The following is a 57,671-nucleotide window of genomic DNA, read 5'->3' on the forward strand; positions in this document are numbered from 1 at the left end:
ATGAAAAAAACCAGTATCATCGCATATACGCAGGGCGCTTTAGCCGCTGTGGGCAGCGATGTGATCAAAATGGCCGAAGCCGAAGGGCTGCAGGCCCATGCCAACGCTATCCGCGTACGCATGGAAAAGAGGTGACGAGATGGCTGGATTTAATGCGAGAAGTGGTTTAGAAACCCTGGAAGAATATGCGGTCGAGCATGTGGCGGCCGAGATCATCGTCAATGCCAACGAAAGTAATTACGGTCTGCCGCGACCGGTAGAACAGGCTGTGGCTTCCAAACTGGCCGGTTTTCCTTTTAACCGCTATCCGCCTATGCAGGCAGAAACGCTGCGGGAACTGATCGCTGACGACCTGGCGCTGGACGCTGATAATATCCGTATCGGCAACGGGTCCAGCGAGCTTTTGCAAATGGCCTGCTATGCTTTTGGCGGCCAGGGCCGCAAGATCGCCTTTCCTTATCCGTCTTTTTCCATGTACGGCGTTTACACGCAGCTGGCCGACAGTATTGCCGCGCCATATCCGCTGACGCTGGCAGGCTATATCGATGCCGATAAGGTCATCGAATTCTGTAGGGCGGAGCAGCCGGCGCTTTTGATCGTCTGCAATCCCAATAATCCTACTGGCAATTATAATCCGCTGGCAGTTATGGAAAAGATTTTGGCTAATGTCAGCTGCCCGGTAGTGATGGACGAAGCCTATATGGAGTTTGCCAAAGGCAGCGACGTCGATCCGCAGGATCTGCGGCCGCTGAATAAGCTGAAGCTGGTGGCAGGTTCAACCTTGGCTCTGACCGGGAAATACAGCAATTTTATGTGCTTACGCACTTTTTCCAAGGCCTATGGCCTGGCGGGACTGCGGGTAGGCTATGCCGTGGGCAGTGCCGGCATTATGCGCATTTTGGGCAAAACGCTGCTGCCTTACCATGTCAATGCCTGGTCCTTAACAGTAGCCGAAGAGGTCTACCGTCATAAAGATTTATATCAGGAGCGGATCGCAGCGATCATCGAGCAGCGGGAAATGCTGCGGGAACAGCTGGAGCAAATGGGATTGAAGGTCTGGCCCTCGGCGACCAATTTTCTGACCTGCTGCCCGCAGGGAGAGCTGACCAGGCGTTTAGCGGCAACCTTTATCAGGGAATACGGCCCGCAGGGCGAAAAAACAGAACAGATGCAGGCGGGGCTGTATCTCTACCGGAAGCTGCTGGAGCAGAAAATTTTAGTGCGCGACTACACCGGTCATCCGGTGCTGCAGGGCTGTCTGCGGATCACTATCGGCCTGCCGCAGGAAAATGCCGAAATGGCAGTCCAGCTGCAGCGTTTGTGCACAGAGGAGGAAACATGATGCGTAAGGCTGTCAAAGAACGTAAAACTTTAGAAACGGCTGTCAGCGTCAGCGTTGACCTTGACGGCCGCGGCCAGGCTGAGATCGCTACCGGCGTTGGTTTTTTGGACCATATGCTGATTTTGCTGGCCAGACATGGCTTCCTGGATCTGAAGGTACAGGCGCAGGGCGATCTGCAGGTCGATTGTCATCACACAGTGGAGGATTGCGGCATCGTATTAGGTGAAGCAATCAAAGCCGCCGTGGGCGATAAAGCCGGTATTCACCGCTACGGTAATTGTTTTATTCCCATGGATGAAGCTTTGGCGCAGGTCGTGCTGGACTTTTCCGGGCGTCCTTATCTGGTTTTTGAAGCCGAGCTGCCTAAAATAACTTTGGGCAATTACGATACAGAAATGACGGAGGAGTTTTTCCGCGCCGTGGTCGTTGCCAGCGGTATGACCTTACATATCCGTGTGCTGTATGGCAAAAACGTACATCATATTATTGAGGCGGTCTTCAAAGCCTTTGCCCGTGCTTTGGCAGAGGCTGTAGCTGCTGACCCGCGCGTTGAGGGCGTGATGAGCAGCAAGGGGGCTTTATGAGTTCTAAGATAGTGATCGTTGATTATGGTATGGGCAATCTGCACAGCGTTAATAAAGCGATCGCTGCCGTGGGCGGCGAGCCGCTGATCACCAGTGATGCCGAAAGCATTGCCCGGGCTGAAAAGCTGATCCTGCCGGGAGTGGGAGCTTTTGGCGACTGTATGGCCAATTTGGCTGGCAGCGGTCTGATACCTGTCTTGCAGGATTATCTGCACAGCGGCAGGCCGTTTTTGGGGATCTGTCTGGGGATGCAGATGCTGTTTGAAGGCAGCGACGAAGCGCCGGGTGTTAAAGGATTAGGCTATTTTCAGGGGCAGGTGCGCAAACTGAGCACTGCTTTAAAAATTCCCCATATGGGCTGGAACCAGCTGCAGCTGCGTAACAGCTCGCCGCTGCTGGAAGCGGCGGCAGGCGAATATGTGTACTTCGTGCACAGCTTTCATGCCGAGCCGCAGGATCAGAGCATTATTACTGCTGTCTGTGATTACGGTATGGAAGTCACGGCTTCTGTGGGCAGGGGCAGCGTGCAGGCTTTTCAGTTCCATCCAGAAAAATCGAGCCGGGCAGGCCTGGGTCTGCTGCGTGCGTTTAAGGAGTGGCAGCCATGATCATTTTTCCGGCGATAGATATTCGCGGCGGCCGCTGCGTCAGGCTGACGGAAGGCCGCTTTGACCAGGAAACTGTTTTTGCCGATGACCCTTCGGAAATGGCTGCCCGCTGGTCGGCAGCGGGAGCCGAATATTTACACGTGGTCGATTTGGATGGCGCTTTGGCCGGGGCAGGGCGTAACCTGCCGGCGATCAAGAAGATTCTGGAGTATGCCTCCATGCCGGTGCAGGTCGGCGGCGGCATCAGGACGCTGGCGGCGGCGGCGGAGCTGCTGGAGCTGGGCGTCAGCCGTGTGATCCTGGGTTCGGCGGCAGTGCGTGAGCCGCAGCTGGTAGCGGAAGCCTGCCGGGAATTTCCCGGACAGGTGGTGGTTGGCATCGACGCCAAAGACGGTAAAGCCGCGATCGAAGGCTGGGGTGTCAGCGGTGGTATCGATGCCGTGGAGCTGGCGCGTAAAATGGCAGCTGTCGGTGTCGAACATATCATCTTTACTGACATCAGCCGTGATGGTAAACTGAACGGCGTCAACGTAGAAGCTACTGCCGCCCTGGCTCAGGCCAGCGGCGTTAAAGTTATTGCCAGCGGCGGAGTGGCGTCTGTGGACGATATTCGCCGATTGCAGCAGCGTGCTGCTGACGGTATCGAAGGCTGCATTATCGGCAAGGCCATTTATACCGGCGCTATCGACCTGCGGGAAGCGCTGCGGGTCGCAAAGGAGGGCTGCTGAGTGCATACCAAAAGAATCATTCCCTGTCTGGATGTCAAAGCAGGGCAGGTAGTCAAAGGCACCAATTTTGTGGAGCTGCGTAATGCGGGCGACCCGGTCGAGCTGGCGGCCCTGTATGACAGCGAAGCCGCTGACGAACTGGTTTTTCTGGACATCACGGCTTCCGTCGAGCAGCGCAAGTCCATGCTGGACGTGATCAACCGTACGGCAGGGCAGGTGTTTATGCCGCTGACTGTCGGCGGCGGCATCAGCACGGTGCAGGACATCCGCCATGCTTTGCAGGCCGGAGCTGATAAGATCTCGGTCAACACAGCGGCGGTCAAAAATCCGCAGCTGATCGCTGACGGAGCCAAGCTGTTCGGCAGTCAGTGCATCGTTGTGGCTGTCGATGCCAAACGCTGCAGCGAAGGTAAATGGGAAGTTTATGTGCAGGGCGGACGTACGCCGACGGGTATCGACGTATTGGATTGGGTCAGACGGGCAGTAGAGCTGGGCGCCGGCGAGATATTGCTGACCAGTATGGATGCCGACGGTACCAAAAACGGTTATGACATCCCGTTGACGCGGGCTGTGGCCGAAGCGGTAAGCGTGCCTGTGATCGCCAGCGGCGGCGCTGGCAGACTGGAACACTTCTATGATGTTTTGACGGAAGGCAAAGCCGATGCTGTTTTAGCGGCGTCAGTCTTTCACTATAAAGAATTTACGATCAGGCAGGTCAAAGAATACCTGCGGTCTAAAGGTGTAGAGGTGAGATTATAATGCAAGTAGATTTCTCGAAGATCAAATTTGACGAACAGGGCTTAGTACCTGCCGTAGTGCAGGATGCGGCAACCAATGCTGTTTTGATGCTGGCCTATATGAACGGCGCTTCGCTGGCTAAAACTGTGGAAACAGGCTATACCTGGTTCTGGAGCCGCAGCCGTCAGGAACTGTGGAACAAAGGCGCTACCAGCGGCCATGTGCAGAAGGTCATCAGCATCGATTATGATTGCGACGGTGACAGCCTGCTGGTCAAGGTAGAGCAGAAGGGCGCAGCCTGCCATACTGGTAACTATTCCTGCTTCAGCTATCCGCTGTGGAACAGCGGCGCCGGCAAAAACCTGCCCGTGCCCGAACCGGATGGAATCCACGGCGTGCTGACCGAGCTGTACCGCGTTATTCAGGATAAGCGCGTCCACGGCGGCGAAAAATCCTATACCCGCTATCTGTTTATGTCAGGTCAGGATAAGATCTTGAAAAAAGTTGGCGAAGAAGCGGCTGAAACGATCATTGCTTCCAAAAATAATAATGCTAAGGAAGTTTTGTACGAAATGTCCGATCTGTGGTATCATTGTCTGGTACTTTTGGCCTACCACAACATCAATCCGGTGGAATTGCTGGGTGAGCTGGGCGGACGCCGCAGTAAGGAAAACAACAGCAAATATTAAAAATGGAAACCTCCTGCGGAGAGCGGGAGGTTTCTTTGCTGAAAATTTACAGCCGTCCGGCAGATTTTATGCTACAATGACAGGTAAGAAAGACAGTAATGAAGAAGGTGCAAGCATGGAAAAAACGGTTTTAGTTATCGGTCACCGCAATCCTGATACAGATTCGGTCTGTTCGGCTATCGCCTATGCTTACTTAAAGCAGCAGTTGGGCTTGAAGGCAGTGCCGGCCCGTGCCGGCAAGATCAATCCGGAAACACAGTTCGTATTGGAGCATTTTAATGTTCCGGTGCCGAAACTGGTGGACGACCTGTATCCGCGGTTAAGCGATATTCGTTTGGCGCAGCCGCCGACAGTGGGGCCGGCTGCTTCGCTGCGTGATGTGGGCCGACTTTTTGTAGAACATGAAGGCTTGAAATCCGTGCCTGTGCTGGATACGGATAAGAATATCGTCGGGATCATCACCGTCGGCGACCTGGCTAAACGATATTATAACGAGCTGTCGATCCAGGATCTGGACGATGGTGAAACCGATTATAGTAGTATCGTACATACTTTAGACGGTCAGCTGATCTGCGGCGATCCGAAGCAAACCTTTAACGGCAAGATCAAGATCGGTGCTTCCGAAGCTGCTACGCTGACGCAGGCGATCCGGGCAGGCGATCTGGTCATCATCGGCGACAGGAGCGACGCGCAGCTGGCGGTGATGGAAGCTGGCGCTGCAGGCCTGATCCTGACCCGCGATACGGAAATAACGCCGGCGGTATTGGAGGCGGCCCGGTGCCGGCGGGCCATTGTCATCAGTACTCCTTACGATACTTATACTACGGTGCGGCTCATCAATCAAAGTATTCCGGTACGTTTGGTAATGACCAAGAATCTGGTAACGCTCAAAACTACAGATTTACTGTCAGATGTCAGAGAAAAGATGCTGGCGGCAAAATTTGTCAGCTATCCGGTGCTGGAGCGCGGTCGCTACGCTGGCATGATGGACCGTGGGATGATGCTGGTACCAGACCGGCAGGAAGTGATTTTAGTCGATCACAACGAACGCAGTCAGGCAGTGGAAGGTATCGAAGAAGCACATTTGCTGGAGATCATCGACCACCACCGTCTGGGTGGATTAACGACAGGCGCGCCCATCTTTATCCGCCAGGAGCCGGTAGGTTCGACGGCGACGATCGTTGCCAACCTGACCTGGCACAGAGGCGTCGAGCTGCCGCCTGCTTTGGCAGGGATTTTATTTGCGGCCATAGTTTCCGATACTCTGTATTTCCGTTCGCCTACAGCTACTTTGTTTGATGAAGATACTGCCAAACGTCTGGCAGTGCAGGCCGGGATCAGGGATGCGGAAGCTTTTGCCATGGAAGTGCTGCGGCACGGTTCGGCGATCGGTACCATGCCGGTGCAGGACATCGTGCGCAATGATATCAAGGAATTTGATTTCGGCGAGCACCGTATCACTGTCAGTCAGATCAATATCATGGACAGGCAGCAGGCGCTGGAACGGTTAGCAGATCTGCAAAAAGCACTGGAGGAATTTCGCAGGCAGGAAGGCTATGACTTGTCACTGCTGATGATAACGGATATCTTGGGTGAAGCGACTGATCTTTTGGCTGCCGGCAGTCCCCAAACGCAGCTGGTACACGCCTTTGGCGAAGCTGCTGCGGCAGGCTGCTATCATCTGCCCGGCGTCTTGAGCCGCAAAAAGCAGATCATTCCCCCGCTGACAGAAGCCTTCAGAAAACTGGATTAAAAACAGCAAACAAAAAACTGCCGCAGCTAAGCTGGAATGCTTAACTGCGGCAGTTTTGGCTTTAAATAAGGTTTTTGTGCCGCCAGACGCCGCTGTGCCAACGGTAAATAAAGACTAAGGCCCGCAGGCATTCGTCCAGCATCATGGCGATCCAGATACCGATCAGTCCCAAATCGAGCACGATACCGAAAAAGTAGGCGCCGGCTACCGAAACCAGCCACATGGAGATCAGACCGATCGTGACCGGGCCTTTGATATCGCCGGCAGCCTGCAATGACATGACCATGACCATATTGACTGCGCGCCCGATCTCTAAAAAGATCTCGATCAGAAAAATATGCCGTCCCAGCTCCAAAACTTCCGGGTTATCGGTGAAAATACCGTAGATATGGTCGCTGTTGAAATATAAGATCGTTGTCAGCGTACCGCTGATCAGTACCGCCAGCCGCACTGTCTGCCAGACTCTTTGGCTGACAGCCTCCTGATCGCCCCGTCCCAGCAGAAATCCGACGATGATCTGCGTCGCCATCGCCAGGGCTTGTGAATAAATGTATGAAAACATGGCAATGATATAAGCATAGATTTTAGTAGTTATAACTACTAAACCCATCAAATTGACGAATTTCATGATCACCATTTGGGAAAGCTGGTAGGACAGCGATTCGCCGCCGGAAGGAAGGCCCAGATAAAGGATATTATATAAGGTTTTTTTAGGAAAAGGCTGCAGATATTTACAAGACAGAGGCAGATCGATAAAACGGCGGAAGAAATATAAAATCAACAGCAAGCCCAGCACTTTACTGCTGTTAGTAGAAATCGTAACGCCCAAAACGCCCAGGGCCGGGATCGGGCCGAAACCATGGATGAGAAAAACGTTGCAGACGATGTTGATAACGTTCATAATAACAGAAGTTATCATTGTTACTTTCAGCAGTGAATAACCGCGGAAAAAAGAAATAAAAGAGATATAAACGGCCTGCACAACAATGAAAAGTCCGATATAGCGCAAAAATAAACCTGCTTCGTTGCGTATATCATTCGGCACGGCCAAAAGATCAAGAAAGAAATTGTCGAAGCAAAACAGCACCAGGCTGATGACCAGACCCAAAACGAAGTTGGTCAGCAAGGCTACCGTACAAACCTCGGCAACCTTTTCTTTGTTATCCGCGCCGCGATATTGGGCAATCAGGATCGTGGCGGCCATACTGATAACGCTGAGGGCGATAATAACGATATTGATGATCTGATTGGCGTTGCCGACAGCGGCAACAGATTTTTGTGAATAGTGGCTGAGCATGAACTGGTCAACATTTCCGACCATCATCTGCAGCAGGATCTCAATAAAAATCGGCCAGGTCATTTTGAAAATGGAAAGTTTGGCGGTGCTGGCTTCTAGAGAACGCATTTTCTTAAACACCTCGAAAAAATAAATCTGCCTTTCCAGGGATAATATTTATCCAGAAAGGCAGGCTCCGTTGCTTGCGAGGTACATTATAGCACGGTGTGCAGCTGCTCGCAATATTTTTGATCTATATTTTACAATTATATTGACAAACAGGACTGTTTTCTATTATAATCTTAATTGTCTTGGGGGCATAGCTCAGCTGGGAGAGCGCTTGAATGGCATTCAAGAGGTCAGCGGTTCGATCCCGCTTGTCTCCACCAAACTTTAGACATAGGCACTGCAATGGTTTGCAGTGCTTTTTTTATTGCGTGGGCGTTTACTTTCAATGAGTCATGGAAGGAGTGCGGGGGAAACGATATAAAAACGAAGTCTATTTTTGAGCTGCTAATAATATAATTTTGAGAAATTGCGGCTAACTTTTTGCCGGCATCTTTTTTGGGGTGCGCATATTTTAGTGCTTTGAGCTTGACTAAAAAAGGAAAATGTATTACACTGTATTACAAAGGAGGGGTTATCATGGCATTATCATTAAGACTGTCCGAAGAAGAAACTAATTTAATAAAAAACTACGCCAAGCATAAGAATACGACTGTATCGCAGCTCATACGTGACTCTGTTATCCAAAGGATAGAAGACGAATACGATTTGAATGCTTACAAGAAAGCGATGGCTGCCCATAAGAAAAATCCTGTTACGTACTCGCATCAAGAAGTAGCTAAGATGCTGGATCTTGAATAATGGAATACAAAGTAGAATACACTGCTGCCGCAGTAAAAACCTTAAAAAAGATAGATAAACCTATTAGAGCGTTGATTTATGGGTGGATAGAAAAAAATCTTGTTGGCTGTATAAATCCACGGCAGCATGGTAAAGCGCTTGTAGCCAATCATCAGGGTGAATGGCGCTATCGTGTGGGTGATTATCGGATTCTTGCTGAGATTCAGGATACCAAGGTGACTATTCTTATTGTAACGATAGGGCATCGTAAAGAAATATATAAATGAAATATATTTGGCTGTAGAACGTAACAGCTAATATTTTTCTAAAGGGCTAAGAAAATTTCTCCGAAATTTGTTCTGTCCAACTTTTTTACCAAACTGCCAAAAAATGCTTGTGGTTATATGCTGAAAATACTTACTGTATCAGCCTTTCGTGTCTTTATAGCCGTCTGCCAGAAGATCAAGCTTGCCGCTGTGCGGATCGATGATCAGACCGTGGATAGAGATATCGCCGGGAATAAAGGGATTAGCCCTAAGTTTTTTTACAACAGCCAGTACATTTTGGGCAGGGTCGGTGTAAGTATCAAGCCAGGCTTTAAAATCGTCCTCTATCAGCGCTATTTGCTGGTCGGCTATGCCGCGGTTGTGCATTTTTTGCAGGATAGCTGCCGAGCTGGTTTGCGCAACGCCGCAGTCATAATGGCCAACTATCAGTATTTCTTTGATATCAAAAATATAAATAGTGAGAAGCAGGCTTTTAACTGTTTCCCCCATATCTTCGATCAAAGAAGTACCGGCATTTTGAATTATTTTGGCATCGCCCCTGTGAATGCCCAGTGCGTTGTTAATAAGCTCTGCCAGCCTTGTATCCATACAGGTAAGCAGGGCAAATTTTTTGCCCGGATACTTGGATATTTCTTTAGGAAAGGCGTTTTTTTCTAAAAAGGTACGGTTATGAGCAAGGATTTCCTGTAGTAAGGTTGTCATTTTTAGCGCTCCCAAGTGAGTTTTTAATGTTATGGCAGGACGGACAGGTATTTTTGTTACTTACTATAATCTTGTATCGGGCACTAAAAGTCAAGCGTTATATTGTAAGGTAAGTATAATAAAATAAGTGGCACTGATTTTGTTTATAATGAATCATCTTTAAAATATTTACAACTATAACCCCGGGTTGTCAAATAATAAACAGGTATTTTGACATAATACTTTCTTTATACGTAAGATATCTTATATTAAAAAAAGATAATTCCAGGCAACTTTTATGAGCTGGTAATGCTCAAAGGCCGCTGCAGTAAGTATTTAAACTTGCTGCAGCGGCCTTTTTTAGTGATGATATTTTGAAAACGATAATAAAGAAAAGCTGTTAGTTTGTGAATTTAAATATAAATTCAATCTTAAAACTGCTGGTTATAAAGTAAGTGCCCTACGAAAAGGCTAAATGCCCGCCAGCATCTGCCAATACAGTTCCTTCAATGGCGTTGCCGGCCCTTATTTGTCCAAAACCGTCAACGATAAAAATTTTGTCGGTAGTAAACCTGCCTTCCAGAAAAGTAAGCGCCTGACTGCAACTGCTGCCGGGAGCAGTATCGAGTTGAGGTGTTGCATAAATAATTTTTTCTACATTATCATCATCCAGGGTCTGCCTGCAGGTCCTGAATAAATCTTGATCGATATAACCAGCGGCGGCATGGTAGGCATAAAGATTGTTGTCATTTAAATAAAAAAGTACAGCGGCGCAAACACTTAACCTGGTGATGTAAGCATAATTACCATGCGTAATAAGATCCCCTTCATTTTCGGAAAGTACTGTTGCCCTGCCTCTAAAATTACAGGGAGTATGCAATATTGTAATTGGGGCGGCAATGCTGGCGGCAAAATTAACATTAAGCTCCCAGGGCGAAATAGAATCCATTAGCTCTGCTACTGTGGAACAATTTGTTGCGGCGGCATTGTTATCGATATGACGATAAAACATAATAGACCTCCAGAATATAAAAGTAAGGTGATATATCAGTCCTTCTGAATATAATATAATAGAGAACCAGGCCGCTATGGTGGAATTGTACATCTTAGTGATAACGTGGTAAAAAGCTGATAGAAGAAGTGCGGTGAGTTTTTAATTTGTGATCTGAATATTGGTTGAAATGAAAATACTTATTTGTATTTGCTGTGCAAATAAGTGAAACTGCCGCTATAATAAAGCAAGATTTTTTATAAGAAGTTTAATTGTTTTATATAAATATCAAAATATTTAAAATATAAAAAACGATAAAATGTATTAAATTTAAGTAGCTTTACATATTTTAAGATATATAATTTCTTTGGATATATAATTTTGTTTTATATAAATGAGCATTATAGTGCACATATGTGTTGTATTTTATACAGCAAATGCATTTTTTTTATAAGATAATAAAGATAAAACCAATATCTATAAAAGTTTAATTGTTAAGGTGAAAAAAGTCATGTTTGATGAGAAATATCAAAGTATCGGCTTAAATATTTTATATTATAGAAGACTAAAAGATTTAAGTCAGGAAGCATTAGCTATTAAAGCCGGGTTGACACGTTCATATATTTCAAAAATTGAACGTGGTACTGCCAGGTGCGGTCTGGAAGTTTTCTTTCTGATAGCTCAGGCGCTGGAGGTTGATCCGGCAGAGCTTATCAGTGACCGGCCAACAGGAGCAGGACCGGCCTTAAAATAGATTATTTTATGGTAACAGGTGATGAAGGAGGTATCTTTATGAATCCCGATTATAAGGAAATTGGTAAGAATATCAGGTTAATGCGAATCAGGCATGGTATCAGTCAAAGTGAGCTGGCCCAGCGGTTGGATGTTTCGCAGACGCATATGAGTAATCTTGAACATGGACGCGTAAGCGTGAGCCTGCGGGTACTGCTGCGTTTAGCACATTTCTTCCAATGTAATGTTGATACTCTGTTAGGTAACGTTTTGCAGGGGCATGTTGCTCCCGAAGTAAATAACGAGGGCTATGATCTTGAAGATCTGACTTTGCTGCTGAAGGTTTTGAAACAGAAAAAAGTAGAAATCATGTGAACAAAATAAGAAAGACTGCCGCGATTTACAGTTGCGGCAGTCTTTTTTTACATTCGGTGTTGAGCTGTCAGTTATTTGCAGTGCAGCCATGTACTGATAACGGCAAATAGTTCTTCCAGATGGAAGGGTTTGGTAATATGCGCGTTCATACCGGCTTCACGTTCTTGTTTGATATCATCCAGAAAGGCGTTTGCTGTCATGGCAATGATCGGCAGTTTTTGCAGGTCCTGACGAGGGAGCCTGCGGATAGCTTTGGTGGCATCATAACCGTTCAGTCTGGGCATCTGCACGTCCATGAAGACAAGGTCGTAGTAATTTTCGTCACTTTGGGTGATTTTTGTCAGTGCTGCTTCACCGTCAGTGGCTTCTTCGATCGCAGCGCCTGTCATACTGATCAATTCTCTGGCAATTTCCATATTGAGTGGATTGTCTTCGACTAAAAGGATGCGCTTGCCGTGGCAGTCGGGTTTATTGGGGGAAGAAGGAGTCAGCAGCTGCGGCCGTGGTGTGGTCTGATGCATTTTGTTGAGCGTCTGCGCAAGATTGGTCGCAAACAGCGGCAGGATCAACAGTGCGTCAAAATCGTAGTCTTTGATAGTCTGGCTGAGATCGGAAAAGGTGATTGCCAGAGCGATTTTCAGGTCTGGTGCTAATTGACGCAGCTTATGCAGCACTGGTTCCAGATCCAACTGCTGATCGTAAACGATAATAACAGTTGTATAGGTATGGTCTTTGTTAGCAGCTGTTTGGAGTTCAGTAGCTGCTTCTGCAAGACTATGTACTGGCTGACCGTTGATCTGCAACTGTAGAAACTGCTGCAGGATATTAGCGGCAGCAGTTTGCTGCCTGTCCAGGACAAGTATCCGCAGTTCATCAGTGATAGCGGTAATAGGGGATTGCTGCTTGTCAGCCAGCTTCAGGGGCAGGGTAACTGTAAAGGTCGTCCCGGAACCTGTGGTACTGACAACTTCAATAGTACCGCCCATCAGGTCGACAATATTTTTCGTTATAGCCATACCGAGACCTGTGCCTTCAATATTATCCATACTTGAGGTTTGTGAACGTTCAAAAGGTGCGAAGAGGTGGGGCAGAAACTCCTGATCCATGCCGATACCATTATCGCTGAAAACAAAACGAAAATGTCCATAACCTGTTGGCGCCAGTTTTAATTGTGTGATCTCGAGCTTGAGCTTGCCGCCCTGGGGAGTAAATTTGATGGAATTACTGAGGATATTAGTAAAGATCTGGTTAAGGCGCACTGTATCGCCCAGCAGATATTCGTCACTGATATTATGCGTATCAACATGCAGTTCGTGCTGATGTTCTGTGAGCTGTGGATTGATAAGAGAGATCAGGTTATGAATAAACTCAGCCAGATTGAGCGGTGACTCCTTAAGCGATAATTTGCCGCTTTCGATTTTGGACATATCGAGGATGTCGTTGATGAGTTCTAAAAGATGATTGGAAGCCAACTCGATTTTACTGAGGCAGTTGTTGATCCTGACCGGGTCGTGCAGGTATTGCTGCGCGATCGTAGTCATGCCGATGATTGCGTTCATTGGCGTACGGATATCGTGGCTCATATTCGATAAAAAAGAACTCTTGGCGGTATTGGCCTTTTCGGCAGAAAGCAGGGCAGCTTTTAATGCCTGCTGCTGTCTTTCATAAGCCAGCTTTTGTGTATGGATGTTACGGAAGGCGATAACGCAGCCGGTGATAGTTCCTTCTGTGTTTTTGATTGCCTGGGCTTCCAGGCGTACCCATTCGTATTTGTCGTTCGCAAAACGCCGCAGCAGTTCGATTTCGATAGAGTTTTTATTGTTTTGGGTCAACGTGCTGTAGATGTTTTCTAAAGCGAAGGCCTCTGCCAGCTGTTTGCGGAATTTATGGTGGACAAAATTGTTGACGAAGGTGGTCCAGGCTTCGGTATGATCTTCGATCCCTTTCAGCATATTTGCGGTGATGATTTCGGTAAGCCGCAAAATATAAAATCTCTGCTCCTGCAGGTCGACATAATAAACGGCATAGTACATTTCCGCCAGTGCGTTGGCGATATTATGGTGACGCATTCTGTCGGCGCTGAGTAATGCCAGCTCATGTTCCTGCTGTTTTTTATCATCGATATTGCGCAGCAGCAGCATGATTTTCTCGCCTTCGATTGTAGAGATTCTGGTACTGTAATAGGTATAATAGTGCAGCTTGTTGTTTTTATCCCAAATACGCATCTCGCCTTCGGCATAGCTTTGCTTGCTGTAAAGTTTCGGGTCAAAAATACCAGCCAGCAGAGTTTTGTCGTTGTCCAGCAGCTGCTGATAGAATTGATTATAAAAGTCACGGTAACGACCGCGCTTGTTCAATGACAGTATTTCTTCTGAATAGTGGATACAGTTGTAACCCTGGTGTTCCATATCGACACTGATTGCCAGTGCGTACATATGAGCTACTGCCATTTTGGCAGTTTTTTCACTGAGTGAATGTTCTACCTTCTGGGTAAGGTCTTCAAAGGCCAGTACCGCGTAAGGGTAAGCCTCAGAGTAACCTGGGGCTGGAATGATCTTGACGCTGAGCCAGAGTCCCTGCTTGTTTTTAAAAATATGCTCGATCCGTTTATTACCGTTAGCAAACTGATCGATGATATAGGCACTGTTGGTGCTTTTTAAGAGTGACTGCTGCCATTTAGGGTCGACGAATTCATTGACATACATGGAGAACTGTTTATCATAGCATTCTTCCGTATGTACAATCTTTTTGAATTGTTCTGGAACCCGCAGACCCCTCTGAATGTTATCACGCAGATTAACAAGGTAAACGGCATAATATTCTTCGCTCAACTGAGCGATCCAGGCGGTTTGTTCGCGCTGGCTCAGTTCAAATTGTTTTTGTTTTTCGATATTACGGTAGCACCAAAGTACTTTCAGGTGCCCTGTTTGAGCGTCAATAGTAGATACAAGATGAGTTTCGATCCACTCAAAGCTACCTGGAGCAACAAGACGGCGTAGTTCACCTACGATATGCATATTTTCCTGCGGCATATTTTGCCGCAGGTTTTTTATTGAAGTCAGCTCCCAGAATTTTTGACGGTCTTCCGGATGGATCAGCATTTCACTATAAAGAGCATTGGCCTGGGTAAAGTCGCCGGCATGCGGAAAAGCCGAAGCACAAGGGCCGAGCTTCGGAGAAATATAACGCTCATCAACAAGATCGATCACGACATATTCGTCAAAAAGAACATCAATGCCCTGCAGAAGATCTTTGGAATGATCGTGCCTGATTTTGACTTCGCCGGCAAAAATATGAGGTGTGGCAGAAATAGCGAAAGCAGGGATTTGTCTGCCAGCTTCTTCCCAAAGAGTTTTTTTCACCCGGATATCTACGTTATTGCCTAAAATAGATTTTTCAGCAAAACACTGGTAATCGCCCTGATGAAAATTGACGGTATCAAAGCTGAGTATTTCAGGGTTATAGAGCATACCTTTCTTGAAACCGGTTTTTGCAGCAGTATGGTTGCAGTAAAGTATCTGCAGATTGGACTGGTCGACGACGAATAAAGTTAGATTACTGATGTCGTCAATAAGTTTGAGGATGTTTTTTTCGGAATTCATCATAAAATACCTTCCGTATCCTTTGTATATTGAAGGAAAATATTATAAATTAATTATAATATAAAAAGATAATAAAGTGAAACAAATGTTATAGCGATAATTGCAATAAAAAACAAACTCCCCAGACATTTCCGGGGAGTTTGTTTTAGTTTTCAGCAGTACCTAAGATTTCGTTAGCCAAAGTGGACAGAGTTTTATGTTCCAACTCGTCAAAGAACTGCTTTCGGGCTGGGTGCGGCTTCATTTTACCGGCCAGGGCAGCGTTATATTGAGCGCCGCGCTCAAAGTCGGTGGGCTGACAGTCCAGTTCAGCGCTGCAGGCAGTAAACAGTTCTGTACCTTTTTCCGTATTGATAAGGACCAGTGTAACGCCTTTATCGTCGTCGAAAAGTGGGAAATGCTTGTTGACGCCCCAATAGTCAGCAATAGTCAGGTCTGCCAGGCTGTGTTTATTGTTAAAAGCGCAGTCAGAACAGGAGGGGCGCGTACTGACGTTATTCAGGAATAAACGCATATAGGGGCCACGGCGTTTATGGGTCGCAAAAATATGGTTTTTAGTTTGAAAAACGATATTGAAACGTTTCCAGCCGGGAGTTTTATCGCGGAAATTGACTTTGATCACAGGAGCGGACGAAAGCTCGGTAACTTCGTCCAGTCGTTTTTGATAAACTTTGGGACTGGGAACGCCGTGGCAGACTACATCTATCGTATAAAGTCTGTCATAGTCCTTACGCAGATAGCCTTTTAAGCCGCCGATCTGGCAGGGTGTACCACTGAATAAAACGGTATGACCTGCTTGGAGCAGTTGCTCTGTTTCCTGATAGGTAGTGTTGATATCGCTTTGCACGTATTTGGAACCACGCAATTTAGCAAGGGATTCGCTGTCTGTAACAGCAGTATGGCGAACCTGCCAGTTTTCGTCAAAGGCAGCGCCGAAAACAGTGCCCTGACGTGAGAGGATCTGCTCGGCAGCCAGCGAAAAAAAGCCGCCGCTGGAACTGACAAAGCGGACAGCTTCGTTTTTGTTCTTACAGCCGATAACAGACAGGAGCTCGTGGGGCTGGGGCTTGTGCAGCAGTGGGCAAACGCGCTCACACAGACCGCAGTGGATGCATTTACCGGTATCGACGACAGGGTAACTGAAGCCTTCTTCATCAGGAGTCATGGTGATGCAGGAGGTTACGCAGCGACTGGCACAGGCTCCGCAGCCGCAGCAGTCAGTTTTGCTGGTAATGGTAATCATAGATTCACCTTCTTAAACGATTTTTGAAGTTTAGGAATGCTGTGAAAAATAGTTTAAAAACAGCTGGGCGACGTTAGAAAGCGGCCGCCCTTTGACGATGGAAAGGGTTTTGTTCAAAAACAGCCTGTCATCGCGAATGATCTTGCAGACCAGGTCGTTATCAAAAATCTCGCCCGGAGAAGCGGGAACAACGGCGATGCCGGCATTTTCTTTAGCCCAGGCTACGGTGGCCAGCTTGGTAGAATTGATGCTCAGGACCTGTGGGAAGATCATGGAATCGGAACAGACGTTGAGAAATAAAGTCGAACAGCCGCGTGACAGGCAGATCGGCATATCTTCCATATGTGCCAGCAGCAGGGGCTTGTCATCTACAGGAAGCCAGGGGTTGTCTTTATGCATTACGGCAACCAGCCGCTCCTGTTTGGTATAGATCGTATCGAAACGGCTTTCCTGAGTCAGTGGTGCGTTGGCAACCCCGATCTCGGTTTTGCCGGTCAGCATCTGATTGGTCTGCTCTAAAATAGAAACCTCATACAGCTCGTAATTGATCTGTGGATATTCTTTGGAAAACTGGCTCAGATAAGTCTGGATAAACGCGATTGACATGGAAGGTGACAAACTGACGCGCAGGGTACCGGTATAGCCGTTGACGCAGTCCGATATTTCCCGTTGGGTATCGTCTTCCAGCGAACAGAGGTATTTGGCTTTGTTATAGAGAATGCAGCCGGCATTGGTCAATTCTATGTTATGCACGCCGCGGCGGATGTTGACCAGCTGAGCCCCAAATTTTTTCTGCAGCAGCTTCAGTTGGTTGCTGAGAGCCGGCTGAGCAACATGCACACGTTTAGAAGCTGCTGAAAGGCTGCCTGCTTCGACAATGGCAATAAAATTGCGGTAATATTCCATATCCATAGTCTGTTCCCCTCCTTTAGCTGGCAATATAGTATAGAAGCTCAGATAAACTATAATTTTTATTCTTTAACTACATTATAGATGATAAAGCTGGTGAAACCTATATTTTTCTGAAAATTTTTTTATAACTTCGGAGAAACATATAAATTAATACTATAAATCATATCAATTATTTTGATGTTTAGATTTTGGCTTTGCCAGGAAAAATGGCAAGTGTGGCTGTTATAGATTTTTTATAAAAATAATATTACAGCTATTAGATTTTTTGGATGGAAATATAGCGAAATGTAATCTAAAACCCAAAAACGAAATTTTAACATATCAAATAAATTAATATTTTCTATCGCTTTTTGGTATTTTACGTTATAAGTTTTGCGAATTATACTGAAGGTGAACAAAGGTATATGAGAAATTTTGATCTGGGAAAGAAGGGATGAAAATGTTGGACAGCACGAGATTAAGAAATCCGCAGTTGTTTGACAAAATCGTGACACCGGAAGCAGCTGCAGCATTGATTACCGACGGTATGAATGTAGGCGTAAGCGGTTTTACCCCCTCCGGCTATCCGAAAAAAACTACGATCGCTTTAGCCAAAGCAATCAAGGAAGGTAAACGCTGCCGTATCAACATCTGGAGCGGTGCTTCCGTTGGACCGGAAATTGAAGAAGAGCTGGCGGCAGTTGGCGCTATCAAAGGCCGGATGCCGTATTATGCTGCGTCTAATAAAAGTATGAAAAAAGGCATCAACGAAGGAGAAATCGAGTATGTCGACCAGCATTTGAGCCATTTTGGGCAGCAGGTCGATTACGGTTTTTTTGGTGATGTGGATGTCGCGATCATCGAAGCGACGGCGATCACTGAAGAAGGCAACATCATTTTAGGTCCGGGCGTTGGCAATGCTCCGATTTTTGTCAAGCATGCCAGGAAAATCATTGTTGAGGTCAACACTTCTATTCCGCTAAATCTGGAAGGGATGCACGACATTTATATTCCGGCGATGCCGCCGAACCGGACGGAAATACCGATTTATCATGCGGGCGACCGGATCGGCAAGCCCTATGTAGAATGTGGTATCGACCGTATCGACTGCATTGTTGAGTCGGATATTCTGGATCATGTGCGTGATTTGACTGCTCCTGATGCAGCCAGCATCAAGATCGCCGAAAATTTAGTGGAATTTTTGGAACAGGAACAGAAAATGGGGCGGCTGCCGAAGCAAATGCTGCCTTTGCAGTCCGGTGTGGGCAGTATTGCCAATGCAGTCCTTTTAGGACTGGCGAAATCCAGATTTGAGAATCTGGAAATGTATTCAGAAATCTTGCAGGATTCAGTTTTCCGTCTGATCAAGATGGGCAAGATCGCTAAAGCTTCTGGCTGTGCCTTTACGCCTTCGCCTTCGGTGTGGGCCATGTATAAGGAAGATCCTGATCTCTACCGTAAAAGCATCGTTTTAAGACCGCTTGATATCAGTAATCACCCCGAAGTTATCAGGCGGCTGGGAGTTATCGCCATGAATACGCCACTGGAATTTGACATTTACGGTCAGGCCAATTCGACACATGTCATGGGCTGTACGATGATGAATGGTATTGGCGGCAGCGGCGATTATATGCGCAACGGCTTCCTGACGATCTTCTCAACGCCGTCTACTGCAAAATGCGGCTCGATTTCCAGCGTGGTGCCGATGGTCACTCATGCCGACCATACCGAGCATGACACGATGGTTTTTATTACCGAGCAGGGTGTAGCCGATATTCGCGGTTTGAGTCCGGTCAAACGGGCCAAAGCGATCATCAACAACTGCGCGCATCCTGATTTCAGGCCGCAGCTTTTAGAATATTTGAGGTTCGCACAACGAAAAAACGCCCATATGCCAATTGATTTGGCACATTGTTTCGATATGCAGAAAAAATTTTATGAGACCGGCAGTATGCTGTAAGTAACACAGAGGAATGAGAAAGGGGTCAATGACATGACTAATTATGAAGAAATCAAACAAGGCCTGGCAGATTATGAAGCAAAGGTTGCCAAAGCCAATGCCAAATTTCCCGAACGTAAAGAATTTAAAGAAAAACACGTTTACACACCTCTGGATGTGGAAGGTTTTGACTATTGTTCTAAAAGCGGTTTTCCGGGGCAGTACCCGTTTACCCGCGGCGTACAGCCGACTATGTATCGCGGCCGTTTGTGGACGATGCGTGCCTATGCCGGTTTTGCCACGGCCGAAGAAACTAATGCCCGTTATAAATATTTGCTGGAAGCCGGTCAGACCGGTCTTTCAGTAGCTATGGACCTGCCGACGCAGATCGGCCTTGATTCCGATGCTGAGCTTTCACACGGTGAGGTTGGCAAAGTTGGCGTTGCTATCGATTCACTGGCGGATATGGAAAAGCTTTTTGAAGGTATCCCGCTGGATAAGGTCAGCACTTCGATGACTATCAACGGTCCGGCAGCGGTACTGCTGGCGATGTATGTAGCGGTTGCCGAACAGCAGGGAGTCAAACCGGAACAGTTGAAGGGCACGATCCAAAACGATATTTTGAAAGAATATATTGCCCGCGGTACTTATATTTTCCCGCCGCGTCCTTCCATGCGCCTGATCACTGATACCTTTGAGTATTGCTCCAAGAGTATTCCGAAATGGAATACCATCAGCGTCGGTGCTTATCATATCCGTGAAGCCGGTGCTTCCTGCGTGCAGGAGATCGCTTTTGCTTTCTCCAATGCAATGGCTTATATCGACGCGGCAATCAAAGCCGGCCAGAAAGTAGATGATTTTGCTCCCGGTATTTCGTGGATCTTTACCGCCGGTTTGAATATGTTTGAAGAAGTCGCCAAGTTCCGCGCAGCCCGCCGCCTGTGGGCCCGCATTATGAAGGAACGCTACGGCGCGACGGTACCCAAGGCACAGATGCTGCGCGTGCATGTGCATACGGCAGGCAGCGTACTGACAGCTCAGCAGCCGCTGAATAATGTTGTCCGTATTACCTGGCAGGCGTTGTCCGCAGTTTTGGGCGGCATTCAATCAATGGCCTGCTGCGCTTATGATGAGGCGATCGCCCTGCCGACGGAAGAATCGGCAACTCTGGCGCTGCGTACTCAGCAGATGCTTGCTTATGAAAGCGGTATCACCGATACTATCGATCCTATCGCCGGTTCTTATTATGTAGAGTCGCTGACAGATAAGATGGAAGCGGAAGCTTACGAATATATCAGGAAGATAGACGCTATGGGTGGCGCAGTCGCTGCGATCGAGCAGGGTTATATGCAGGGCGAGATGGCGGCCCACGCTTACGAATATCAGCGTGACATCGAAACCGGCAATTCCATTGTTGTTGGCGTCAATAAATTTGCCGATAACAAAAAGCTTGCCGAGCAGGATGTTCTGACGGCAGATATGAGCGTAGCTGAACGCCAGATCGCCAAAGTAGATAAAATGAAAGCAGGACGCGACCAGAAAGCTGTCGATGCTGCTCTGGCAGCCTTGAAGCAGGCCTGCACCGGCGAAGAAAACCTGATGCCGTACCTGATCGACGCAGTCAAGACCTATGCTACCCTGGGCGAGATCTGCGGCGTAATGAAGGAAGTCTTCGGCGAATATCAGCAGGATGCGATGTTCTGATTATTAGATGGTCCTGAGTGTAAGAACGGAGTTGAGCACGATGACAACAAAAGCTTTAGCCGACTTTGTAACAGGCTTGCAGTATGACAAATTGAGCCCTGCGACAGTACGTATGACAAAACAATGTATTTTAGACTGGCTGGGAGTCTGCATTCGCGGTTCTCAGGAAAAACCGATCAAGATCATCCGCAAGCTGCTGCTTGACGGCGGCGGTAAGCAGCAGGCTACGGTCCTGGCTGGTGGGACCGAGAAAACCACTACCTTGAACGCTGCTTTCTGTAATGGCAGCGCTTCCCATTCCCTTGATTTTGACGATCTTCATAATCCCTCTATCATCCATCTGGCTACGGTAGTTGTGCCGCCGGTATTTGCCATTGCCGATGCTGAGCATAAAAGCGGCAAGGACATGCTGGCGGCCGTAGTAGCCGGCTATGAGGTAGGCGGACGCGTAGGCGAATCCGTGATCCCGGAATCTTATTTCTTCTGGCATACCACCGGTACGGCGGGAACTTTAGGAGCTGCCGCTTCAGCGGCGAAGGTTTTAGGGCTTGACGCCGAGGCAACGCTGCAATGTCTTGGCAGCGCTGGTACGCAGGCGGCAGGCTTGTGGGAATTTTTGAAAGAAGGCGCGATGAGTAAAACGCTGCATGCCGGTAAAAGCTCATACGCCGGCGTACTTTCCGCTTATCTGGCGCAGGCCGGTTTTACCGGCGCGACAAAGATATTGGAAGGCGAAAAAGGCTTCTGCCGGGCAATGGTTGCGGAGCCGCATCTGGAAAAATTGACGGATGGTCTGAATGATGGTATATATAAGATTGACAATAATTCGTTTAAACCTTATGCCTGCTGCAAACATTCACATGCTGCGCTGTACGCGATGCAGGTGCTGCGTGCCGAGCACGGACTGAAACCGGATGATATTGAGGAGATCGAGCTTCTGGTCAATGAGATCACTGATTTCCTGATCAATAATCCCCAGCCTGAAAATCCTTACGGCTGCAAATTCAGTATCCAATACTGCGTGGCAGGGATGCTGAAATATGGCGATATGGGCGTCGACCGCTTCCTGCCGGAAGTTATTGGCGATGCCGAGGTGCGCGGCGTGATGGCGAAAACCAAAGTCGTGCGCGATGCAGCTATTGAGGCGGTCCATGCTGCCGATGCTGCAAAACTGGCTTCGAAGCTTATCGTACGCTGCAAAGACGGCCGTGTACTGGAAATGCAGGTAGATTTCCCGAAAGGCGATCCGCCCAATCCGATGAGCTGGGAAGAAAGCGCAGCAAAATTTATGTCGCTGGCAACGCCTGTTTATGGTGAAGCCAAAGCGGCCGGATTGTGCGCGCTGATCGATAAGCTGGAAGCAAGTACGGATTTTGCGGCAGATCTGGCCAAGTGCCTGGCATAAGGCGGTATTAAGGAGGAAACCCTGTGATTGAGGCTGAAAAGATCAAAGCAATGGTCAGCGAGATTTATTCACATAATAATTTTATGCAGGAGTGCGGTATTTACATCGTCGATATGTCCTGCGGCAGCGCGACGGTAGCAGTGAAGGTCGACCCGGTCAAGCATGCCAACCTTAACGGTAATGCTCATGGCGGGCTGGTAGCGACGCTTGCTGATAATGCCACGGGCATTGCCGGCGCAACGATCGGCAAGCGGGTGGTAACGTCGACTTTAGCTACTGACTTTATCAAGGGCGCGCCGGTAGGGACGACGATCAGCGCTACTTCGCAGATCACTCACGCTGACGACAAGCTGGTAACTATCAATATCGAGGTGCGCGATCTGGACAACGACACCCTGGTGGCTAAGGCTGCGGCGGCAATGATCGTGATTGATACCTTTCCGGGGATTCCTGAAAAATGGTAGGACTGCGCCAAAAACTGCAGGCCGCTATTGCCGGCAAAGCAGAAAAAATGCTGCAACGGCTGCAAAAAATAATAAATTTGTGAGAGTGTACAATTTGCCATGATTTTCACAAAAAAGACGGCGTCAGCCGTCTTTTTTGTGTTTGTTTTGCTACTGAAAGTAGCATCGGTGTGAGCTTCTGGAAATCTTGTACAGGAAAGCTTTCTACCAAATATGGTTGCATGAAAAAAATAAAGCACAATATCTAGTGATTTTTGCTTTACAACAACAATGCTCTGTGCTATGATGATAATGTAAATTTTACGCATAAATAATAATTGTTATTTATGCGCTAGTATAAGAAATCAGGAAAGAAGGCGTCAGTTATGAAAGTAATCAAACGTGATGGCAGCACTGCGGATTTTGACAGCAGCAAGATTATCGTTGCTATCCAGAAAGCCAATCAGGTAGTTGAACCGGAAGACCGTATCGAGCAGGAACGAATTGAAGCAATAGCGCGTTATGTGGAGAGCAAAAACCGTATGCGCCTTTTGGTTGAAGATATACAGGATCTTGTAGAGCATCAGCTGATGGACGAAGGTAAATTCAATCTTGCCAAAGCGTATATCATTTACCGTTATACCCGCGCTTTAGTGCGTAAAGCCAACACGACTGACGAATCTATTCTGTCGCTGATCCGCAATAGTAATAAAGATGTTATGGAAGAAAATTCCAATAAAAACGCTGTCATGGCATCTACCCAGCGCGATCTGATCGCAGGCGAGGTATCAAAGGATTTGACCCGCCGTCTGATTTTGCCTGAGAAAATTTCCAAAGCACATGATGAAGGCGTACTTCATTTCCATGATGCCGATTATTTTGTGCAGCCGATTTTTAACTGCTGCCTGATCAATGTAGGCGATATGCTGGATAACGGTACAGTTATGAACGGGAAACTGATCGAAAGTCCCAAAAGCTTTCAGGTAGCCTGCACTGTTGTGACCCAGATCATCGCTTCCGTAGCCAGCAGCCAGTACGGCGGCCAGTCGGTAGACATCCGTCATTTGGGCAAATATCTGCGCCGCAGCTATGATAAATTTAAACGTACGATCCAGGACGAGGTTGGCGACAGCGTATCAGAAGAAGTGATCGAGCGCCTGACCAAACGCCGTTTACAGGACGAGCTGCGCAGCGGTGTGCAGACGATCCAGTATCAGATCAACACCTTGATGACTACTAACGGGCAATCGCCTTTTGTTACTATTTTCCTCAATCTGCAGGCTGATGATGAATATCTGCCGGAAAATGCCATGATCGTAGAAGAGATTTTGCGTCAGCGTCTGGAAGGCATCAAAAACGATAAAGGCGTTTTTGTAACACCGGCTTTCCCGAAACTGGTGTATGTGCTGGACGAGCATAACTGCCTGAAGGGCGGCAAGTACGACTATATCACGAAACTGGCCGTAAAATGCAGTGCTAAACGCTTGTATCCTGATTACATCTCGGCTAAAAAAATGCGTGAAAATTATGAAGGCAATGTTTTTGCACCCATGGGCTGCCGCAGCTTTTTGGCGGCCTGGAAAGATGCAAACGGCGAGTATAAATTTGAAGGCCGTTTTAATCAGGGCGTAGTCTCCTTGAATTTACCGCAGATCGGCATTTTGGCGCAGGGTGATGAAGAAAAATTCTGGCCGCTGCTGGATGAACGGCTGCAGCTGTGCTATGAAGCCTTGATGTGCCGTCATAACGCTTTGAGAGGTATTCGCAGCGATGTCAGCCCGGTGCATTGGCAGTACGGCGCGATCGCCCGTCTGGAAAAGGGCGAAGTTATAGATAAATATCTGGAAAAGGGATATTCCACTATTTCTCTGGGTTATATCGGCCTGTATGAAATGACTAAGCTGATGAAAGGCGTGAGCCATACTACGCCTGAGGGTAAAGAATTTGCTCTGCGCGTGATGACTTATCTGCGTGCGGCCTGCGATAAATGGAAACAGCAGACAGGACTTGGTTTTGCTCTGTACGGTACGCCGGCTGAATCTCTCTGCTACCGTTTTGCCCGCATCGATAAGGAACGCTTTGGCACGATCCCCGATGTGACAGATAAAGGCTACTATACTAATTCCTATCATGTCGATGTACGTGAAGATATTGATGCGTTCAGCAAATTTGATTTTGAAAGCCAGTTCCAGCGGATTTCTTCCGGCGGCGCTATTTCTTATGTCGAGATCCCGAATATGCGTCATAACCTGGAAGCGATGGAAGATGTCGTACGTTTTATTTACGATAATATTCAGTATGCCGAATTCAATACCAAGTCTGATTATTGCCAGGTCTGTGGTTTTGACGGCGAGATCATTATTAACGACGACCTGGAATGGGAATGCCCGAACTGCGGTAATAAAAACCAAACTTTGATGAATGTTACCCGTCGTACCTGCGGTTATCTGGGTGAAAATTTCTGGAACGTGGGCAAGACTAAAGAGATCAAAGCCCGCGTACTGCATCTGTAAGCGGGAGGCGTCAGCAATGAATTACGCTACGATCAAGACTCATGATACCGCCAACGGGCCGGGAGTACGCGTATCGCTGTTCGTCAGCGGCTGTACTCATCACTGCAAGGGCTGCTTTAACCCGGAGTCCTGGGATTTTAATTACGGCGCGCCTTTTACGGAGGCTGAAGAAGACGCAGTTATCAAAGCGCTGGAGCCGTGGTTCATCCGCGGATTGTCACTGCTGGGCGGCGAACCTTTTGAACCGGCCAATCAGGCGGCGCTGCTGCCCCTGCTGCGCAAAGTGCGGCAGGCTTATCCGGACAAAACTATCTGGTGCTATACCGGTTATGATTTTGAGCAGGATATTTTGACGGAACGTCTGGGAGACTGGGCTGTTACTCAGGAAATGCTTGCTTATATCGATGTTTTAGTAGACGGGGAATTTAAGATCGATTTAAAAAATCCTAACCTGCGTTTTCGCGGCAGCGAAAACCAGCGTGTTATCGACGTTAAGAAATCTTTGCACGGCGATGAACTGGCACTGTGGGAAGAAGCATATTAGTATAAAATAACAAGACGGCTGAATTTTAAAATTCAGCCGTCTTTTCTTAATTTTTGGTAAAACTATTAATAGTGCCAATAACACTGCTTAATTGAAAGCGGTGTTATTTTTTTGTGCATTTTACCGGTCATGAGCTGGAAAAGTGGATATTTCCTGTAACTTCGGCGGCTGGCAAACCGTAAGGGCAAAAGACAGCCAAACTGCGTCGAAAAAAAGTTCCTGTATGTCTTGTGGGGGGGTACTAAAGTAGTAGAATATGAGTAAGGATAGGCAATGTTTTTAATAAACGGGTTTGAGAAATTTAAGGATAACAAATGAAAAGGAGCGTGAACATAATGCTGCAACGAATTATAAGAGATTGGGACAGTAATGGTAAGGATACGGCGTCCAGATTAGCCGGAGCCAGGCAATATCTGACGCAGGGCAAGGCAGTGCCGGCTGAGGCCGCAGTAGCATTGCTGGAAGCAGTTCTCAGACCGGGCGATAAAGTAAATATCGAAGGAGATAATCAGAAACAGGCAGATTTTCTGGCTAAGTGTCTGTGCCAGGTCGATCCTGCTAAAATCCACGATCTGCATATGATCCAGTCAACGCTGAGTATCCCTGAACATTTGGATGTTTTTGAAAAGGGTATTGCTAAAAAACTCGATTTTTCTTATTCCGGTGGGCAGGGCGAACGTTTAGCCGGGCTCATGCGTGATGGGAAAATAGAAATCGGTGCGATCCACACTTATCTGGAGCTGTATGGCAGGTATTTTGTGGATTTGACGCCCAGGGTCGCTTTGCTGGTTGCCGAAAAGGCCGATCATGAAGGTAATCTTTATACAGGTTTCAGCACGGAAGATACCCCGGCGATCATTGAAGCTACTAAATTTAGAAAAGGCATCGTGATAGTACAGGTCAACGAAATCGTTGCTAAGCTGCCACGGGTGGATATTCCCGGAGACTGGGTGGATTTTGTCATCGAATCGCCGGAACCCTTTAAATTGGACCCGTTGTTTACCAAAGACCCGGCGTTGATTTCCGACGGAAAGATTTTGAAAGCGATGCTGGCGTTAAAAGGTATTTATCAGGAATACGAGATCAAGACGCTCAATCATGGGGTAGGCTTCGATACGGCGGCGATCGAGCTGATTTTACCGACTTATGGCGAAGAACTGGGGCTGAAAGGTAAAGTCTGTACCAATTTTATTTTGAATCCGCATCCGACGATTATCCCTGCCATTGAAACCGGTTGGGTACAGTCTATCCATTCTCCCGGCGGCGAGATCGGTATGGAAGAATATGTTAAGGCCCGCCCGGATATTTTCTTTATCGGGCCGGATGGCAATATGCGCTCCAACAGGGTCTTTACTCAGGTCGGCGGTCATTATGCCATTGATATGTTCATCGGCAGTACCTTACAGATCGATCCGTATGGCAACAGCAGTACCGCTACCAAAACCAGAGTAGCGGGCTTTGGCGGTGCGCCTAATCTGGGCTGTGATGCCAAAGGCAGACGGCATACTACAGCACCCTGGCTGCAATGCGGTGCAGAGCTGGGTGTCAGGGAAGAGTGCATAGGTACGGCGCAGCGTGGTAAAAAGCTGGTTGTGCAGCTGGTAGATACTCTCAGTAAAAAATTACAGCCCGGTTTTGTCGAAGAACTGGACGCGGTGACTTTAGCGCAGCATGCCGGGCTGTCGATCGAGCCGATCATGATTTATGGTGACGATCTGACTCATATTATTTCCGAAGTCGGTATCGCCTATCTGCATAAATGCAGAAATATGGCTGAACGTACAGCTGCTATTCGCGGTATTGCCGGAAAAACAGAGGTCGGCGCCAAAGCCGATCCGCAGGTAACTCAGCGACTGCGTGAACTGGGCATTATCAAAACGCCGGCTGATTTGCAGATAGATACTGCCAGAGCCAATAAATCATTGCTGGCCGCCAAAAGTATCCGCGAGCTGGTCGAATGGTCCGGCGGCCTGTATAATCCGCCGGCTAAATACAGAAACTGGTGAACGCAGGCAGAGCAGACAATAAGAAGGGTGTGATGATCAATGGAGTTAACAGTATTATTGGTATTGTGTCTGGTCATTTTTATAGCTTATAAGCGTAATATCAACACTGGTTTGCTGGGTATTGTTGCCGCATTTGTGCTGGGGTTTTTCATTCTGGTGCCGGCAGGGAAGACAGGGCTGATGGTGCCGATCTCTTCTGTTGCGGGCAAAGCCAAGCTGATTATTTCCGGCTGGAGTTCAAGTATGTTCCTGACCCTGCTGGGCGTAACGTTTTTGTTCGGTATTGCCAAAGTCAATCGGACACTGGAGATTTTAACTAAAAAAATAGTTTTTCTGGTCAACGGTAAAAAAAGCCTGCTGCCGATCGTAGTTTTTCTGATCGCTTTTGTAGTTTCGGCAATCGGGCCCGGCCCGGTCAACGGCATGGCGATAGTTGCGCCGATAGCGGCACAGATTGCAGACAGCGAAGGTTTAAACCCGTTCTTTATGATGATCGCTTCTTATGCGGGTAATCTGGCGGGCGGTCTGGCGCCTATCACGCCTTCCGGCTTTGTAGCTTCCAGCTATGCACAAAAGGGCGGCGTCGATTTGGGGTATAATTTGCTGTTGAATATGTTTATCGCTTTTACGCTGACCTTTATTGTAACTTATATTTTGATGAAGGGCTGGAAAGCAGACGAAGGCTGTGAAGTGAAACCGCAGCAGACCGTAGAAAAAATGAATGCTGTGAACTGGTTTACGTTGGGAGTTATCGCACTGGTGATCATGGCGGTAATTTTTGGCAATTACAATATCGGTCTGTGCGCTTTGACAGGAGCGGTACTGCTGATGCTTTTTGGAGCGGCTACGGAAAAAGAAGCGCTGGGGCAGATTCCCTGGGGTACGATCTTAATGGTCTGCGGTATGGGCGTGCTGGTCAATATCGTTGGATATGCCGGCGGCATCAAATATCTGACTGATGCGCTGACTCCTTACATCAACGAAACGACAGCGGCACCGATTATGCTTTTGAGCGGCGCTTTGATGTCCGCTGTGGCTTCGGCCAGCGGCGTCGTTATGCCGACGCTGATCCCCGTTGCTATCCAGCTGGGCAGTAATTTGGGATTAGATCCGAAGCCGCTGATCTATGGTATCGTTTTGGGTGCGCATTTCTCCTGCGTTTCTCCGTTCAGTACCGTAGGCGGACTGGCTCTGGGTGCTTTGGGCAATAATGTTGATAAACAGAAAATGTTCCTGTATTTTCTGCAGTTTGCCATTGGCAGCACTGTTGTCGGCGCGATCCTGGTTTATTTTAAATTGCTGCTGTATTTCTAAAAATTACTTTGAACGATCCTTTGTTCCGAAAGGGGCAGGGGATCGTTTTTGCGTGTAGGAACAGCTTTGCTGTCTATTAAAGATAAATTTTGACTAATAGCAAAAATTGAGTATATACTATAATCAAGCTGTAATTAGAAAATAATCAATAGAGTACTTTGGTGTGATTATTGAAATTACAGAAAAGAAGGTGTAGCTATGTGCTTGACAAATTTACCGTCAAAGATAGTGATTTGTGAGGTTGGACCGCGTGATGGTCTGCAAAATGAAAAGATCGATCTGACAGTAGAACAAAAAGTTGAATTGATCGAAAGGGCAGTAACTGCCGGAATCAAAATAATTGAAGTGGGTTCTTTTGTTAATCCTAAAGCAGTACCGCAAATGGCCGATACCGACCAAGTGGTACGAATGTTGAAGAAAGTTCCTGATGTGGAATACAGAGCGCTGATTTTTAATTTAAAGGGCTTACAGCGTGTGGAAGACTGCGGACTGACAAAAGCCAAGCTGACGGTTTCTGCCAGCCGTACACATTGTCTGCGCAATATGAATAAAACGCCTGAAGCTGCCGTTCAGAGTTTCGAGGAATGTTCTGCTTATGCTTCCGAGCATGGAATAGTGCTATCGGGGGCCATTTCGACCAGCTTTGGCTGTTCATTGGAAGGTACAGTACCTTTTGCACAGGTAGTTTCGGTGGCGAAATGTCTGCGCAGGCTGGGGATTACAGAAATTTCTCTGTCTGATACTACGGGTATGGCTAATCCCAGACAGGTCTATGAATATTGTGTAGCCGTGCAGCAGGAACTGCCTGATGTTTCATGGACTCTGCATTTTCATAATACCCGGGGTCTGGGACTGGCGAATGTACTTGCAGGAATGCAGGCCGGGATCAGTAGATTTGACGCCTGTTTTGCCGGCATCGGCGGTTGTCCGTTCGCCCCGGGGGCTTCGGGCAATATTGCAACGGAAGATCTGTTGAATATGTGCCGGGAAATGCAGATTGATACAGGTGTGGACCTTGAGCAGTATCTGGAGTTGGGTTATTTGGTAGAAAGGTATTTAGGCGGACAGCGATCCAGTGCGTTGTTGCGTGCCGGTACTTGCCAGGCTTTGGTAACTGACAGGCAGTAAAATCAAATTAAAGTAAAAATCCTTTCCGCTTTTCAGCGGAAAGGATTTTTTATTGTTATTAACCTTTAAGATATTTTTGGTCGAGTTCTTTGTATTTTTCTGCACCGATGAACTGCAGATATTCGTCAAAGGATAAAGTCATTCCGAGGTAGCCTTCGTCCGTATCGTGTTCTTTGATATAATTCATTACTGACATAAGGGCTGCCGTAGCTGCAAACAGACAACTCATAGGATAGGTGATGATTTTATAGCCCAGTTTGACGGCATCTGTAGCGGTCAGCCCATCGTTGATACCTTTGTTAGCATAAAGCCCCAGATGGATGGGACCGTTGATCTGGCTGGGATAGGCCAGCAGTTCTTCTTTGGTTTTGGGGATGACCTTGACCATATCAGCTCCGGCTTCCAGATAAATGTTGGCTCGTTCCACTGCTTCGGCAAAAGGTGCATTCGTGCGGGCGACAATAACAAAATTTTCGTCACGGCGCGTATCCGCTGCTGCTTTGATCTTACCAACCATTTCTTCGATACTGATATTTTCTGTCGCTTTGATGAAAGGGCAGTTTGGTGGTAGCTTCTGGTCTTCGATAAAGAGTCCTGCAATACCGGCTTTTTCAAATTCTCTGACGGTGCGGATAGTGTTGATAGCGTTGCCATAGCCGCCTTCGGCATCTGCCATAATGGGGATATCGACAGCGTCTGCCATTTTACCCAGGGCAGCGGCCATTTCGTTAAAAGCTAAAAGGCCGTTATCCGGTGTTCCCAAAATAGACCCGTGCATACCATAGCCTGTAGTTCCTGCCAGTTTAAAGCCTGCTGCTTCAATGGCTTTAGCCGAAAGAGCATCGTAAGCGCATGGTGCTACAAGCACCTCGTTGCCGGCCAGCAGCTGGCGCAGTTGTTGTGCTTTAGTAATCATAAGCCCGCCTCCTGTAACATATTTCTACAAGTTTATTGTACTGCGGCGTTTATCGTAAGTCTAATACGAAAATTAGATTGATTTTATAGAAATTGCCTATAACTGTCTAAATATGATAGTTGCTAATAATGAATTTTTTAACAGCAGCAGCAGTTTCTGACAGGAGTTTGTTTTTGGGCCAGGCCAGATAGATTGTACGCTTAAATTTGGCATCGTTGATCCTGATATATTTTACCGGCAGCGCGTCAATAGCAGGTACACGGGGCAATATGGAAATGCCAAGTCCCTGGATAATAAACTGCAGTGCCGCGTTACACTCCTTAACTTCAAAAGCTACGTTGGGAACGGTGTTATGCTCATGATAGAGTTTATCTATGATTGAACGAAGATTGCTGGCCTGGTCCAGCGCGATCAGAGGCTCACTGAGAAACGTATTGATATCGATATCGTCATAAACGGATAAAAAGTGATGCTGCGGAACTACCAGATACAGCTGTTGGATAAGCACTGGATAATATTCCAGTTTATCAGAGCTGTGCATGGTAAACCCAAGGTCTATCTGATCATTTTCCAGCATATTTTTGATATTTTCCGATAATTCCTGAGAAAAGTGAAAGGACAGGTCAAGGTCTTTGGCATTCTGATAGATTTTATTGATGATTTCTGGAATAAAGGTTGAAGAAATACTGTAAAAATAACCTAGTCTGACGATTTTAGCTTCCTGATTGGAAGCATGCTTTATTTTGTCGCAGCCTTCAGAAAGCAGGGCCAAAGCTTTTTCAACGTATGGCAAAAATTGTTTGCCATACTGTGTAAGCATTATTTTACGTCCCTTTTTTTCAAACAGTTCAATTCCCAGTTCTTTTTCCAGTTCCGCAATAGCATAGCTAAGGCTGGGCTGTGAAATATGCAGGACCTCAGAAGCTTTGGTATAGTGCAGAACAAAGGCCAGCGTTTGAAAATATTTTAATTGCAGCAGAGTCATCGTATTCACCTCTTCTGAAAATCATAGAATATATCTATAATATTATCATAATGGCAGATACAGGTAAATAACATTAAAACGCTTACTGAATGGGATATATAATTTATGAAATTATAAGTGATCTAGCAATTATAGATATTCTCTATAGGTTTGATTAAAAACAAGTATTAGACAGAAAACTGTCTGAAAATTACAATAAAATTAACCAAAGGTACTCTATTATCCGTAAGGGAGATGATTTGATGAGTAAAGTTACAGCAGAGCAAATTAAAGAATTAGAGTTGATGATTGCCAAAGCGAAAAAAGCCGCTGCAACCATTGAGAACTATGATCAGGCAAAAATCGATCGTTTATGCCAGGCTGTTGCCTGGGCGGTTTCTAATTTGCAGACATGGAAGGTATTGGCACAGGAAGCCGTTACAGAAACAGGTTTAGGTGAATATGCGTCAAAGGTCAATAAACGCAATAAGGTGCGGCTCATCCTGCGTGATTGTCTGAGACAAAAAAGCGTCGGCGTCATTGAAGAAGACCCGGCTAAAGGTCTGGTTAAGTATGGTAAACCAGTTGGAGTTATCGGCTGTCTGGTACCAACGACTAATCCGTGTCTTACGCCGGCCGGACAGGCAGTTTTTGCTGTGAAAGCCAGAGATGCAATGATTTTCTCGCCGCATCCGCGGGCCAAAAAAGTAACGGCTAAAACTGTAGAGATCATGCGGCTAGCTCTGGAAAAAGAAGGTGCTCCGGCCGATCTTTTGCAGGTTATTACTAATCCAAGTATCGACCTGACGCAGGAATTGATGCAAAGATGCGATCTGGTTATTGCTACTGGCGGTAAGGCAATGGTCAAAGCGGCTTACAGTTCCGGGACTCCCGCCTATGGTTCAGGTGCTGGCAATTCGACGATGATTATTGACGAAACGGCCGATGTTAAAGAAGCGGCACTGAATACTCGTATCAGTAAATGCTCGGACTATGGTTCAGGCTGTTCCTGCGACGGTAATTTAGTGGTGCACGCAGCGGTTTATGATGAAATGCTGCAGGCATTAAAGGATGAAGGGGCTTATGAAGCAACTCTGGCAGAGGCCGAAGCTCTCAAAAAAGTCCTTTGGGATGAACAGGGGCATAGGCTGCCGGATACAGTAGCGATTTCACCGCAGCAGCTTGCGGCAGCAGCCGGTTTTAATATTGACAGCAAATATAAATTTATTATGGTGATTGGAGATAAAATCGGTAAGGAACATTTCTTCTCCAGCGAAAAGCTGACGACGCTGTTGACAGTATTCAAATATGACGGCGAATTTGAGAACGCTTTGACGATGATGCGTGCTATTTACGAAGTCGGCGGTAAAGGTCATTCCTGCGGTATCTATTCGTTCAACGACGAACATATTCACCGGTTGGCAATGGCGGCGCCTGTTTCCCGCATTATGGTAAGGCAGCCGCAGAATAAGGCGAACGCCGGTGCTGCTACTAACGGTATGCCGGCAACTTCTTCAATGGGCTGTGGTACCTGGGGGGGCAATATCGTTTCCGAAAATATTTGTCTGAAGCATTATATGAATACAACCTGGGTCGCACGGCCTATCCCCGAAGATATGCCGTCTCTGCAGGAGCTCTTCGGGGAATATTACGATGAGCAGCTAGAGAAATGACCAGAAAGATAAGTCTGATGTAAGGGAGGGTGTAAGATGACATTTGCTTCGCTACTGACTGATATGCAGCTTTTGGGTGCTTTGATGATACTGGGCTTTATTGTCCGCGAGTTTTGTAAACCTATTCAAAAGCTGTACATACCTACTTCAATGCTGGCTGGGTTTATTGCCTTGCTTTTAGGTCAGCAGGTACTGGGAGTGCTGGAAATCCCCAAATCCTTTGGCAGTTATGCCGGGGCGCTGATCGGTGTGGTATTGACCTGTATCGTATTTGGCATTACTTTTGATAAGGAAAGATTGCGCAATTATGTTGATTATACTTGTATCTGTATCGCTATTTGGGGTATGCAGCTACTGGTTGGCCTGCCGTTAGGCGATTTTCTGGCGAAGATATGGCCGGGACTTCCTGAAGGATGGGGGCTGCTGGGTGTATTTTCTTTCTGGGGCGGACATGGTACTGCAGGTGCGGCTGGAACGGCTTTGGAAAAGCTGGGCTCCGAAGGCGCGCTGGGTATGGGCATGATCTTATCGACACTGGGTCTGATGGCGGCGGTTACAGTCGGTATGGTCATGGTCAACTGGGGTATCCGTAAAGGTTATGCCGCTTATACAAAAGTCCCTGCCAGTGGCTATGACCCTACTTTAGGTGGAGTTCTGCCCAAGGATAAGCAGAAACCGATAGGTGTTACCAGAGTGTCTACTAGCGGCATTAATGCCTTAATCTTTCAGTTTGCCATGATTATGTTTTGTATGTGGTTCGGCGGTATCATTATTAAAGGGCTCGCGCTTGTCTATGCTCCGATCGGACACATCAATAGTATGGTTTACGGTATGCTGGGCGCGGCTATCGTCAGATATTTTATGTGGAAAACGAAAACGGATGGTTATCTGGACAAAGCTGCTGTGAATAATATTTCCGGTATGACATTGGATATTATCATTATTTCGGCGGTAGCAACTATCAAACTAAGTCTGGTAACTACTTTTATCGTACCAATATTGATCTATACTATTTTAGTATTGGGAATGACAATGGCTATCGGTATCTTTTTCTGTAAGCATTGCTGTAAACATGAATGGTTTGAAAAAGCCTGTTGTTTATTCGGTATGGCTTCAGGAGCTGTACCAACAGGGTTGGCTCTGGTACGTGCGGTCGATCCTGATGGTAAATCGTCTGCGCCGGATGCGCAAGGGATCGCCTCCTCATTTTTCTCACCTGTTTTTGGTACGATGCCGGTTATCCTACCGGCTTTGTATATGGCAGGTCAGATGGTTTATTGCCTTGGTATTGGTGTAGGGCTGGGTATCGTGCCGCTGGCCATCGCCTGGATCTTATTTGCCCGCAAAGGCTGAAGTGATTTTAGGATAATCTCTATAGTTATGAGACTGAATGAATTTTGAATTCATTCAGTCTTTTTTTATTTTTAAACAGCAGTTAATAGTTTCAATACCACCGCTCAGGCAGAGCGGTGGTATTTTTTTGATTTATTGGACCGGTTATCAGCTGGTAAAGTGAATATTTCCTGTAACTTCGGCGGCTATCAAACCGTAAGGGCAATAACGCAGCCAAACTGCGTCGAAAATATCTGTTTGTATGTCTTGTGGGGGGGTGCAAACGTGCTATAATGACTTTGTATAAATAATAACAAATATTTTTGACGTAAAAAGCTAAAAATATTAAAAATCTAAAAGTGCGCATTGCAGAGTTTCCAAGCAATATCTCAGTGCCTTCAAAATGAGGTGAAAAGATGTACGACGAAAAATGCCTGACGCGTATCGGCGGCAATATCCGCTTCCTGCGCGCTGCCTGTCAGATCAGCCAGCAGGAAATGGCCGAACGTATCGGTGTCAGTCAGACCCATCTGAGTAATTTAGAGCATAATCACGTGCAGATCAGCCTGAAGCTGCTGCTGCGCATCGCCAATCTTTTAGGCTGCAGCCTGGAAACACTTTTAGATGCCAGAAAAGCTTCCGATTGGGTCAGTAGCAGATGTGAGTCTGACGAAACACGACAGGAGTTTTATTCGCCGGAAGAGGTACAGCAGCTGCTAAAGCTGCTGCGCTTATCAAAACAATAAAGAGCCAGTACCGCAGCAGTAGCTGCGAGGATTAGCCAGACAGGCTTTTATATTAAAACAACCAAAACTTATTTTTAACGCAAAGGGAGAGGGATGTTATGAAAAAGAAGGGTTTGACAGTGGCGCTGCTTTTAAGCTGCGCCACAGCAGCTGCCGCACCGGCGCTGCCCAGTACCAACAGCGATCTGCGCGCGCTGGAACAAAACAAGGCGCAGACACCGCAGCAGGCGGAACTGACCAGCACGCAGACAGAAGGGGAGAAACTGACCGGGAAGCAAAGCTTTGCCGTCAATGCTATCAGCTTTACCAGTCCCGACAGTATCGATGCGGCAGCTTATGCCCCGCTCGTAGCGGACTATGTCGGGCAGGAGCTGACCCTGAGCCAGCTGCAGCAGGCTGCCGATAAGGTAACAGCTTACCTGCGCAGTCAGGGCTATACCGTTGCTACAGCCTTTATACCCCCGCAGCAGATCAAGGACGGTGTCGTCGAAATGCGTATCCTGCTGGGGCAGCTGGGGCAGGTAACAGTCAACAACAAATCCGGACTGGCAGACACCGTTATCAGCAGCTTCATCAGCAGACTGCACAGCGGTACGGATATTAAAACAAACGAACTGGAAACGGTGCTCAACAACCTCAACGACCTGCCCGGCGTCAGTGCCGCAGGTCTGCTCAAGGCAGGACAAACAGTTGGCAGCAGTGATCTTGAGATCATCGTTGCCAATAAAAAAGCCGTGGAAACGATTTTGTATGCCGATAATCACGGCGGTAAATACAGCGGCCGCTACCGTTACGGCTTGCAGACGACTATCAACGACCCCGGCCGCATCGGTGACAAATTTACCGTAGGCGGCACATTAAGCAATGAAGATATGCGCAACTATAACATTGGCTACGAACTGCCCGTCAGCGGTGACGGCAGCCGTCTGGGTATTGCCTACAGCCAGATGGATTATACCCTGGGCGACTACTTCAGCCTGCTGGACGCAGTTGGCAAAGCCAAAACCTTCAGCATTTATGGCAGTACGCCCCTGACCAATACCAGCAGCAGTAAACTGGAACTGGTCTACGGCTACGACAACCGCCAGCTGCAGGACGAAATGCACCTGTTTGGCTACAACGCCAAAAAAAGCAGCAATGCCCTGCATACCGGTATCAGCGGCAGCAGCCGCGGCCGGGGCAGCTATACAGGCTACAGCGCCCTGTACTATTGGGGGCAGCTCACCAACGAAGATTTTGACAGCGTGACAGAAGGCAGCTTCCAGAAACTGACCGGTGACGTCAACCACAGCCGCCGCTTGGGCAACACAGTATACCTGCTGCTGAACTTCCACAGCCAGCTGGCTAATAAGCAGCTGGACGGCAGTGAGCAGTTCAGCCTGGGCGGCGCCAACGGTGTACGCGCCTATCCGCAGGGCGAGGCCAGCGGCGACAGCGGTTATCAGGCTACAGCCGAGCTGCGCTATAATACGTCTCTGCCGCATCTCAGCCTGGCGACCTTTGTCGATTTCGGCGAAGTGCTGCAAAGGGGCTATGACGACCGGCACCGTAATCTGGCAGGCTGGGGCGTGGGCGTACAGTATGCCAAAGCAGGGGATTATTACCTGCGGCTGGACTATGCACGTAAGCTTAACGGCGAAGAGTTCCAAAGCGAGGATAAAGACAAGAACGGCCGCCTGTGGTTCCAGGCTTATAAACTGTTCTAGCCGAAGCTGGCAGAGAAAAACTAATGCGAGGAGTGGGAACGATGAAATATAACAAAACTTATTTAGCCAGACGCCTGGTATTATCACTGATCATCGGCGGCATGTTTGTCAGCAGCGCTGCCTATGCGCTGCCACAGGGCGGCTCAGTCGTAGGCGGCAGCAACAGCGGTACTATCGGCGGCAGCGGCAATATCATGGATATCACCGGGAAAGGCAATAATAACGTGGCGATAAGATGGGAGCAGTTCAATATCGCCAACGGGGAAACCGTCAATTTTAAAAATATGGCCAGTGTGCTGAACTATGTCACCGGCAATACTAAAAGTGAGATCTACGGCGCATTGAACGGACAGGGCGTCAATGTCTTTCTGTTCAATCCTAACGGTATTCTGTTTGGCAAAGGTGCGGCGGTCAACGTAGGCAGTCTGCATGCTTCTACAGGTAAAATGACCGACGAGAATATCAATGGCTTTAACGGTACGCCGACGGTCGACCTGAGTAATGTTACTGCCGATGTACTCAATCTGGGCGTGATCCGCGCCGATAAAGTGACGATAGAAGGGGTCAATATCAGCCTGGGCAATGCTGCCGATATCCAAAAACAAAACGGGGATGCCGTAACGGCTGCCGATAAGGCGAACTATGTCCTCAAAGCAGACGGCACTATTAATGTCGGCTACGAAACGACGGGGACGAAGACATTTTCTGTAATAGAAAATGGTACCAGTACAGATCATACGATAAGGGATTATAATACAGGCGCGGCAGACAAAGGTAGCACTTTATTTACCGGCAGCAAAATTAATGGCAGCGATGCTAATACCATCAACGACTGTATGCTGATCAGCGATATTTATGAGCTGCAGAATATTCAGGATGATAGAACTGGTCGATATATGCTGACAAATAATATTGCCGGTGCTGTAACGAAAACCTGGAATAACGGTGCTGGTTTTACACCTTTACATGCAAGCACAAGTTGGAAATTTTTAGGCGTGTTTGATGGCCTTGGCTATACGATCAGTGATCTGTATATAAATAACAGTACCAGCCAATATGGCGGTCTGTTTGGGGTATCTGCCGGAAAGATCGCTAATGTGCAGCTTACTGGAATCGACTATACTTTTACTGGGAGTGTTATTGGTGCTGGCGGCCTGGTTGGCTATAATGTAGGTGTCAGCAATATAGTAACAGGCAGCGTCAGAAATGTGCAGACTGACGGTAAGATTGTGGCCAATAATTTGACATCAATGTTTAACTATATTGGTGGCATTGTGGGAGTTAATGGCAATACCGTTCAAGGGGTAAGCGGTACTCCTACCCCGACAAATGCTGTTTGTATTATCCAAAATGCTGTGAGCAATGTAGATATTACGGCCGATGGTGCTACCAATCTCTATGTCGGCGGGATAGCAGGTTACAACAGTTATTCTAAGCCATACAATGAAACAGGCGTGATCAAGAACGTGAAGAATGCAGGTACTATCACTGTTACCAACAGCAGTCAGGGGAACACCGGCGGTATCGTCGGCACAAATAACGGTGGTCAGGTCAGCAAGGCAGAAAATACGGGTGCGGTAACAGGAACCTGGCACGTAGGCGGAATTTTAGGTTATAGTAACAATTCCGATAATACTAATGTGGTAAACAGCGAGCTGCATAACTCTGGCACAGTGACAGGAGTGGAAGCTTTCTCATATGCAGGAGGCATTGTGGGTCAAGTGTATCAGGGAAAATTTGAGGATATCAGTAATAGTGGTGCTGTTATAGTAAATGCGACCAATACAGGATATGCTGGCGGCATTATTGGTCATAATTCCTCTACGAATTCTTCAGGGAGTTTTACTAATCTCAGCAACAGTGGTGCTGTGACAATCACAGTGGGTATATCAGGATATGCTGGCGGTATTTTTGGGGAAAATGATGCCGCATTAGAATTTGAGAAGTTCAATAATAGCGGTACAATTAAAGGCAATGGGTGGATTGGTGGTATTATTGGCTATAATAATGGAGGTGCAATAAAAAACAGCTATAATACAGGCGTTGTCGCAGGAACAGGAGCGGGTGCGCTACAGTTGTTAGTTGGAGGTATCGTTGGTAATAACAATTCTGGCAATATTACTAATGTCTATAATACTGGTGCTGTCAGCGCAGATAAAGGTACTTCGACGAAAACCTGCTTTGCAGGTGGTATTGTTGCTGGTAATAAGGGCCAGATTAAAAATACTTATAATACGGGTTCAGTGAAGGTTGAAAACGGAGCCATTGGTAACGGTATCGTTGCAGCCGGTAATGGAGTTATTAGCAATGCTTTTTACTTTGATCCTGCCACGCAGCTTTATTATGACTATAGTGGAAACACATATGTAACAACAGAAGATTTTAACACGGCTTTTATGACGGGAGCAGCAGCCAACGGCGAGCAGGACGCCTGGCTGGGGTATAGTGCCGGGCAAAGTACGCCGTTGTTACAGGGGTTCCTGTCACCGCTGGACATCAGCGTCGGCGATATTGAGATCGAGATAACTGCCGGTACTGCTTATACTGATTTAGCGCAGGCAGTTATTGATAAACTGACCGCTATGGGAGTAGATTTTGACCCGAGTAAAATCAAAGCCTTAGAGGTGAAGGAAGCGGGTACCTATGATTTAAGTGCGCTGTTATATTCTACGCAGGACGGCTATAAGATCACTGTTGGCGATGGCGGTAAGTTAACGGTCACAATTAAGACTGAAAAACCTGGAAGACTGCCGGTTGACCCGTCCGTTATTGATAGTGCGTCCTATAAGACTGCGCTGATCAATGTGCAGCATACGGATGACGAATTAAAGGCAGTGCGCCAAAAACTGGAATCAGAAAAGCGTGCTGAAGATGAAGCAGGCAGAGTGAGAATTCAGGGGACAGGCATCAGGATGTAAGCTTCTTGCTCAGAGTAAATATAAACAAAGAACTCATAAAACAAAAGTTTTGTGGGTTCTTTGTTATTTTCTAATATCGTAACTAAATAATAAAAATATCTAATTTGCTTAGCTTGTTTCTTTGGCAGAATAGTTCTATAATATTATTAATAAATAATAGTTTTAGTTTTGATGCGGAGTGAAGCCTATGCTAAGTATGTTCAAAAACAAACTTTTACAGATCCATAAACAAAGCAAAGAGGCAAAAGAACTGCTGCGCTTTATCGGGCCCGGCATTCTGGTGACAGTCGGTTTTATTGATCCGGGTAACTGGGCGGCTAATTTGGCGGCCGGCGCGGATCATGGGTATGCCCTGCTGTGGGTTGTGACTTTATCAACGTTGATGCTGATTTTATTGCAGCATAATGTGGCGCATTTGGGTATTGTTACTGGTGAATGTCTGTCAGAGGCGGCGACTAAATTTCTGCCGAAACGAGTTTCACGTCCGATCCTGGTGACAGCGATCATGGCGGCGCAGGCAACTGCGCTGGCTGAAATCTTAGGCGCGGCGATTGCTCTTAATATGCTGTTTGGTATCCCGATCATGGTTGGCGCTATAATTACAGCTGTTGTTTGCACTGTGATGCTGTGGACTAATTCTTACAGCCGTTTGGAAACATGGATCGCAGGTTTTGTTTCTGTGATCGCCATGTCTTATTTGTTTGAAATCTCAATGGTACATATTGACTGGCCTCAGGCTGTTATCAACTGGACGGTACCGAATATCCCGGCAGGCTCGATGCTGGTGGTCATGAGTATTTTAGGCGCAGTTATCATGCCGCATAATTTATTTCTGCATTCTGAAATTATCCAAAGCCGGCACTGGAATCTGGAAGATAAAAAAATGATGGAGAAACAGCTGCGTTTTGAATTTGTCGATACGCTTTTTTCTATGAGTATCGGCTGGGCGATCAATAGTGCCATGATTTTACTGGCGGCAGCGACCTTTTTCGTTCGCGGTGTCAGCGTCAGTGAATTGCAGCAGGCACAGGAGCTGCTGGTGCCGCTTTTAGGTGCGAATGCCGCGCATATTTTTGCGATAGCGTTGCTTTTTGCCGGTATTGCTTCTACGACTACGGCAGGCATGGCAGGCGTTACTATTTTTTCCGGGATGTTCGGCGAACCTTACGATATGAAAGATATTCATTCACGAGTCGGGCTGCTGCTGACTTTTGTCCCCGCCGTCATTGTGCTTTACTTTATCAATGATCCTTTCTGGGGGTTGATTGTCAGCCAGATGCTGCTCAGCGTACAGCTGCCGCTGACTGTTTTCATGCAGATCTGGCTCACTTCTTCGAAAAAAGTCATGGGTGAATATGCTAATAAACCCTTTACCAAAGGTTTGTTGTATGCGGTAGGTATTATTGTTACGGCGCTTAATCTGTATCTTTTATATGTCAGCCTGCAATAAATTTGCTGCCTGAGAAACAAAAGAGTTCCCGCTTAGCGGGAACTCTTTTGTTATTAATAGATCAGTTTTTATTGCCCAGCTGTTCCAGCATAGTGGCGACGCTGAAGGGCTTGTTTTCCAGTAAAGCATCGATACGCATGGTGATCAGCGGGTGCTGGCTGAGTCTGCGTGCCGTAATAAGCGCTGCGCGCAGAGCCGGTGTCAGTTGTTCGTGGCCCCATTCTTCGAGAATAATGGAAGCGGCGCCGCGGGGCCAGTCATAAATAGAAGTCAAGGCTGCCGTGACGATGGGGATTCCCGTTCCGGGATGGGTTTCCAGATATTTTAGCGGTATCAAAAGCGCTGTCTCCGACTGGGTGTAGATACTGAGATTTTTTTCGATGAAAGTCAGTACCTTTTGCGGTCGGTCGTCATTTTCAAAGCCTAAAAGATAAGGGAACAGACCGCTTTCCAGGGGATGCTGTTTAAGATAATCGAAAAGACGTTCCCAGATATCAAGATCAAGTTCGAAAGCAAATTCGGCAATAGTATAGTCGATGCTGCCGTCTTTTTTGAACAGCTGTTCCTGCACTTCCTGCTGCCAGTCACGGCTGTAGATCAGCTTTTCACAGCGGCTCACCAGTTCGTGGCAGGTGTTGGACGGTAGTGCTGCCCAGTTATTGTCAGTGATCAGTTTTTGCAGGCCAAGGGAAAGATTGATGATACCAATCAAATCGGCAGGACTGCCGGCGTAGCGTTCTGCATGGCGCAGCAGCTCACGGATCAGCGTTTCGGTATCGATGCCGCTGATGTCGATGTAAGTAGGGTCTCCTTTACCAATGTAGTAACGGTCGAGCATCATGACAAAATTATTGATGATCAAGAGGCAGCCACGGTAGGTTGCGTAGTCCAGCTGCTGTTGGCGCAAATGGTGCAGCAGCCGGCCTTTCCGCATTACGACCAGGCAGACCGGCGCATAATCTATTTCGATTTCGCAGCCGTGGTGCAGCAGCCAGACTTCCTGTTCTTCTGCTGTACATTCGAGGTCATACAGAGTGAAGATCCGGCCCCAGCCTTTGGTAGAACGCGCCAGTTCCCACAATTCTTCCTGTGGAGCGATGTTGTTGATGCGGTAGGCAAAGGTCAGGAAAAAGGTAAATTCTTCGCAGCGGCACAGATCTACCAGATCGTCCCAGAGATTTTCGGAATGTTCACGGCGCAGTGTTTCCAGGCCAAAGACAGCCAGCAGCACGATGGCATATTTGACCAGCTCGCGTTTGTGCGCAGTATACAGCCAGTCTTCTGCTAGTGCCAGCAGTGCTTCAGGCACTTCATTTTCTGACAGCAGTTCTACTAACGGGTCGCAGATACTGATGCATAAGATTTTGGTCAGGGCTTCTCCCAAAACGGCCTTTGCTGCAGCAGAAGGTTCATCGGCATAGGCCAGCAGCATACTGCAGACGGCTTCGGCACCGGGCAGGTCAGGCGGCATTTCGGCAGTATAGACATAGGCGTCGTCGCTGCCTAAGGGACGCGGTAAGGATGGCGTTGGGTCGTCGATCAGTGCTCCGCCCTGATAAATGCCGTTTTCATCTATGTGTTCGATTATATAAGCAAAAATACTCAGTTCATTTTTAGTCATAAAAATACTTCCCCGGTTTTCTGAAATTATGCCTATTATACCACATACGTTTATTATTGGCAGAAAAAAATGCCCTGCAAAAGCAGGGCATTGTACTTTTTGAGTTTAGAAGGTTACAGGTTCGCCGTAATAAGCACAGGTCAGAACTTTCTTTAAGCCTTCGGCATCAATAGGCCGCGGATTGGAGGCAGTGCAGGGGTCGAGGGCCGCATTGGCAGCGATCTCATCTGTATGCTGTTTGAACAGTTCCTCGCTGACGCCGTTTTCTTTGTAGGTCTGGGCGATACCCAGTTTTTGATTTAATTCTTTGATAGAGTCGATCAAAGCGTCGGTCAGCTGTTTATCAGTACTGCCGGGAAGTCCCAGTATCCGTGCGATAGTTGCATACCTGTCGGCACAAACCTTCGCGTTATACTGGATAACCGAGGGCAGCAGGATAGCATTGCAGCAGCCGTGCGGAATATCGAACATAGCCCCGGTTTTATGGGCCAGGCTGTGGGCAATACCCAGAAGCGCATTCGAGAAGGCCATACCAGCCAGGCATTGGGCGATATGCATCTTGCCGCGGGCATCTTTATCTCCGTAATAGCTGTCTATCAAACTGTCATAAATATCGCTGATAGCTTTTAACGCCAGCGGATCGGAAAAATCACTGCGTGCAGAAGCGACATAAGCTTCGATCGCATGGGTCAAAGCATCCATGCCGGTGTGGGCGGTCAGGGTTTTCGGCATGGTCAGGGGAATATCGGTATCTAAAATAGCAATATCCGGAGTGATCTCAAAATCAGCCAGCGGATATTTGATGTTGGTAGCATAATCAGTGATAACTGAGAAAGCTGTTACTTCGGTCGCCGTACCGCTGGTAGAAGGGATCGCTACGAAGATCGCTTTATTTCTGAGTTTGGGAATGTTGAAAGGTTTTTTGATTTCTTCAAAGGTTGCTTCCGGGTGCTCGTAAAAGACCCACATGGCTTTCGCCGCATCTATAGGTGAACCGCCGCCAATGGCGACGATAACGTCAGGCAGGAATTTGCGCATTGCCGCCGCGCCTTTGAAAACGGTTTCAATGGATGGATCCGGTTCGATGCCTTCAAAAAGCTGGGTTTCCATACCGATACTATGCAGAATGTTTTCGACTTTTTCTAAAAAGCCGCCACGTTTCATGGAACTGCCGCCGGTCAGGATCATTGCCTTTTTGTACCCTTCCAGATTTTTTAATTCTTCGATTGCGCCTGCGCCATAATAAATATCGCGCGGTAAAGTAAATCGTGCCATAGCTTGACACCTCCTAAAATAATTTGCCTTGATACCTTTATTATAACATTTTGAATACAATATACAACGTACTGTAGAAAGATAAAAAGTTAAATAATTGTAAACTATAGCAAACTTGCTGGAGGTATCATTTACAGTAAAAGCAGTTTACAAATTAAGGAAATTTTTGAAGCTGTGAATGAAGTGGCGCGACACGGGAATTTCTTTTTCCGGGCAATTTTCAACAGTTAGGATATAAGTGTCATTAAACCAGGGAATGATTTCCCGCACTTTGTTCATATTGACGATATAGCTTTTGTGGGTGCGCAGAAAACCGCAGGGATTCAGCTTTTCTTCTAAAACTTTTAAGGGCAGGTTTGATTCCAGAATGCCTTTGCTGGTATAGATCTGGATTTTTTTGCCGGCATCAGTTTTAATGAGATAAATTTCTTCTTTGGGGTCAAAGACCAGCAGTTTATTATCAGCCCAAAGAGAGAGCCTAATAGGAAAATCACCGCGGGCCGGTGCTTGCTGCTGCTGATCCTGCAAAGCTTTTTGTAATTTTAGAACTGCAGCCTGCAGCCTTGTTTGCGTATAAGGCTTCAGGATATAGTCGAAAGCTTCCAGTTCAAAGGCGCGTACAGCAAATTGGTCAAAACCGGTGGAAAAGATTATTTTGGGAGGCTGCGGCAAAGAACGAAGTTTTTCGGCAACGGTCAAACCATCCAGAACGGGCATTTCGATATCCAGAAAAACTGCGTCGGCAGTATTCGCTGAAAAATAATCGAGTACTGCCTGCCCGTGTTCACATTCGGCGGTAATTTTTACCTTGCCGCCGGCTTCCAGTAAGCTGCGTAATTCCTGGCGAGCCGGAAATTCATCATCGGCGATAACTATTTTCAGCATTTTAATCCTCCTCCTGTTTGGGTATTGTAAAACTGACAGTGGTACCTGTACCATAGGTGCTGGTTATCCGCAGGCCGTTGTCAGGACCATAGATTGCCAGCAGGCGTTTGTTGATATTGACGAGACCGATCGATTTACGGTCAGGAGCGTCCTGCAGCAGAGAATCCAGTTTTGCCGCCGGGATACCGATACCATCGTCGTGGACAGCAATAAAAAAATAATCGCTGCAGTTTTTGACAGTTATAGTGATGGTTCCGCCGTCTAATTTGGGATGCAGGCCATGCTTGACGGAATTTTCAATAATAGGCTGCAGGATCAGGGCAGGGACCTTGAAAAAGGCTGTGTCGTCGATATCGTAATTTATTTTCAGCCTGTCACCAAAACGGGCCATTTCGATATTGATATAAGCATTGATATGCTGCAGTTCCTGACGCAGGGAAATCAATGTATTGGGATCGGCGAGATTTTGACGGTAATAATCAGCCAGATAGTTGATGAGTTTTTTTGCGGTCTGAGGCTGGACTCCGCAGTAATAGCTGATCGTATTCAGGGCGTTGAACAGGAAATGCGGGTTGATCTGCGCCTGCAGAGCTTTGATTTCCGCATCGGCCAGCAGCTTGGTGCGTTCCTTGATCTGATTGATCTCAATATGGGTAGAAAGCATGGCTGCAATGCCTTCGGCAAGCCTTGTTTCAAAAGCCGACATTGCTTCGGCAACGATGTGCCCTACAAAGAGATAGCCGATCGTGGCAGTGCCGTTTGTGACCGGCAGGGCCAGATAAGATGTCAGTACTGTCAGCTTTTCGTTGTCCGGGCAAAATTTTTCTGCCAGTAATGCTTCTATATCTTCCTGCAGATAGGTCAGAAACGGCTGTTCCTGTTCGCAGGCCGTGCAGCCAAGCAACTGCGAATTGGAGGTAATACAGACGACGTCAAAGGATTTGACGTTGTGCAGGATACTTTCAGTGATTTTTTGAGCGGCCTTTTGGTCAAAGCCATTCTGCAAAACAGAAATCGAGCTGTTAGTGATGTTCAGCGCTATCTTGGCAGCCAGGCCTTCAAGGATATCCTTCTGTTTGTAGCTGTCTTTGATAAGCCCGATAAAACAGCCGGTTCCCAGCGCTGTTGTGATCATTACCTGCAGAGCGCAGTCTTCGATCGCAGGTGTAAATTTATAAGGATAGCAAAACAGGGCCAGCAAAATGATATGGCTGGCAGCGAAAATAAAACTGATCCCGATGGCGTGGGGCAGCATTTCTTTTTTGCCCTTGAGCCAGCCTGATAAAAATCCGGACAGCAGGCCTTCGAGGAGGAAAAAGCAGCCGCTGACAAGCGCCGCTTTGGTATGGATCAAGAGAACATAGTGGCCGGCGATCAGCAGTGCGACAGCAAAACCGATCAAGGGCCCGCTGACCAGACCGGCAACGATGATAAAGATAGAACTGGTATTGATGAGCCAGCTTTCGCCCCACAAAGACCAGTAAGTATTGAGGATGCCCAGCAATGAAAAAAACGCAATGATATGGAGCCTGTTTTTCCAGGAATAGTGCTGTTGGAATAAAGTAGCGTGAAAAAAAGCGGTTCGGCTGCAGATAAAGAAAATTATCAAAAAAACGGCCAGTCCGAACCATAAATGGCTCATTGTCTGATAAAGGAAGGTCAGCATAATGTCACTCCTTATAAGGGCAGAATCAGGCATCTTAATGCCGATTTTGTCATCTTGTTCCATTTTTGTTCGGTAAAGCAGTATTTTATGTTATTTTTAATGTAGGAAACTGACTGTGTTTGTCAGATTGATTTTATTATATAAAAGTTTTGTTATACATACAAGAAACATCTTTATTCCATTATGGAGGGAGGGCAGTTGGTAATAAGCATGAAAGGAGAAATTTATTATGGATTTGAAAACGTGTCTGTACGTAGGTTTTGCTCTGTATACGGTATTTGTTATTTATGTGGGCTTCGTTGGTTCAAAAAAGATCAAAGGACTGAGTGATTTTGCGGTTGCCAGCGAAAGTATGGGGCCAATATCCTTAGGGCTGGCTTTTGCGGCCTCCTTCTTCAGCGCAGCCACTTTTCTTGGCTATGTCGGTTATGCCTATGCCTGGGGAGCCTCGGCATTATGGATCTTTTTAGCTATTTTTGGCGGCTCTACGTTGGGCTTTATTGTCATTGCCAAAGGTGTGCGCGACAGTAATACAAAAATCAAAGCTTTATCCCTGCCGGACTGGCTGGGGGAAATGTATAAAAGCGATGCCCTGAGAGCTTTGGTATCGATCATCGTACTGATCCAGATGTTTTATGTAGCCGGTCAGTTATCAGCCGGCGGCACGCTTTTATCAGGCCTGCTGGATATAGATTACAGCACTGCCGTTATTGCTGTGACTGTAGTTACTATTGTTTATGTTACATTAGGAGGTTTGTTTGCCGATGTTTATACCAGTATCGGCCAAACCTGCCTGATGATGTTTGCCGGTGTGCTCGTGTTTTTATCAGGTTTCTTTTTCTTCAAAGGCGGCATCACTGAAGTCAGTACGATCATTGCCGCGCGTGACCCGTTTCTTACTGCTGTCATAAATCCCAATTCCCTGCATATGTACAGCTATGCTACTGTTTTCGGCGTGATCCTGATTGAATTTGCTTTTTCGGGGCAGCCGCAGCTGCTGACGAAAATATTGGCCTTAAAAGATCCTAAAGATATGAAGAAAATGATCTGGACTTGGATCGTAGCTTCGTTCTGCTGTATGCTGGTAATTTTCGGCGGGCTGTATATGCTGGCGCTGAACCCCAATTTACAGCAGCCCGACTATGCTGTAGTTGAATATGTCAAAGCTTATTTCCATCCGATCATCAGCACGATGCTGGCAGTTTCGATCGTAGCGGCATTGATGTCGACAGCCTGCGGGTTACTGCTGGTTATGACTACCTGCATCGCTAATGACCTTTTTATCAAAACACTGGTCAAACGGAAAATCATAGATATACCGCAGGAAAAGGCCCAGCGGATCGCGTTTATGATGACGAAGATCCTGCCGGCAGTTTTCGGGATCATCTGTGTCTTGATGACGCTGCATCCGCCGCAATTCATGGGCGTTATGGTCTGGATAGGTATTTCCGGCGTTGCCTCTGCTACTTTGGCGCCGATGCTGATCGCTATTATCTGGCCCGAACGGATCAATGCTACTGCGGCTATCTGGGGGGCTATTGCCGGTGAGGCAACTTATATGATCGTCTATCTGTTTACCAATATCGAAAAAAGCGTTATGGCAGCCGGCGCCTGGGGGCTGATCGTCAGCTTCGCCGTTATGTGGCTGCTGTCGACCAACAATAAAAAACAGCCGCAGCTGGCAGAAAAATGATTTGAAGCAAAGGATGTGATGTAAATGTTGTGGGCAAGTCCGATGTTAACAGTTTGGGCTATAGGCTGTGTTTTGACGCTTATAGTTTCATATATCCTTTTAGAAAAATGGTATTAAGGCAGGTGTAAATGATGAGAAAACCAAAAGTAGTAATTCTTGGTACCGGCGGCACGATCGCCGGCAAAGCTGGTTCCAACACGGAAATGACAGGCTATCAGGCAGGTGAACTGGGTATCCAGACCCTGATCGACGCTGTGCCGGAAATGCTGGAAGCGGCGGACGTTACTGGCGAGCAGTTCTGCAATATCGGCAGCTTTGATATGACCAGTGATATCTGGCTGAGCCTGAGCCGCCGCGTCAACGAACTTCTGCAGCAGCAGGATGTCGACGGCGTTGTGATCACACATGGTACGGATACGCTGGAAGAAACTGCATATTTTCTGAACCTGACTGTCAAAAGCAGTAAACCGGTGGTTTTAGTCGGCGCTATGCGCCCAGCTACGGCAATGAGTGCGGACGGCCCGGTGAATCTGCTGAATGCAGTTACTTTAGCCGGCTCGCAGGAGGCGGCAGGTAAGGGCGTTTTGATTGCGATGAACGATCAGATCAATGGTGCCCGTGATGCGACTAAGACTAATACGACGCATATAGAAACTTTTAAATCCTGGGAACTGGGTTATTTAGGGTATTTTCAAAATGGCCGGCCTGTCTTTTATAAAACAAGTTTGCGCCGGCATACGGCGGCAGCAGAATTCGATGTCAGCAAGGTGACTGCTTTGCCGCGGGTCGATATTATTTATCTGCACGTAAACTGTGATGCTGTTTTAGCGCAGGCAGCAGTTGCGGCTGGGGCACAGGGGTTAGTCGTTGCGGCTTTTGGTCACGGGAACCTGCATATCGATATGAAGCCTGCCCTGATCAAGATCGCCCAAAGCGGCATCCCCGTAGTACGCAGCACCAGGGTTGGCAACGGTATCGTCAGCCGTATTGCGACAGACGATGAAAATAAATTCATTGTTGCTGACAGTCTTAATCCGCAGAAAGCGAGAATCCTTTTACAGCTGGCGCTGCTGACGACTAAGGCGCCGCAGGAAATCCAAAGAATGTTTAATGAATATTAAGAGTTGATAACAAAACACCGTCTGCGTATGCAGGCGGTGTTTTGTCGTTATAGCTTAATAAAATCAAGGTCTTTATACTATGCTTAGTTAATGGGCGCAGCGTCAGGCGTCGTCCGTTCGATGCGGACGAACGCTTGACAGGGGGGGACTTAATGATAGAATTGAGAATGAAATTATAATTTATTCTTAAAAATATAAATTATCACTAATTAAATGGTAATAATATTTAAAAATATAAATACGAAAAATCGGGTGCAGTAATGCTTAATAGAGAAACAGGTGTAAAACCTGTGCTGTCCCGCAGCTGTAATGCAGAGCGAGTCTTAAAATGTCACTGGGAAACCGGGAAGGCAAGATAAGCGATGAAGCAGAGCCAGAAGAACTGCCCGATTTTGACGCTGTAAAATTCCTGCGATAGACGGGATGGCGCAATTTATTTGACGCTTTTCTGTATCTGTGTGCAGAAGAGCGTTTTCTTTTTGTTTCCATGAGCTTGCGCTTTGGAATAGAGAATCAAAGATATCTGGTGAGGAAAATATTTTAAGGGGGACAAAAATGCAGAAACAGAAACAAAAGAAATTGGGACAGGCGGTCATGCTGGCTTTGGCCATCAGCGCTGCTTATCCATTAGCGGCTTACGGACAGGAGCAGCCGGAAAAAGTTGAAAAGGATTACGGTGTCATCAAGATCACTGCCACTCAGGAAGCTCTTGACGAAAAGATCCATCTGGTAGGCGGCAAGCAAAATGTTGACCTGAACTTTAACGGGAAGAATGAGAACATTATCGGCGCCATGGGCGCGGCCGGGGCGGGCAGCGTGCTCAATATCAACGGCAACGCCACTACTACCATTGGCAAGGAAAACGGCAAAGACGACGACCTTATGTACGGCAAGATGGATTATCCTGACAAAGATCATCAACCGGCCCATTATGAAGGTGATTTGAAAATCAAAGACCTGGCTTTGGTAACGGCTATGAATGGCGGTGTAGTCAATATTACCGGCGGCTCCATGAACCTTGACCTGCTGTACGCCCGCAACGGCAGTGATGACGCCAATAATCCCGTTTCGGTGATCAATGTGAACTTGACCGGCGATCTGATCGGCGGCGACAGCAAGGTGGTTTTGGGCACGTATCAGGAGGATTTTCTGCGTCAGCTTGGCGGCGTAGGCTATAAATACTATACGGGCGACGTTATTGCTAGGCGTCAGGCCGAGATCAATATCAAGGCCAATAATGTGAGTTTGAATAATGTCAAGTCTACTACGGACGCTGCCATTACGATCGTGGCCCAGAATGATCTGGATATCAAAACGCTGCTGGTGCATCATGACGCTACCGGCAAGGTGACCGGCAAAAATGTCACTATCGGTTCCGTAGGAAGCGTCAACGGCGGAGTTCAGATTGACATCGGCGACATCCGGACTCAGCAGGTCACTATCGGCGCTGTGGGTATGATCGGTTCCAGCAGTGAAAGATTCGGTGATGCAGCTGTAGCCAATATTTTTTCTGAGGGTAATATTACTTTAGGCGGGTTCTGCACCGCCAATGGCGCTACAGAGGCTTCGGGAAATGACGGCACCATCAACAGTGTCAGCCAAAGCTTTAACCTGAACGGGGATGTAAAATTAGAAAACGGCCTTTTAAACGTCAATGCGGAAAAGATAGTTTTTGACAGTAAAAAGATCTCTATCAGCAAGAACGGCGCCATCAAAATGCAGGCCCGGGAGATCGGCGGGTCTTTGGGCGAGATCTATTTTTTTGACGAGGCTGGTAAAAATAAAGAAGGAACTATGGAATTGCAGGCCGGCGGCAAAGGTGATCTGAATATTACTAAAATTGAACAGAATAGTGGCAATTATGTTACCAGCATCACTGGGGTTGATAAACTGACGGTGGCTAAAAATATTGATTTAGATAATGCTGATTATAATGATATGAAATATAAATTTTCGCAGAAAGTTACTTTGGGGGCCAACGAGCTGGTAATAGGACATAGCAGTAAGATGGAGGGCTACAGCAGCGTTAACAGCACCTGTGGCAGTATTGTGAAGCTGACAGGCAACAGGCTGCTGAAGCTGGAGGGTTCCTTTACCAATGGCGGACAGGCCCAGCTTGTTGCCGATACCTTGACAGCCTATCAGCTGGGAACTGAAAAAAGCAATATCTGGGGCTTTGCGTATGCCGATAAAGCTGGCACTACCGACGTCAAAGCCAATAATATGCAGGTAGCCACGTCGGTTTATTCTACGGACGGCGGTGTGACTAAAATAACTGCCGGCAATCTGCATATGACCGGCGCAGGCTATGATGCTGGCGACGATACTAACAGCACAAACAACGACGCAGGCTTCATCTGGGCCGACAAGGGCGGACAGGTGCAGCTGGCGATCTTGAATAACGGCAGCTTTACCGGGCGGACGATGGACAGCGGTAAGGTCAGCGACAATTTTACGGTCACTGACGGTAAAATCGATCTGGAACTGGGGGCGGGAGCAGTATGGAATGTGACGGGAGATTCCAGCCTGACGACGCTGAAAAACAACGGCCTCATCGACCTGACCTATAAGGAAGCCGAGACCAGGGCCTTTACGCCCACCAGTCTGACTGTGGATACTTTAGAAGGCAGCGGCGCTGTTAAAGTAAATACCGACGGCACCAAGGCCGACCAGCTCAAGATCAATAAAGCCGGCGGCAGTGTGACCCTGGTCCTGAACACCGACGCCAAAGGCCAGTGGCAGCAGGCCAAGTTCAACGACGTTAAGGTCATTAACGTTGCCGATGCCGACCCTGATTTTAAAGTGGATACGGCGTTAGTCGATGACGGCGGCCAGCTGTACCATTACAAGGCCGAGCTGGTCAAGCAGGGCAATGATTACGTGCTTTCCGGCGGCTACAAAAAAGCGGGCACTCAAATCAGCACCGTCAACGCTCTGGCACCAATCAGGCATCTGGGCGCCGCTGTTCAAAGCTGGCGCAGCAGCAATACCGGCGATATGCTGTTCGACCGTCTGCACGACCTGCGCCTGGGGGCGCAAGAGGGACTGTGGGGCAGCGTCAGCCGCAGCAAGTACGAGACTGACGCTGTAAACGGACACAGCACCGAGACTATCATAGGCGTAGATAAAGCTGCTGCTAAGGGGAGTACCCGGCGTTATACAGGTGCTGCTGTAAATTATGCGGACAGTTCGGACAGCTCGATTTTTGCCAAAGGCAAAAATAAAAATATCAGCCTGGCGGCCTATGGCAGCTGGCAGAAGGATAGTGGGCAATACTTTGATCTTATCGTTAAAGGTACGCATCTGAGCAGTGAGTATGATACTAATGGCAGCACTGCCGACCATGGCAAACTAAGCGGCTGGGGCGCTAATTTCAGCCTGGAGGCAGGACAGAACCTGCAAGTGGCTCAAAGTATCAGTATCGAACCTTATGCCCGGCTGACGTATGGCCATTTATGGGCTGGCAGCTTTACGAGCAGTAATGGTATCAGCAATAAAATGGACGGCAGGGACAGCCTGGTAGGCAGTTTGGGACTGCGTTATAACAAAAAGCTGGAGGGGGGGAACCGCTTATATGCGAAAGCCGCTATGCACCATGAATTTTCTGGCAGCGGCAGATTGAGTATGGCCGATAGTATGGGTGATACAGCGACTATTGATTTGGGCAGTAAGGGAACCTGGTATGAATTGGGGCTTGGCGCTGACTTTAAACTGTCGCCGGTATGCAATGTTTATGCTCAGGTAGAGCGTGTTGCTGGCGGAGATTTTGACATCCCCTGGCGTGTACAGGCAGGGTTTAATTACACTTTTTAATAGGGCTTAAATGTAAAAAATCCTCTCCCGGATTTCCGGGGGAGGATTTTTGGGTTAAAGCATTGCTGCAATTTAAGCTTTTAATTCGATCTCCAGCAGGCAGTCGCCGCTTTCGATACGGTTACCTGCCGCTACATGGATCTGGGCTACGATACCGCTGATAGGTGCTGCGATCGTTGTTTCCATTTTCATGGCTTCGGTAACGACGAGCGGGGTGCCCTTGGTTACAGCCTGGCCTTTTTCGACCATTACTTTGACCACGGAGCCGGATAAAGTGGCGCCGATTTCGCCCTGATTGGCTTTATCTGCTTTTTGGCGGCTAATATTGGTGGCCTTGACATTTCTGTCTTTGATGTCGATTTCACGGGGCAGGCCGTTGAATTCAAAGGAGACTGTACGGATGCCGTCGGCATTGGCTTCGCCGATATGTACCAGTTTAATGACCAGCATCTTGCCCTGTTCGATCTCGACTTTGATTTCTTCACCGATTTTCATGCCGAAGAAGAAGGTGGGCGTATCAAGTACGGAAACATCGCCGAAATCCTGTACGCGTTTGACCCAGTCGGTAAAGACTTTGGGATAGAGACAGTAAGAGCTGACGGCTTCTTCCGAGACAGGTGCTTCCAGTTCTGCCAGTTTGGCTTTGACCTCATCAAAATCAACAGGCGGCAGAGTATCGCCGGGGCGGCCTTCTAAAGGCTTACGTCCTTTGAGGACGATCTGCTGTAGTTTCTGCGGGAAGCCCTGATAGGGAACGCCGATGCGGCCTTCAAAGAATTCAACTACGGAAGCAGGGAAGTCGAGCACGTCGCCTTTGGCATAGATATCTTCTTCACTGAGGTCGTTCTGTACCATAAAGAGCGCCATATCGCCGACGATTTTGGAAGAAGGCGTGACCTTGATCAGATCGCCGAACATCATGGAAACGCGGTGGTACATATCTTTGACTTCTTCCCAGCGTTCGATAAGACCGAGCGCGGTGGCCTGCTGCTTGAGATTGGTGTACTGGCCGCCGGGCATTTCGTGTACATAGACTTCCGGATTGGGGAACAGTTCGGTCTGGTCGGCTGCTTTATAGTACGGACGTACGGTTTCCCAGTAACGGGACAGCTCGTTCATCGCATCTACGTCGACGCGCGGCTGGCGCGGATGACCGCTGAGCGCGTAATAGAGGCTGCTGCCGCTGGGCTGGGACGTGCCGCAGCTCATGGCGGACATGGCAGTATCTACAATATCGACGCCGGCATCGACGGCACGGGCATAAGTATAGATAGCGTTGCCGCTGCCCTCATGCGTGTGCAGGTGGATCGGCAGGTCAACAGCATCTTTGAGCGCGCTGACCAAACGGTAAGCAGCTTCCGGTTTTAAAAGGCCGGCCATGTCTTTGATCGCAACGATATTGGCGCCGGCTGCTGCCAGCTCTTTAGCCATCTCGACATAGTAGTTCAGGTCATATTTATCACGGCGCGGGTCCAGGATATCGCCGGTATAGCACAGCGCCGCTTCGGCTACTTTATTGCATTCACGGACGGTATCGATGGAAAGACGCATATTGTCAAGACCGTTCAGGCTGTCGAAGATGCGGAAAACATCGACGCCGTTTTTAGCGGCCAGACGAATAAATTCCTTGACGACGTTATCGGGATAGCTGGTATAGCCTACGGCATTAGCGCCGCGCAGCAGCATCTGCAGCAGGATATTAGGCGCTTTTTGGCGGAACTGCTGCAGGCGATCCCAGGGGCTTTCATCCAGGAAGCGGTAAGCAACGTCAAATGTAGCGCCGCCCCAGCATTCAAAAGAGAACAGATTAGGCAGCTTGCCGGCTGTGGCCGCTGCTACCTTCATCATATCATTAGTGCGCAGACGGGTCGCAAACAGGGACTGATGCGCGTCACGGAAAGTAGTATCCGTAAGCAGTACTTCACTTTGCGCCTGCACCCATTTGGCAAGTCCAGCCGGGCCGTGAGCGTCAAGGATCTGCTTGCTGCCGTCGGGAATCTTGCCGACGAACGGTTTGGGCATGTTCAGGGGCGCAAATTCCGGTTTGGGCTGCACGCCTACGTTAGAATAGCCGTTGATGGAGATATCGGCAATATAGTTGAGCAGCTTGGTGCCGCGGTCATATGTTTTGGGAAAAATAAACAGCTCGGTATTGTCATCAACAAATTTAGTACTGTAGCTGCCGTCAGTGAACTGCGGGTGCTGCAGTACGTTTTCTAAAAAGAGGATGTTGGTCTTAACGCCGCGGATACGGAATTCTTTTAAACAGCGCAGCATTTTGCTGATAGCGATCTGATGGGTCAGGCCCCAGGTAGTCGCTTTGACCAGCAGGGAATCATAATAAGGCGTGATGACGGAACCGGTAAAGGCGTTGCCGCCGTCCAGACGGACGCCGAAGCCGCCGCCGCTGCGGTAAGCGATCAGTTTCCCGGTGTCGGGCATAAAATTGTTGGCCGGATCTTCCGTAGTGATACGGCACTGGATCGCATGACCGTGAGTGATGATGTCTTTTTGCTCGGGGATCGCTATTTCAGGGTCGTGCAGGGCGTAGCCTTCCGCGATCTTGATTTGTGTCTGGACAATATCAATACCGGTGATCTCTTCGGTAACGGTATGCTCCACCTGGATACGCGGATTGACTTCAATAAAATAGAAGTTATTATCCGGGGTAGCCAGAAATTCAACTGTGCCGGCGCTGATATAATCAACGTTTTTCATCAGCTTGACAGCGGCTTCGCAGATCCGGCTGCGCAGCTGCTGCGGCAGCGAGAAAGCCGGAGCCACTTCGACCAGCTTTTGGTGCCGGCGCTGTACGGAACAGTCGCGTTCGTGCAGATGCACAATGTTGCCGTGCGTATCGCCGATGATCTGGACTTCGATATGTTTTGGGTTTTGCAGATATTTTTCGAGGTAGATCTCGTCGCTGCCAAAGGCTTTCAGAGCCTCGGATTTGGCGAGGCTGTAAGCCTGGTCCAGCTCGTCCATGGAGGCTACCATACGCATACCGCGTCCGCCGCCGCCGTTGACGGCTTTGATGATGATCGGGAAGCCGTGTTTTTCAGCAAAAGCACGCACCTCTTCTACGCTGCTGACGATGCCGTCAGAACCGGGGATCATCGGGATACCGGCCAGTTCGGCCTGCGTGCGGGCATTGATCTTATCACCGAACATGATCAGGTGTTCCAGCCGCGGCCCGATAAAGATGAAGCCTTCTTCAGCGCAGCGTTTGGCCAGCTGGCTGTTTTCAGATAAAAAGCCGTAGCCGGGATGGATAGCATCGACATCGTGCTCGCGGGCGATGCGCATAATGTCTTCGATATCAAGATAAGCGTCGATAGGGCCCTTGCCCTCGCCGACAAGATAAGCTTCGTCGGCACGGTTGCGGTGCAGTGACAAAGTATCTTCCTTAGAATATATTGCTACAGTACGGATGCCTAATTCGTTACAAGCTCGAAAAACGCGGATCGCGATCTCGCCGCGGTTAGCAACTAGAACTGTTTTGATTTTTTTCATGGTAAACCCTCCTTTGG

Annotated in this window: 43 protein-coding genes, 1 tRNA gene and 1 riboswitch (1 of these 45 only partly in view); of the genes, 31 read left to right on the forward strand and 13 right to left on the reverse strand. The window is 47.7% G+C overall.

The window, feature by feature from the left end; translation table 11 throughout:
- The 8 genes from hisD to Q4G98_RS01960 all read left to right on the forward strand — a co-directional run.
- A protein-coding gene (gene hisD, locus Q4G98_RS01925; protein WP_298563233.1) for a histidinol dehydrogenase crosses the window boundary here: on the forward strand, positions 1 to 135 show its 3' end. It extends 1,212 nt beyond the left edge of the window; only the last 135 of its 1,347 coding nucleotides appear in the window; the start codon falls outside the window, past its left edge; the stop codon is at positions 133 to 135.
- Positions 136 to 139: 4 nt separating this feature from the next.
- A complete protein-coding gene (locus Q4G98_RS01930) occupies positions 140 to 1,342 on the forward strand; it encodes a histidinol-phosphate transaminase (RefSeq protein ID WP_298563230.1) in 1,203 nt (400 codons plus the stop codon).
- Complete coding sequence (hisB, locus tag Q4G98_RS01935) at positions 1,339 to 1,926, forward strand: imidazoleglycerol-phosphate dehydratase HisB (RefSeq protein WP_298563227.1); 588 nt, start codon at positions 1,339 to 1,341, stop codon at positions 1,924 to 1,926. Before Q4G98_RS01930 ends, hisB begins: the two co-directional genes overlap by 4 nt.
- Positions 1,923 to 2,534 carry an imidazole glycerol phosphate synthase subunit HisH gene (gene hisH / locus Q4G98_RS01940; protein ID WP_298563224.1) on the forward strand — a complete coding sequence of 204 codons (612 nt, stop codon included), beginning with the start codon at positions 1,923 to 1,925 and terminating at the stop codon, positions 2,532 to 2,534. The genes hisB and hisH overlap by 4 nt, the downstream gene beginning before the upstream one ends.
- A complete protein-coding gene (gene hisA, locus Q4G98_RS01945) occupies positions 2,531 to 3,262 on the forward strand; it encodes a 1-(5-phosphoribosyl)-5-[(5-phosphoribosylamino)methylideneamino]imidazole-4-carboxamide isomerase (RefSeq protein WP_298563221.1) in 732 nt (243 codons plus the stop codon). The genes hisH and hisA overlap by 4 nt, the downstream gene beginning before the upstream one ends.
- Positions 3,263 to 4,021 (forward strand): imidazole glycerol phosphate synthase subunit HisF, encoded by a 759-nt coding sequence (gene hisF / locus Q4G98_RS01950; RefSeq protein WP_293661988.1) that lies wholly within the window; start codon positions 3,263 to 3,265, stop codon positions 4,019 to 4,021.
- The gene (gene hisIE / locus Q4G98_RS01955) at positions 4,021 to 4,689 is read left to right on the forward strand and encodes a bifunctional phosphoribosyl-AMP cyclohydrolase/phosphoribosyl-ATP diphosphatase HisIE (protein ID WP_177558896.1); all 669 of its coding nucleotides are present in this window, start codon (positions 4,021 to 4,023) and stop codon (positions 4,687 to 4,689) included. The genes hisF and hisIE overlap by 1 nt, the downstream gene beginning before the upstream one ends.
- Positions 4,690 to 4,804: 115 nt before the next feature.
- A complete protein-coding gene (locus tag Q4G98_RS01960; RefSeq protein ID WP_293661985.1) occupies positions 4,805 to 6,442 on the forward strand; it encodes a putative manganese-dependent inorganic diphosphatase in 1,638 nt (545 codons plus the stop codon).
- 61 nt (positions 6,443 to 6,503) lie between these two features.
- Here the strand turns inward: Q4G98_RS01960 and Q4G98_RS01965 are convergent, their stop codons facing one another.
- Positions 6,504 to 7,847: an MATE family efflux transporter gene (locus Q4G98_RS01965; protein WP_298563216.1), complete on the reverse strand. Its 1,344-nt coding sequence runs from the start codon at positions 7,845 to 7,847 to the stop codon at positions 6,504 to 6,506.
- Between the two features lie 184 nt (positions 7,848 to 8,031).
- Here Q4G98_RS01965 and Q4G98_RS01970 point away from each other — a divergent pair.
- From Q4G98_RS01970 to Q4G98_RS01980, 3 genes are all read left to right on the forward strand, one after another.
- Positions 8,032 to 8,107: transfer RNA gene (locus tag Q4G98_RS01970), tRNA-Ala, on the forward strand.
- 256 nt (positions 8,108 to 8,363) lie between these two features.
- Positions 8,364 to 8,585: a type II toxin-antitoxin system RelB family antitoxin gene (relB, locus tag Q4G98_RS01975; RefSeq protein ID WP_177558883.1), complete on the forward strand. Its 222-nt coding sequence runs from the start codon at positions 8,364 to 8,366 to the stop codon at positions 8,583 to 8,585.
- Complete coding sequence (locus tag Q4G98_RS01980) at positions 8,585 to 8,851, forward strand: type II toxin-antitoxin system RelE/ParE family toxin (protein ID WP_177558880.1); 267 nt, start codon at positions 8,585 to 8,587, stop codon at positions 8,849 to 8,851. Before relB ends, Q4G98_RS01980 begins: the two co-directional genes overlap by 1 nt.
- Positions 8,852 to 8,989: 138 nt before the next feature.
- Here Q4G98_RS01980 and Q4G98_RS01985 read toward each other — a convergent pair whose 3' ends face one another.
- Together Q4G98_RS01985 and Q4G98_RS01990 are read right to left on the reverse strand one after the other, a co-directional pair.
- Positions 8,990 to 9,553 (reverse strand): carbonic anhydrase, encoded by a 564-nt coding sequence (locus Q4G98_RS01985; protein ID WP_177558877.1) that lies wholly within the window; start codon positions 9,551 to 9,553, stop codon positions 8,990 to 8,992.
- Positions 9,554 to 9,992: 439 nt separating this feature from the next.
- Positions 9,993 to 10,544, reverse strand: coding sequence for a hypothetical protein (locus tag Q4G98_RS01990; protein WP_177558874.1), 552 nt, complete (start codon positions 10,542 to 10,544; stop codon positions 9,993 to 9,995).
- Positions 10,545 to 11,034: 490 nt separating this feature from the next.
- On the opposite strand from Q4G98_RS01990, the gene Q4G98_RS01995 reads away from it, so the two are divergent.
- Together Q4G98_RS01995 and Q4G98_RS02000 are read left to right on the forward strand one after the other, a co-directional pair.
- Positions 11,035 to 11,277, forward strand: a complete 243-nt coding sequence (locus tag Q4G98_RS01995; RefSeq protein ID WP_177560230.1) for a helix-turn-helix domain-containing protein — start codon at positions 11,035 to 11,037, stop codon at positions 11,275 to 11,277.
- Between the two features lie 38 nt (positions 11,278 to 11,315).
- Complete coding sequence (locus tag Q4G98_RS02000) at positions 11,316 to 11,630, forward strand: helix-turn-helix domain-containing protein (RefSeq protein WP_177560233.1); 315 nt, start codon at positions 11,316 to 11,318, stop codon at positions 11,628 to 11,630.
- A 71-nt stretch (positions 11,631 to 11,701) separates the two neighbouring features.
- Here the strand turns inward: Q4G98_RS02000 and Q4G98_RS02005 are convergent, their stop codons facing one another.
- The 3 genes from Q4G98_RS02005 to Q4G98_RS02015 form a co-directional block, all read right to left on the reverse strand.
- Positions 11,702 to 15,235: an ATP-binding protein gene (locus Q4G98_RS02005; protein WP_298563211.1), complete on the reverse strand. Its 3,534-nt coding sequence runs from the start codon at positions 15,233 to 15,235 to the stop codon at positions 11,702 to 11,704.
- Between the two features lie 142 nt (positions 15,236 to 15,377).
- On the reverse strand, positions 15,378 to 16,475 hold the full coding sequence (locus tag Q4G98_RS02010; protein ID WP_298563208.1) for a Coenzyme F420 hydrogenase/dehydrogenase, beta subunit C-terminal domain: 1,098 nt from the start codon (positions 16,473 to 16,475) through the stop codon (positions 15,378 to 15,380).
- Positions 16,476 to 16,505: 30 nt separating this feature from the next.
- Positions 16,506 to 17,387 carry a LysR family transcriptional regulator gene (locus tag Q4G98_RS02015; RefSeq protein ID WP_177559144.1) on the reverse strand — a complete coding sequence of 294 codons (882 nt, stop codon included), beginning with the start codon at positions 17,385 to 17,387 and terminating at the stop codon, positions 16,506 to 16,508.
- A gap of 439 nt (positions 17,388 to 17,826) precedes the next feature.
- Here Q4G98_RS02015 and Q4G98_RS02020 point away from each other — a divergent pair, with 439 nt between their 5' ends.
- From Q4G98_RS02020 to Q4G98_RS02060, 9 genes are all read left to right on the forward strand, one after another.
- A complete protein-coding gene (locus Q4G98_RS02020) occupies positions 17,827 to 19,326 on the forward strand; it encodes a succinate CoA transferase (protein ID WP_293661969.1) in 1,500 nt (499 codons plus the stop codon).
- Between the two features lie 33 nt (positions 19,327 to 19,359).
- On the forward strand, positions 19,360 to 21,009 hold the full coding sequence (locus Q4G98_RS02025; RefSeq protein ID WP_298563201.1) for a methylmalonyl-CoA mutase: 1,650 nt from the start codon (positions 19,360 to 19,362) through the stop codon (positions 21,007 to 21,009).
- A 40-nt stretch (positions 21,010 to 21,049) separates the two neighbouring features.
- Positions 21,050 to 22,414: an MmgE/PrpD family protein gene (locus Q4G98_RS02030; protein WP_298563199.1), complete on the forward strand. Its 1,365-nt coding sequence runs from the start codon at positions 21,050 to 21,052 to the stop codon at positions 22,412 to 22,414.
- A gap of 23 nt (positions 22,415 to 22,437) precedes the next feature.
- Positions 22,438 to 22,878, forward strand: coding sequence for a PaaI family thioesterase (locus Q4G98_RS02035; RefSeq protein ID WP_298563196.1), 441 nt, complete (start codon positions 22,438 to 22,440; stop codon positions 22,876 to 22,878).
- Between the two features lie 365 nt (positions 22,879 to 23,243).
- Positions 23,244 to 25,370 carry an anaerobic ribonucleoside-triphosphate reductase gene (nrdD, locus tag Q4G98_RS02040; RefSeq protein ID WP_298563194.1) on the forward strand — a complete coding sequence of 709 codons (2,127 nt, stop codon included), beginning with the start codon at positions 23,244 to 23,246 and terminating at the stop codon, positions 25,368 to 25,370.
- A gap of 16 nt (positions 25,371 to 25,386) precedes the next feature.
- Entirely contained in the window at positions 25,387 to 25,914 is a 528-nt protein-coding gene (gene nrdG, locus Q4G98_RS02045; protein ID WP_298563191.1) for an anaerobic ribonucleoside-triphosphate reductase activating protein, read from the forward strand.
- 335 nt (positions 25,915 to 26,249) lie between these two features.
- Entirely contained in the window at positions 26,250 to 27,920 is a 1,671-nt protein-coding gene (gene mdcA, locus Q4G98_RS02050; RefSeq protein WP_298563189.1) for a malonate decarboxylase subunit alpha, read from the forward strand.
- A gap of 39 nt (positions 27,921 to 27,959) precedes the next feature.
- The gene (locus Q4G98_RS02055) at positions 27,960 to 29,234 is read left to right on the forward strand and encodes an SLC13 family permease (RefSeq protein ID WP_298563187.1); all 1,275 of its coding nucleotides are present in this window, start codon (positions 27,960 to 27,962) and stop codon (positions 29,232 to 29,234) included.
- A gap of 198 nt (positions 29,235 to 29,432) precedes the next feature.
- Positions 29,433 to 30,362, forward strand: a complete 930-nt coding sequence (locus Q4G98_RS02060; RefSeq protein ID WP_298563184.1) for a hydroxymethylglutaryl-CoA lyase — start codon at positions 29,433 to 29,435, stop codon at positions 30,360 to 30,362.
- Positions 30,363 to 30,420: 58 nt separating this feature from the next.
- Here Q4G98_RS02060 and Q4G98_RS02065 read toward each other — a convergent pair whose 3' ends face one another.
- Positions 30,421 to 31,278: an oxaloacetate decarboxylase gene (locus Q4G98_RS02065; protein ID WP_298563180.1), complete on the reverse strand. Its 858-nt coding sequence runs from the start codon at positions 31,276 to 31,278 to the stop codon at positions 30,421 to 30,423.
- Between the two features lie 106 nt (positions 31,279 to 31,384).
- On the reverse strand, positions 31,385 to 32,263 hold the full coding sequence (locus Q4G98_RS02070; RefSeq protein ID WP_293717817.1) for a LysR family transcriptional regulator: 879 nt from the start codon (positions 32,261 to 32,263) through the stop codon (positions 31,385 to 31,387).
- A gap of 239 nt (positions 32,264 to 32,502) precedes the next feature.
- Here Q4G98_RS02070 and Q4G98_RS02075 point away from each other — a divergent pair, with 239 nt between their 5' ends.
- The 6 genes from Q4G98_RS02075 to Q4G98_RS02100 all read left to right on the forward strand — a co-directional run bounded on the left by Q4G98_RS02075 (position 32,503) and on the right by Q4G98_RS02100 (position 42,067).
- A complete protein-coding gene (locus Q4G98_RS02075) occupies positions 32,503 to 33,915 on the forward strand; it encodes an aldehyde dehydrogenase family protein (protein WP_366916957.1) in 1,413 nt (470 codons plus the stop codon).
- Between the two features lie 36 nt (positions 33,916 to 33,951).
- Entirely contained in the window at positions 33,952 to 35,268 is a 1,317-nt protein-coding gene (locus tag Q4G98_RS02080; RefSeq protein ID WP_177559182.1) for a sodium:glutamate symporter, read from the forward strand.
- 395 nt (positions 35,269 to 35,663) lie between these two features.
- The gene (locus Q4G98_RS02085) at positions 35,664 to 35,993 is read left to right on the forward strand and encodes a helix-turn-helix domain-containing protein (protein WP_298563173.1); all 330 of its coding nucleotides are present in this window, start codon (positions 35,664 to 35,666) and stop codon (positions 35,991 to 35,993) included.
- A gap of 98 nt (positions 35,994 to 36,091) precedes the next feature.
- Positions 36,092 to 37,699 (forward strand): ShlB/FhaC/HecB family hemolysin secretion/activation protein, encoded by a 1,608-nt coding sequence (locus Q4G98_RS02090; protein WP_298563170.1) that lies wholly within the window; start codon positions 36,092 to 36,094, stop codon positions 37,697 to 37,699.
- 41 nt (positions 37,700 to 37,740) lie between these two features.
- On the forward strand, positions 37,741 to 40,617 hold the full coding sequence (locus tag Q4G98_RS02095) for a filamentous hemagglutinin N-terminal domain-containing protein (RefSeq protein ID WP_301961813.1): 2,877 nt from the start codon (positions 37,741 to 37,743) through the stop codon (positions 40,615 to 40,617).
- 187 nt (positions 40,618 to 40,804) lie between these two features.
- Positions 40,805 to 42,067 (forward strand): Nramp family divalent metal transporter, encoded by a 1,263-nt coding sequence (locus Q4G98_RS02100; RefSeq protein ID WP_298563167.1) that lies wholly within the window; start codon positions 40,805 to 40,807, stop codon positions 42,065 to 42,067.
- 61 nt (positions 42,068 to 42,128) lie between these two features.
- Here Q4G98_RS02100 and Q4G98_RS02105 read toward each other — a convergent pair whose 3' ends face one another.
- From Q4G98_RS02105 to Q4G98_RS02120, 4 genes are all read right to left on the reverse strand, one after another.
- Positions 42,129 to 43,688 carry a hypothetical protein gene (locus tag Q4G98_RS02105; protein WP_301961814.1) on the reverse strand — a complete coding sequence of 520 codons (1,560 nt, stop codon included), beginning with the start codon at positions 43,686 to 43,688 and terminating at the stop codon, positions 42,129 to 42,131.
- Between the two features lie 105 nt (positions 43,689 to 43,793).
- Positions 43,794 to 44,963, reverse strand: a complete 1,170-nt coding sequence (locus Q4G98_RS02110) for an iron-containing alcohol dehydrogenase (protein ID WP_298564426.1) — start codon at positions 44,961 to 44,963, stop codon at positions 43,794 to 43,796.
- A 147-nt stretch (positions 44,964 to 45,110) separates the two neighbouring features.
- Positions 45,111 to 45,848 carry a LytTR family DNA-binding domain-containing protein gene (locus Q4G98_RS02115; RefSeq protein ID WP_298564428.1) on the reverse strand — a complete coding sequence of 246 codons (738 nt, stop codon included), beginning with the start codon at positions 45,846 to 45,848 and terminating at the stop codon, positions 45,111 to 45,113.
- Between the two features lies 1 nt (position 45,849).
- Positions 45,850 to 47,514, reverse strand: a complete 1,665-nt coding sequence (locus Q4G98_RS02120) for a histidine kinase (protein WP_298564430.1) — start codon at positions 47,512 to 47,514, stop codon at positions 45,850 to 45,852.
- 229 nt (positions 47,515 to 47,743) lie between these two features.
- On the opposite strand from Q4G98_RS02120, the gene Q4G98_RS02125 reads away from it, so the two are divergent.
- The 3 genes from Q4G98_RS02125 (at position 47,744) to Q4G98_RS02135 (ending at position 54,141) form a co-directional block, all read left to right on the forward strand.
- Positions 47,744 to 49,207, forward strand: coding sequence for a hypothetical protein (locus tag Q4G98_RS02125; protein WP_298564432.1), 1,464 nt, complete (start codon positions 47,744 to 47,746; stop codon positions 49,205 to 49,207).
- A gap of 128 nt (positions 49,208 to 49,335) precedes the next feature.
- The gene (locus Q4G98_RS02130; RefSeq protein WP_301961815.1) at positions 49,336 to 50,328 is read left to right on the forward strand and encodes an asparaginase; all 993 of its coding nucleotides are present in this window, start codon (positions 49,336 to 49,338) and stop codon (positions 50,326 to 50,328) included.
- Positions 50,329 to 50,561: 233 nt separating this feature from the next.
- Positions 50,562 to 50,733, forward strand: a riboswitch (cobalamin riboswitch).
- 150 nt (positions 50,734 to 50,883) lie between these two features.
- Complete coding sequence (locus Q4G98_RS02135; RefSeq protein WP_298564436.1) at positions 50,884 to 54,141, forward strand: autotransporter outer membrane beta-barrel domain-containing protein; 3,258 nt, start codon at positions 50,884 to 50,886, stop codon at positions 54,139 to 54,141.
- 72 nt (positions 54,142 to 54,213) lie between these two features.
- Here the strand turns inward: Q4G98_RS02135 and Q4G98_RS02140 are convergent, their stop codons facing one another.
- Complete coding sequence (locus Q4G98_RS02140; protein ID WP_298564437.1) at positions 54,214 to 57,654, reverse strand: pyruvate carboxylase; 3,441 nt, start codon at positions 57,652 to 57,654, stop codon at positions 54,214 to 54,216.
- Between the last annotated feature and the right edge of the window lie 17 nt (positions 57,655 to 57,671).

Origin of the sequence: uncultured Phascolarctobacterium sp. (assembly GCF_958349595.1) — a bacterium.
In the GTDB taxonomy this organism is placed as follows: Bacteria; Bacillota; Negativicutes; order Acidaminococcales; family Acidaminococcaceae; genus Phascolarctobacterium.

Excerpts from the sequence above, each read along its gene's own strand:
- Q4G98_RS01930 (WP_298563230.1), top strand. The coding sequence starts at position 140 with ATGGCTGGATTTAATGCGAGAAGTGGTTTAGAAACCCTGGAAGAATAT.
- hisB (WP_298563227.1), top strand. The coding sequence starts at position 1,339 with ATGATGCGTAAGGCTGTCAAAGAACGTAAAACTTTAGAAACGGCTGTC.
- hisH (WP_298563224.1), top strand. The coding sequence starts at position 1,923 with ATGAGTTCTAAGATAGTGATCGTTGATTATGGTATGGGCAATCTGCAC.
- hisA (WP_298563221.1), top strand. The coding sequence starts at position 2,531 with ATGATCATTTTTCCGGCGATAGATATTCGCGGCGGCCGCTGCGTCAGG.
- hisIE (WP_177558896.1), top strand. The coding sequence starts at position 4,021 with ATGCAAGTAGATTTCTCGAAGATCAAATTTGACGAACAGGGCTTAGTA.
- Q4G98_RS01960 (WP_293661985.1), top strand. The coding sequence starts at position 4,805 with ATGGAAAAAACGGTTTTAGTTATCGGTCACCGCAATCCTGATACAGAT.
- Q4G98_RS01965 (WP_298563216.1), bottom strand. The coding sequence starts at position 7,847 with ATGCGTTCTCTAGAAGCCAGCACCGCCAAACTTTCCATTTTCAAAATG.
- relB (WP_177558883.1), top strand. The coding sequence starts at position 8,364 with ATGGCATTATCATTAAGACTGTCCGAAGAAGAAACTAATTTAATAAAA.
- Q4G98_RS01980 (WP_177558880.1), top strand. The coding sequence starts at position 8,585 with ATGGAATACAAAGTAGAATACACTGCTGCCGCAGTAAAAACCTTAAAA.
- Q4G98_RS01985 (WP_177558877.1), bottom strand. The coding sequence starts at position 9,553 with ATGACAACCTTACTACAGGAAATCCTTGCTCATAACCGTACCTTTTTA.
- Q4G98_RS01990 (WP_177558874.1), bottom strand. The coding sequence starts at position 10,544 with ATGTTTTATCGTCATATCGATAACAATGCCGCCGCAACAAATTGTTCC.
- Q4G98_RS01995 (WP_177560230.1), top strand. The coding sequence starts at position 11,035 with ATGTTTGATGAGAAATATCAAAGTATCGGCTTAAATATTTTATATTAT.
- Q4G98_RS02000 (WP_177560233.1), top strand. The coding sequence starts at position 11,316 with ATGAATCCCGATTATAAGGAAATTGGTAAGAATATCAGGTTAATGCGA.
- Q4G98_RS02005 (WP_298563211.1), bottom strand. The coding sequence starts at position 15,235 with ATGATGAATTCCGAAAAAAACATCCTCAAACTTATTGACGACATCAGT.
- Q4G98_RS02010 (WP_298563208.1), bottom strand. The coding sequence starts at position 16,475 with ATGATTACCATTACCAGCAAAACTGACTGCTGCGGCTGCGGAGCCTGT.
- Q4G98_RS02015 (WP_177559144.1), bottom strand. The coding sequence starts at position 17,387 with ATGGATATGGAATATTACCGCAATTTTATTGCCATTGTCGAAGCAGGC.
- Q4G98_RS02020 (WP_293661969.1), top strand. The coding sequence starts at position 17,827 with ATGTTGGACAGCACGAGATTAAGAAATCCGCAGTTGTTTGACAAAATC.
- Q4G98_RS02025 (WP_298563201.1), top strand. The coding sequence starts at position 19,360 with ATGACTAATTATGAAGAAATCAAACAAGGCCTGGCAGATTATGAAGCA.
- Q4G98_RS02030 (WP_298563199.1), top strand. The coding sequence starts at position 21,050 with ATGACAACAAAAGCTTTAGCCGACTTTGTAACAGGCTTGCAGTATGAC.
- nrdD (WP_298563194.1), top strand. The coding sequence starts at position 23,244 with ATGAAAGTAATCAAACGTGATGGCAGCACTGCGGATTTTGACAGCAGC.
- nrdG (WP_298563191.1), top strand. The coding sequence starts at position 25,387 with ATGAATTACGCTACGATCAAGACTCATGATACCGCCAACGGGCCGGGA.
- mdcA (WP_298563189.1), top strand. The coding sequence starts at position 26,250 with ATGCTGCAACGAATTATAAGAGATTGGGACAGTAATGGTAAGGATACG.
- Q4G98_RS02055 (WP_298563187.1), top strand. The coding sequence starts at position 27,960 with ATGGAGTTAACAGTATTATTGGTATTGTGTCTGGTCATTTTTATAGCT.
- Q4G98_RS02060 (WP_298563184.1), top strand. The coding sequence starts at position 29,433 with ATGTGCTTGACAAATTTACCGTCAAAGATAGTGATTTGTGAGGTTGGA.
- Q4G98_RS02065 (WP_298563180.1), bottom strand. The coding sequence starts at position 31,278 with ATGATTACTAAAGCACAACAACTGCGCCAGCTGCTGGCCGGCAACGAG.
- Q4G98_RS02070 (WP_293717817.1), bottom strand. The coding sequence starts at position 32,263 with ATGACTCTGCTGCAATTAAAATATTTTCAAACGCTGGCCTTTGTTCTG.
- Q4G98_RS02080 (WP_177559182.1), top strand. The coding sequence starts at position 33,952 with ATGACATTTGCTTCGCTACTGACTGATATGCAGCTTTTGGGTGCTTTG.
- Q4G98_RS02085 (WP_298563173.1), top strand. The coding sequence starts at position 35,664 with ATGTACGACGAAAAATGCCTGACGCGTATCGGCGGCAATATCCGCTTC.
- Q4G98_RS02090 (WP_298563170.1), top strand. The coding sequence starts at position 36,092 with ATGAAAAAGAAGGGTTTGACAGTGGCGCTGCTTTTAAGCTGCGCCACA.
- Q4G98_RS02095 (WP_301961813.1), top strand. The coding sequence starts at position 37,741 with ATGAAATATAACAAAACTTATTTAGCCAGACGCCTGGTATTATCACTG.
- Q4G98_RS02100 (WP_298563167.1), top strand. The coding sequence starts at position 40,805 with ATGCTAAGTATGTTCAAAAACAAACTTTTACAGATCCATAAACAAAGC.
- Q4G98_RS02105 (WP_301961814.1), bottom strand. The coding sequence starts at position 43,688 with ATGACTAAAAATGAACTGAGTATTTTTGCTTATATAATCGAACACATA.
- Q4G98_RS02110 (WP_298564426.1), bottom strand. The coding sequence starts at position 44,963 with ATGGCACGATTTACTTTACCGCGCGATATTTATTATGGCGCAGGCGCA.
- Q4G98_RS02115 (WP_298564428.1), bottom strand. The coding sequence starts at position 45,848 with ATGCTGAAAATAGTTATCGCCGATGATGAATTTCCGGCTCGCCAGGAA.
- Q4G98_RS02120 (WP_298564430.1), bottom strand. The coding sequence starts at position 47,514 with ATGCTGACCTTCCTTTATCAGACAATGAGCCATTTATGGTTCGGACTG.
- Q4G98_RS02125 (WP_298564432.1), top strand. The coding sequence starts at position 47,744 with ATGGATTTGAAAACGTGTCTGTACGTAGGTTTTGCTCTGTATACGGTA.
- Q4G98_RS02130 (WP_301961815.1), top strand. The coding sequence starts at position 49,336 with ATGATGAGAAAACCAAAAGTAGTAATTCTTGGTACCGGCGGCACGATC.
- Q4G98_RS02135 (WP_298564436.1), top strand. The coding sequence starts at position 50,884 with ATGCAGAAACAGAAACAAAAGAAATTGGGACAGGCGGTCATGCTGGCT.
- Q4G98_RS02140 (WP_298564437.1), bottom strand. The coding sequence starts at position 57,654 with ATGAAAAAAATCAAAACAGTTCTAGTTGCTAACCGCGGCGAGATCGCG.